General features: G+C 64.9%; 51 protein-coding genes, 1 tRNA gene and 1 pseudogene (1 of these 53 only partly in view). 27 read left to right on the forward strand and 26 right to left on the reverse strand.

The window, feature by feature from the left end:
* Window positions 1–55: 55 nt before the first annotated feature.
* The 9 genes from ACZLZY_RS00005 to arcD all read right to left on the reverse strand — a co-directional run bounded on the left by ACZLZY_RS00005 (window position 56) and on the right by arcD (window position 10,723).
* Complete coding sequence (locus ACZLZY_RS00005) at window positions 56–2,923, reverse strand: cation-translocating P-type ATPase (RefSeq protein ID WP_472931335.1); 2,868 nt, start codon at window positions 2,921–2,923, stop codon at window positions 56–58.
* Between the two features lie 306 nt (window positions 2,924–3,229).
* The gene (locus ACZLZY_RS00010) at window positions 3,230–3,619 is read right to left on the reverse strand and encodes a hypothetical protein (RefSeq protein ID WP_472931338.1); all 390 of its coding nucleotides are present in this window, start codon (window positions 3,617–3,619) and stop codon (window positions 3,230–3,232) included.
* Between the two features lie 67 nt (window positions 3,620–3,686).
* Window positions 3,687–4,415, reverse strand: coding sequence for a CopM family metallochaperone (gene copM / locus ACZLZY_RS00015; protein WP_472931340.1), 729 nt, complete (start codon window positions 4,413–4,415; stop codon window positions 3,687–3,689).
* Between the two features lie 123 nt (window positions 4,416–4,538).
* Entirely contained in the window at window positions 4,539–5,156 is a 618-nt protein-coding gene (locus tag ACZLZY_RS00020; protein WP_472931341.1) for a hypothetical protein, read from the reverse strand.
* A 148-nt stretch (window positions 5,157–5,304) separates the two neighbouring features.
* Complete coding sequence (locus ACZLZY_RS00025; protein ID WP_472931343.1) at window positions 5,305–5,727, reverse strand: universal stress protein; 423 nt, start codon at window positions 5,725–5,727, stop codon at window positions 5,305–5,307.
* 280 nt (window positions 5,728–6,007) lie between these two features.
* On the reverse strand, window positions 6,008–7,003 hold the full coding sequence (gene arcC, locus ACZLZY_RS00030) for a carbamate kinase (protein WP_472931344.1): 996 nt from the start codon (window positions 7,001–7,003) through the stop codon (window positions 6,008–6,010).
* Window positions 7,004–7,008: 5 nt separating this feature from the next.
* Window positions 7,009–8,010, reverse strand: coding sequence for an ornithine carbamoyltransferase (argF, locus tag ACZLZY_RS00035; RefSeq protein WP_472931345.1), 1,002 nt, complete (start codon window positions 8,008–8,010; stop codon window positions 7,009–7,011).
* Window positions 8,011–8,027: 17 nt separating this feature from the next.
* On the reverse strand, window positions 8,028–9,248 hold the full coding sequence (gene arcA, locus ACZLZY_RS00040) for an arginine deiminase (RefSeq protein WP_472931347.1): 1,221 nt from the start codon (window positions 9,246–9,248) through the stop codon (window positions 8,028–8,030).
* A gap of 14 nt (window positions 9,249–9,262) precedes the next feature.
* Entirely contained in the window at window positions 9,263–10,723 is a 1,461-nt protein-coding gene (arcD, locus tag ACZLZY_RS00045; protein WP_472931348.1) for an arginine-ornithine antiporter, read from the reverse strand.
* 517 nt (window positions 10,724–11,240) lie between these two features.
* Between arcD and ACZLZY_RS00050 the strand changes: the two genes are divergently transcribed.
* The 7 genes and pseudogenes from ACZLZY_RS00050 to ACZLZY_RS00080 form a co-directional block, all read left to right on the forward strand.
* A complete protein-coding gene (locus ACZLZY_RS00050) occupies window positions 11,241–13,604 on the forward strand; it encodes a phosphoketolase family protein (RefSeq protein ID WP_472931349.1) in 2,364 nt (787 codons plus the stop codon).
* 51 nt (window positions 13,605–13,655) lie between these two features.
* Complete coding sequence (locus tag ACZLZY_RS00055) at window positions 13,656–14,894, forward strand: acetate/propionate family kinase (protein WP_472931350.1); 1,239 nt, start codon at window positions 13,656–13,658, stop codon at window positions 14,892–14,894.
* A 5-nt stretch (window positions 14,895–14,899) separates the two neighbouring features.
* A complete protein-coding gene (locus ACZLZY_RS00060) occupies window positions 14,900–15,592 on the forward strand; it encodes a CBS domain-containing protein (protein WP_472931351.1) in 693 nt (230 codons plus the stop codon).
* The gene (locus tag ACZLZY_RS00065) at window positions 15,589–15,918 is read left to right on the forward strand and encodes a PAS domain-containing protein (protein ID WP_472931352.1); all 330 of its coding nucleotides are present in this window, start codon (window positions 15,589–15,591) and stop codon (window positions 15,916–15,918) included. The genes ACZLZY_RS00060 and ACZLZY_RS00065 overlap by 4 nt, the downstream gene beginning before the upstream one ends.
* Before the next feature lie 84 nt (window positions 15,919–16,002).
* Complete coding sequence (locus ACZLZY_RS00070) at window positions 16,003–16,365, forward strand: hypothetical protein (RefSeq protein ID WP_472931353.1); 363 nt, start codon at window positions 16,003–16,005, stop codon at window positions 16,363–16,365.
* 17 nt (window positions 16,366–16,382) lie between these two features.
* Entirely contained in the window at window positions 16,383–17,675 is a 1,293-nt protein-coding gene (locus tag ACZLZY_RS00075) for a sensor domain-containing diguanylate cyclase (protein WP_472931354.1), read from the forward strand.
* Window positions 17,672–18,388: pseudogene (locus tag ACZLZY_RS00080) on the forward strand (AMP-binding protein); the annotation flags it as partial. The gene ACZLZY_RS00075 and the pseudogene ACZLZY_RS00080, both read left to right, overlap by 4 nt.
* Before the next feature lie 479 nt (window positions 18,389–18,867).
* Here the strand turns inward: ACZLZY_RS00080 and ACZLZY_RS00085 are convergent.
* Together ACZLZY_RS00085 and ACZLZY_RS00090 are read right to left on the reverse strand one after the other, a co-directional pair.
* On the reverse strand, window positions 18,868–19,527 hold the full coding sequence (locus ACZLZY_RS00085; protein ID WP_472931356.1) for a BON domain-containing protein: 660 nt from the start codon (window positions 19,525–19,527) through the stop codon (window positions 18,868–18,870).
* 142 nt (window positions 19,528–19,669) lie between these two features.
* The gene (locus ACZLZY_RS00090; protein ID WP_472931357.1) at window positions 19,670–20,410 is read right to left on the reverse strand and encodes an HK97 family phage prohead protease; all 741 of its coding nucleotides are present in this window, start codon (window positions 20,408–20,410) and stop codon (window positions 19,670–19,672) included.
* Window positions 20,411–20,860: 450 nt separating this feature from the next.
* Between ACZLZY_RS00090 and ACZLZY_RS00095 the strand changes: the two genes are divergently transcribed.
* Window positions 20,861–21,124 carry a hypothetical protein gene (locus ACZLZY_RS00095; RefSeq protein ID WP_472931359.1) on the forward strand — a complete coding sequence of 88 codons (264 nt, stop codon included), beginning with the start codon at window positions 20,861–20,863 and terminating at the stop codon, window positions 21,122–21,124.
* A 173-nt stretch (window positions 21,125–21,297) separates the two neighbouring features.
* Here ACZLZY_RS00095 and ACZLZY_RS00100 read toward each other — a convergent pair whose 3' ends face one another.
* The 8 genes from ACZLZY_RS00100 to ACZLZY_RS00135 all read right to left on the reverse strand — a co-directional run bounded on the left by ACZLZY_RS00100 (window position 21,298) and on the right by ACZLZY_RS00135 (window position 29,012).
* Window positions 21,298–22,161 carry a hypothetical protein gene (locus ACZLZY_RS00100; RefSeq protein WP_472931360.1) on the reverse strand — a complete coding sequence of 288 codons (864 nt, stop codon included), beginning with the start codon at window positions 22,159–22,161 and terminating at the stop codon, window positions 21,298–21,300.
* 99 nt (window positions 22,162–22,260) lie between these two features.
* Window positions 22,261–24,678 (reverse strand): terminase gpA endonuclease subunit, encoded by a 2,418-nt coding sequence (locus tag ACZLZY_RS00105; protein ID WP_472931361.1) that lies wholly within the window; start codon window positions 24,676–24,678, stop codon window positions 22,261–22,263.
* Window positions 24,665–25,231 (reverse strand): hypothetical protein, encoded by a 567-nt coding sequence (locus ACZLZY_RS00110; protein WP_472931362.1) that lies wholly within the window; start codon window positions 25,229–25,231, stop codon window positions 24,665–24,667. Before ACZLZY_RS00110 ends, ACZLZY_RS00105 begins: the two co-directional genes overlap by 14 nt.
* A 421-nt stretch (window positions 25,232–25,652) precedes the next feature.
* Window positions 25,653–26,420, reverse strand: a complete 768-nt coding sequence (locus ACZLZY_RS00115; RefSeq protein WP_472931363.1) for a hypothetical protein — start codon at window positions 26,418–26,420, stop codon at window positions 25,653–25,655.
* A gap of 38 nt (window positions 26,421–26,458) precedes the next feature.
* On the reverse strand, window positions 26,459–27,274 hold the full coding sequence (locus ACZLZY_RS00120; protein WP_472931364.1) for a hypothetical protein: 816 nt from the start codon (window positions 27,272–27,274) through the stop codon (window positions 26,459–26,461).
* Window positions 27,274–27,429, reverse strand: a complete 156-nt coding sequence (locus tag ACZLZY_RS00125; protein WP_472931365.1) for a hypothetical protein — start codon at window positions 27,427–27,429, stop codon at window positions 27,274–27,276. The genes ACZLZY_RS00120 and ACZLZY_RS00125 overlap by 1 nt, the downstream gene beginning before the upstream one ends.
* A gap of 131 nt (window positions 27,430–27,560) precedes the next feature.
* Window positions 27,561–28,268 carry a hypothetical protein gene (locus ACZLZY_RS00130; protein ID WP_472931366.1) on the reverse strand — a complete coding sequence of 236 codons (708 nt, stop codon included), beginning with the start codon at window positions 28,266–28,268 and terminating at the stop codon, window positions 27,561–27,563.
* 399 nt (window positions 28,269–28,667) lie between these two features.
* A complete protein-coding gene (locus tag ACZLZY_RS00135; RefSeq protein WP_472931367.1) occupies window positions 28,668–29,012 on the reverse strand; it encodes a helix-turn-helix domain-containing protein in 345 nt (114 codons plus the stop codon).
* 648 nt (window positions 29,013–29,660) lie between these two features.
* Between ACZLZY_RS00135 and ACZLZY_RS00140 the strand changes: the two genes are divergently transcribed.
* Window positions 29,661–29,906: a hypothetical protein gene (locus ACZLZY_RS00140; RefSeq protein WP_472931368.1), complete on the forward strand. Its 246-nt coding sequence runs from the start codon at window positions 29,661–29,663 to the stop codon at window positions 29,904–29,906.
* Here the strand turns inward: ACZLZY_RS00140 and ACZLZY_RS00145 are convergent.
* Window positions 29,903–30,439, reverse strand: a complete 537-nt coding sequence (locus tag ACZLZY_RS00145; protein ID WP_472931369.1) for a hypothetical protein — start codon at window positions 30,437–30,439, stop codon at window positions 29,903–29,905. The genes ACZLZY_RS00140 and ACZLZY_RS00145 overlap by 4 nt on opposite strands.
* A 263-nt stretch (window positions 30,440–30,702) precedes the next feature.
* Between ACZLZY_RS00145 and ACZLZY_RS00150 the strand changes: the two genes are divergently transcribed.
* The 7 genes from ACZLZY_RS00150 to ACZLZY_RS00180 all read left to right on the forward strand — a co-directional run bounded on the left by ACZLZY_RS00150 (window position 30,703) and on the right by ACZLZY_RS00180 (window position 33,301).
* Window positions 30,703–31,389, forward strand: a complete 687-nt coding sequence (locus ACZLZY_RS00150; protein ID WP_472931370.1) for a hypothetical protein — start codon at window positions 30,703–30,705, stop codon at window positions 31,387–31,389.
* Window positions 31,386–31,631: a hypothetical protein gene (locus tag ACZLZY_RS00155; protein ID WP_472931371.1), complete on the forward strand. Its 246-nt coding sequence runs from the start codon at window positions 31,386–31,388 to the stop codon at window positions 31,629–31,631. Before ACZLZY_RS00150 ends, ACZLZY_RS00155 begins: the two co-directional genes overlap by 4 nt.
* A gap of 20 nt (window positions 31,632–31,651) precedes the next feature.
* Entirely contained in the window at window positions 31,652–31,918 is a 267-nt protein-coding gene (locus tag ACZLZY_RS00160; protein ID WP_472931372.1) for a hypothetical protein, read from the forward strand.
* On the forward strand, window positions 31,915–32,217 hold the full coding sequence (locus ACZLZY_RS00165; RefSeq protein WP_472931373.1) for a hypothetical protein: 303 nt from the start codon (window positions 31,915–31,917) through the stop codon (window positions 32,215–32,217). The genes ACZLZY_RS00160 and ACZLZY_RS00165 overlap by 4 nt, the downstream gene beginning before the upstream one ends.
* 98 nt (window positions 32,218–32,315) lie before the next feature.
* Window positions 32,316–32,663 carry a hypothetical protein gene (locus tag ACZLZY_RS00170; protein WP_472931374.1) on the forward strand — a complete coding sequence of 116 codons (348 nt, stop codon included), beginning with the start codon at window positions 32,316–32,318 and terminating at the stop codon, window positions 32,661–32,663.
* Window positions 32,664–32,816: 153 nt separating this feature from the next.
* Complete coding sequence (locus tag ACZLZY_RS00175) at window positions 32,817–33,116, forward strand: hypothetical protein (RefSeq protein ID WP_472931376.1); 300 nt, start codon at window positions 32,817–32,819, stop codon at window positions 33,114–33,116.
* Window positions 33,113–33,301, forward strand: coding sequence for a helix-turn-helix domain-containing protein (locus tag ACZLZY_RS00180; protein ID WP_472931377.1), 189 nt, complete (start codon window positions 33,113–33,115; stop codon window positions 33,299–33,301). The genes ACZLZY_RS00175 and ACZLZY_RS00180 overlap by 4 nt, the downstream gene beginning before the upstream one ends.
* Here ACZLZY_RS00180 and ACZLZY_RS00185 read toward each other — a convergent pair.
* Window positions 33,298–33,492 (reverse strand): hypothetical protein, encoded by a 195-nt coding sequence (locus tag ACZLZY_RS00185; protein WP_472931379.1) that lies wholly within the window; start codon window positions 33,490–33,492, stop codon window positions 33,298–33,300. The genes ACZLZY_RS00180 and ACZLZY_RS00185 overlap by 4 nt on opposite strands.
* Window positions 33,493–33,800: 308 nt before the next feature.
* On the opposite strand from ACZLZY_RS00185, the gene ACZLZY_RS00190 reads away from it, so the two are divergent.
* From ACZLZY_RS00190 to ACZLZY_RS00205, 4 genes are read left to right on the forward strand one after another with little or no spacing between them, the layout of a single operon-like run.
* The gene (locus tag ACZLZY_RS00190; RefSeq protein WP_472931380.1) at window positions 33,801–34,193 is read left to right on the forward strand and encodes a hypothetical protein; all 393 of its coding nucleotides are present in this window, start codon (window positions 33,801–33,803) and stop codon (window positions 34,191–34,193) included.
* A complete protein-coding gene (locus ACZLZY_RS00195; protein ID WP_472931381.1) occupies window positions 34,193–34,618 on the forward strand; it encodes a hypothetical protein in 426 nt (141 codons plus the stop codon). The genes ACZLZY_RS00190 and ACZLZY_RS00195 overlap by 1 nt, the downstream gene beginning before the upstream one ends.
* Window positions 34,615–35,148, forward strand: a complete 534-nt coding sequence (locus ACZLZY_RS00200; protein WP_472931383.1) for a helix-turn-helix transcriptional regulator — start codon at window positions 34,615–34,617, stop codon at window positions 35,146–35,148. The genes ACZLZY_RS00195 and ACZLZY_RS00200 overlap by 4 nt, the downstream gene beginning before the upstream one ends.
* On the forward strand, window positions 35,148–35,867 hold the full coding sequence (locus ACZLZY_RS00205; protein ID WP_472931384.1) for a DNA methyltransferase: 720 nt from the start codon (window positions 35,148–35,150) through the stop codon (window positions 35,865–35,867). Before ACZLZY_RS00200 ends, ACZLZY_RS00205 begins: the two co-directional genes overlap by 1 nt.
* Window positions 35,868–36,041: 174 nt before the next feature.
* On the opposite strand, the gene ACZLZY_RS00210 is transcribed toward ACZLZY_RS00205, so the two are convergent.
* Window positions 36,042–36,118 (reverse strand) — tRNA-Met (locus tag ACZLZY_RS00210).
* A 318-nt stretch (window positions 36,119–36,436) separates the two neighbouring features.
* Between ACZLZY_RS00210 and ACZLZY_RS00215 the strand changes: the two genes are divergently transcribed.
* Entirely contained in the window at window positions 36,437–37,357 is a 921-nt protein-coding gene (locus ACZLZY_RS00215) for a D-alanyl-D-alanine carboxypeptidase family protein (protein WP_472931385.1), read from the forward strand.
* Window positions 37,358–37,595: 238 nt separating this feature from the next.
* On the opposite strand, the gene ACZLZY_RS00220 is transcribed toward ACZLZY_RS00215, so the two are convergent.
* Together ACZLZY_RS00220 and ACZLZY_RS00225 are read right to left on the reverse strand one after the other, a co-directional pair.
* The gene (locus ACZLZY_RS00220) at window positions 37,596–40,817 is read right to left on the reverse strand and encodes an efflux RND transporter permease subunit (RefSeq protein ID WP_472931387.1); all 3,222 of its coding nucleotides are present in this window, start codon (window positions 40,815–40,817) and stop codon (window positions 37,596–37,598) included.
* A gap of 110 nt (window positions 40,818–40,927) precedes the next feature.
* Window positions 40,928–42,160 (reverse strand): efflux RND transporter periplasmic adaptor subunit, encoded by a 1,233-nt coding sequence (locus tag ACZLZY_RS00225; RefSeq protein WP_472931388.1) that lies wholly within the window; start codon window positions 42,158–42,160, stop codon window positions 40,928–40,930.
* A 153-nt stretch (window positions 42,161–42,313) separates the two neighbouring features.
* On the opposite strand from ACZLZY_RS00225, the gene ACZLZY_RS00230 reads away from it, so the two are divergent.
* The 3 genes from ACZLZY_RS00230 (at window position 42,314) to ACZLZY_RS00240 (ending at window position 45,161) form a co-directional block, all read left to right on the forward strand.
* Window positions 42,314–42,895 (forward strand): TetR/AcrR family transcriptional regulator, encoded by a 582-nt coding sequence (locus ACZLZY_RS00230; protein ID WP_472931389.1) that lies wholly within the window; start codon window positions 42,314–42,316, stop codon window positions 42,893–42,895.
* A 362-nt stretch (window positions 42,896–43,257) separates the two neighbouring features.
* On the forward strand, window positions 43,258–44,514 hold the full coding sequence (locus ACZLZY_RS00235; RefSeq protein WP_472931390.1) for an MFS transporter: 1,257 nt from the start codon (window positions 43,258–43,260) through the stop codon (window positions 44,512–44,514).
* 71 nt (window positions 44,515–44,585) lie between these two features.
* Window positions 44,586–45,161 (forward strand): DUF1993 domain-containing protein, encoded by a 576-nt coding sequence (locus ACZLZY_RS00240; protein WP_472931391.1) that lies wholly within the window; start codon window positions 44,586–44,588, stop codon window positions 45,159–45,161.
* A 63-nt stretch (window positions 45,162–45,224) separates the two neighbouring features.
* On the opposite strand, the gene ACZLZY_RS00245 is transcribed toward ACZLZY_RS00240, so the two are convergent.
* Entirely contained in the window at window positions 45,225–45,947 is a 723-nt protein-coding gene (locus ACZLZY_RS00245) for a DUF2161 domain-containing phosphodiesterase (RefSeq protein WP_472931392.1), read from the reverse strand.
* A gap of 393 nt (window positions 45,948–46,340) precedes the next feature.
* Between ACZLZY_RS00245 and ACZLZY_RS00250 the strand changes: the two genes are divergently transcribed.
* The 3 genes from ACZLZY_RS00250 (at window position 46,341) to pbpC (ending at window position 56,697) form a co-directional block, all read left to right on the forward strand.
* Window positions 46,341–48,764 (forward strand): putative bifunctional diguanylate cyclase/phosphodiesterase, encoded by a 2,424-nt coding sequence (locus tag ACZLZY_RS00250; protein WP_472931927.1) that lies wholly within the window; start codon window positions 46,341–46,343, stop codon window positions 48,762–48,764.
* A 195-nt stretch (window positions 48,765–48,959) separates the two neighbouring features.
* Window positions 48,960–54,437, forward strand: coding sequence for an alpha-2-macroglobulin family protein (locus ACZLZY_RS00255; RefSeq protein ID WP_472931393.1), 5,478 nt, complete (start codon window positions 48,960–48,962; stop codon window positions 54,435–54,437).
* Window positions 54,438–54,627: 190 nt separating this feature from the next.
* Window positions 54,628–56,697, forward strand: a complete 2,070-nt coding sequence (gene pbpC, locus ACZLZY_RS00260) for a penicillin-binding protein 1C (RefSeq protein WP_472931394.1) — start codon at window positions 54,628–54,630, stop codon at window positions 56,695–56,697.
* 3 nt (window positions 56,698–56,700) lie between these two features.
* Here pbpC and ACZLZY_RS00265 read toward each other — a convergent pair whose 3' ends face one another.
* Window positions 56,701–57,210, reverse strand: the 3' end of a protein-coding gene (locus ACZLZY_RS00265) for a histone deacetylase family protein (protein WP_472931395.1). The gene runs 543 nt beyond the window's last position; 510 of the gene's 1,053 nt are visible here — the last part of the coding sequence; its start codon lies off the right edge, out of view; it ends in the stop codon at window positions 56,701–56,703.

The raw sequence follows: 57,210 nt of genomic DNA on the forward strand, positions 1-57,210 counted from the left end.
GCTCGGGGGCTGGATCGGCTTCTTGTCCTCGTTGGGATGGTCTCTGGACATCTGCTCAGGCGGCAACTACGGCCACCTGAAGCGAAGGAGCCTCGCCGCCGCGCCCGACCCGAATGCCGAACTTGATGATCTCCCAAATCCACAGGACCGAACTTGCAACGATGATGCACGTCGCGAGGTCCCACCCGTCGAGGGCGACGGTCGAGAAGGCGGCTTGCAGGAAAGGTACATACAGGACGGCCAGCTGAAGGAGCACGGAGAGGCCGATGGCACCCCAGAGCCAGCCGTTCCGGAACATTCCATGGAACGCGCTGACGATGTCCGAGCGAGCATTGAGGACGTTGAAGAGCTGGAAGAACACCAGTGTCGTGAACGTCATGGTTCGACCGTGATCGAGAGTGCCGGATCCCTCGATGAAACCGCCCGGCAGCGATGCATCGAGGATCGCCAGGGTACCGACGGCCATGACCGTGCCGATGAAGACGATCCCGCTCCACATCCGCATCGTCACGATCCGTTCGCCGCGGGGCCGGGGCGGCTTCTTCATCGTATCGGCATCGGAGGCATCGATCCCGAGAGCGAGTGCGGGAAGACCATCCGTAAGAAGGTTGATCCAGAGGATATGGGTCGCAAGAAGCGGCAGGACGAAGCCGCCACCTCCGGCTTCGGTCAGGCCGATGTAGTCGGCAAGGAGGATGCCGAAGAACATGGTGATGACCTCCCCGAAGTTCGATGACAGGAGGTAGCGGAGGAATTTGCGGATGTTGCCGTAGATCGCCCGTCCTTCCTCGACCGCGGCGACGATCGACGCGAAATTGTCGTCGACCAGAACCATGTCCGCGGCCTCCTTGGACACGTCCGTACCGGTGATGCCCATGGCGATGCCGATGTCGGCGGTCTTGAGGGCAGGGGCGTCGTTGACGCCGTCCCCTGTCATCGCGACGGTCATTCCGGAACGCTGCAGCGATTGGACGATCCGGAGCTTGTGTTCCGGATCCACGCGGGCATAGACCGACACTGTGCCCACGGTTCTGTCCAGCATCTCGTCCGTCATCTTCCGGATCTCGCTTCCGGTGACCGAACGCCCGTTGGTCGCGATACCCAGTTCCGCGGCGATGACCGTCGCCGTCATCGGATGGTCGCCGGTGATCATGATCGGGCGAATGCCGGCAGCCCTGGCAAGGGCGACAGCCTTCCGGGCCTCGTCCCGCGGAGGATCGATCATTCCGACTAGACCGAGAAAGACCAGCTCATGCTCGGTATCTTCGCCGAGTGCCTCGGGCAGGAATCCATCCTTGGGAAGCCGGCGGAAGGCGACTCCGAGGGTTCGCAGCGCTTCGCTGGCCAGCGCTTCGTTCGCCAGCAGGATCTCCACTCGCCGCTCGGGCGTCATCGGCCGCTCTTCGCCTCCCGCAGCCTCCTTGGAGCAACGGGACAGGAGAACATCGGCGGCTCCCTTGGTCGCCACCGTCACGGTGTCAGGGCGATCGGCATCCGATACGGCAACGCTCATGAGCTTGCGCTCCGAAGAGAACGGCAGTTCAGCGAGGCGTCGGAAGCGGGCCGCGAGTCCTTCCTCGGAAATACCTATCTTCCGCCCCGCGACGATAAGAGCGGCTTCCGTGGGATCTCCGTGGATCGACCAAGTGCCTTCTTCGGATTGGAGTGAAGCGTTGTTCGCCAGCGTCGCGGCCTCGAGGACCAGGACGGCTTCCGAACGAAGGTCGCCCTCGATCGCCCGGTCGCCAACCGTCTGGATGGTCCCGGACGGATCGTAACCGGTACCCGCGACTTTCACCGAGCCGGTTGCGGTCACGACGCGTCGGACCGTCATCTCGTTCCTCGTCAGCGTGCCGGTCTTGTCCGAAGCGATGACGTTGGTCGATCCGAGGGTCTCGACGGAAGAGAGGTGTCTGACGATCACCTTCCTCTTCGTCATCCTCTGGACGCCGACCGAGAGAACCGCCGTGACCACGGCCGGCAGTCCTTCGGGCACAGCGGCGACCGCGAGCGCTACGCCGAGGATCAGTACGGAAAAGACCCCCGATAGGCCCTGGATGTCCTCGACGAGAAGGATCGTCCCGATCATGACGACGGCTATCGCCACGACGATCAGGCCGAGGCGACGTCCGACGCGGTCGAGTTCCTTCTGCAGCGGCGTCGTCTCCTCCGGCGCTTCGTCCAGAAGGCCGGCGATCCGGCCCATCTCGGTCTTCATGCCCGTCGCGGTCACGACGGCGGTTCCGCGACCGTACGTCGCCGCGGTGCCGCTGAAGATCATGTTCACGCGGTCGCTGACGCCGCACTCGTCCTGGATGACGGAGACGTCCTTGGATACGGGAACGCTTTCGCCCGTCAACGCTGCTTCCGCGGTCTGCAGGGAAGCCGACATGATGAGTCGCGCATCGGCCGGCACGGTATCGCCCTCCTCGACGAGAATGACGTCGCCGGCGACGAGGTCGGATGCGGCAATGCTTTGGCGAGTTCCGCCGCGGATGACGTTGGCATGGAGTGCGGACATCTTCCGCAGCCCGTTCACTGCCTTCTGGGCGCGTTCCTCGAGGAAATACCCCATCACCGCATTGAGTAGGACGATCGCGAATATCGCCATCGCCTCATAGGGGAGATCCGAGTCGCCCTGATAGAACCAGAGCCCCCCGGATATCGAAGCCGCTACGATCAGAAGAACTACCAGCACGTCGGTGAACTGGCTCAGGAACCTCCTCCACCGGGGGACCCCCGGCTTGCCGGCGAGGACGTTCCCGCCTTCCCGACCGAGCCTGTCCGCAGCTTCGGCATCGTCAAGGCCATTTTCGACGTCCGTATGGAAATCCGACAGAACGGACTCGACCGATCGAAGATAGGGGGCGATCAGGAGCGGCTCCGTCGGAATGTCGCGCATGGTGTTCAACCTTCTGGGCATGATGATTTTCGCATGCGCGGTGGTTTCCCGGGAACAAGGGCGCCGAATACCAGCGTGCCGGGCGTAACGTCGAAATGTCGAATTGGAGATCGACGCCTGATATTCTCGAGCGAATGTCTTCGCCGACTCCGCGAAGCCGCCGACTGAGAGGTATGGCGAGAATTCAGGGAGGCGTGCACCATCGGAAATTACTCACCCTCGACTCCACCGCGGTCAGCCGATGTGAGGGAAGGGCCGTGAATTCCGCTTGGATGCCTGGTGCTTCTGGCACCGGCCCCGAGCAGCTATGGGCTGTCGCCGAGCCTCTCAGGAGGACTTGCTTTCCGCGGCGAGCGCCCGGAAACGAGATGCCCGCTGCACGATATCGACCATGTGTTCGGCCGCATGGATGGTCAGTGGGTGCTGGGTGGAGGCAGGCCTCGGCGAAACGAGAGCCGCCATCTCGCGTGCGCGATCAAGTTGCCGATCGGAGGCTTCGACCAGCATGGAGATCACCAGGTTCTCGAGTGCGATCACTCGAACGCGCAGATGGACGAGTTCCGCGTTGGTCAGGACAGGAACCTCGATCGGCACCTCGCCCCCCGTTACGCCCGTTCCAGCGAGCGTGCCGATGGCGCCGCCCTCGTTGTCCCAGCGCGAGAGGGCAGCTTGTCGGAGCCGGGAACGCTCGGAAGGATCCGAAGAGACGTTGGACATGGACAGTTTCCTTTGAGGAGGCATCCTGCCGGCCTTCGGAACGGTCGTGCCGAAGGCGGTGAGGGCATCAGTTCCCGTGCTGGACCAACCACTGGCGCATCTGCACGATCTCACGCTCCTGCTCGACGATGACATGCTCGGCGAAGGCGCGATTGCTGGGGTCGAGCCCGTGCTTCAGCTGGATACGCGCCATGTCGATCGCCCCTTGATGGTGCGGGATCATTCCCAGGACGAAGGCCACGTCGGGATCCTTGTCGCGCATGCCATCTGCCATCGGCTGATGCATCTTTTCCATGGCCGCCTCGAATTCCACGGTTGCCGTGCCCTGGGTACCGGGCGTCGCCATCATGCCGCCGTGACCGGTCCCGGTGGAACTTGCTTCAGGAGACGAAGGCACATCGCCTACCCCGGAAGCCGGTGCGGCGTGAGGATGCTGCGGGTCGAAGGAATGCGTGGCGACGACCGCCGCAGGAGTGCCGACGCTGCCGTTGGCACCGTAGAAGGTCAGATGAAGACCCCAGTATGCACCACCAAAGAGGACCAGTGCCGTCGCCAATCCGACAGGAATGCTCCGGAGGGACTTCTTGAGGGTCGGGAGAAAATGAAGCTCCCTGGTATGATCCGCCGCAATGACGACGATGATCGCCATGATCAATGCGTGCCCGACCATGTCGATGCGGCCGAAGGGATAGACGGCGGCATTGAAGATTACGAAGAGGGTGATCGCGGAAAGGCGCCGGATCAGCGGTGTCCAGAGGAGGCCGAAGCCCATCGTGAACTCGGCGACGCCCGCCATGGGAATGAAGACGTCGCGTGGCAGCCCGAAGGTCAGGAACGGCTTCTCGACGACAAGCGGGTAGAACCAGTCGGGGTAGGCGAACTTCTCGAGGCTCGACCACATCAACGCGATGGCGACGCCTCAGCGAAGGACCTCGAAGCGGTGCTTGTACCAGTTCGGGTTGCTCGACGAGGCCAGCACCAGGTACGCGGCCACAGCCACGCCGAGCGCGAGGTAGTCGAGGAGGTGGAACAGGTCGTAGTCCTGGAGCGCGAGTACCCAGAGCAGGATGATGCCCGCCGCGGAGTACGGCATGGTGCGCTTGGAGAAGACGCCGAACGCGATCAGGAGCTGGAGCCAGGAGACCCACTCGGAAGGCGTCGTGAGATCGGGCGTGAGGTATACGCCGCCGACAGCGAAGATTGCGACGAAGAAAGCGCCGATGACGACCCGGACGAAGTCGTCCAGTCTGTTCCAGAGTGGGTCGGAGATCCTGTCCAACCCGTCAAGGATTTTCATCCCGACTTGACTCTTTTCGATCGCACGCGTCGCGACGAAGAAGGCGAGCACCAAGACGATGCCGAGCCAGAACCATGTGTTGACCAGCGTGACGCCGACCCCAGCCGGCGGTGCCCCGACGATGTACGGCGCGAACCATTTCACGTGGGCGTCGGCCTGCACGGTGAGCCCGAGGGACAGTAGAGCGACGACGCCCGCTCCTTTGGTGAAGGAAGGGAGCGAGACCTCCGTACCGTTCACTTCCGGCGGAAGTCGTCGACCCCTGGTTGAATGAGCAATCATTTGGACCTCGAGCGTTGGCGGTTGGGTGCTGGACGTCGCGTCACCCGGGGAACTACGTGCGCTTCGCAGAGGCCAGATCGACCTTCATTTTCTTGGGGCCGGCTTTCTAGCGGACGACAAGTACCGAACATGTCGCGTGCCGCACGATCCGGGCGGCGTTCGAGCCGAGCAGGTACGTGCTCATTGCCGGCCTGTGGGAGCCGAGGGCGATGAGGTCGGCTTTGAACTCGGTCCCTGCCGATATGATGTGATCGTAGACGCTGCCGGTCGGGCTGATGACGGAGGTCCGGTCGGCTGGAAGCCCCAAATTCTTGGCCAAGACCTCCAGATCGCGGAGCGCATCCCTTTCCTCGTCGTAGAAGAAGCTCGGCGGCAGGTAGGCGAGAGCGGCTTCGATCATGAAGCGTCGGACATGGATCAGGCGGACCTTTGCGTCCGAGGCCTTCGCGAGCTGTGCGACTTGGTCCATGGAAGGCCCCGAGAGGCCGGGCTCTGCGAGATCGATCGGAACTAGGATTCTCTTGAACATGGTGGCTTTCTCCGGACGTTCTCCGGGCTTCGAGCAGCTGCGGGATACGAACCGGCGATCGACGCGAAATTCATCAGATCACTGGTTGGGTGGCGTCGACTGGTGATCGACGCGCCCACTCTCGGTACTCACCGGAAGACGCGAGGTGCCGAGTACCGCGGTGACAGCTATAGAGTGGAGGACGCGGCGCTGTGCACCGTCGGAAAATACTCAACCGGACTGCGGTCATTCTGCAGTAATCGTCCCGACAGGTACTTTCTCGTCTCGATTGAACTTCGTCTCAGATCGCCAGGACCGATCCCGGGTCAGCGGAAAGCAGTTCCTTCGCGTTCTTCCGCAGGCGGCTGTGATTTTCCGGCGTCCAGTGCGGCGCTTCGATCGTCGTTCCGGCTTCGCCGGCAAGGATCAGCATCGCGTCTTCCAACCGACCGATTGCGGCCGGGCGACCTGTCGATTCCGCGAAGGTGATCGCTGCTTCGATCTTCGGCGCCATTGATCCCGCTGCGAACTGGTCGGGCACGATTGCGCTGGTATCCGCACGGGCGATGCGATGGGCATCCGGTCGACCATAGTTCAGGTAGACAGAATCGACGTCCGTGAGCATCATCAGCATGTCGGCGTCGAGCTGCCGTGCGAGGAGACCGCTCGCACGATCCTTGTCGATCACCGCCTCGACCCCGACATGCTTGCCGTCCGGAAGCTCGATAACGGGAATGCCGCCGCCGCCGGTGCAGATGACGACGACCTTCTGGTCCAGCAGCATCCTGATGACGCCCAACTCGAGGATCTCGAGTGGTTCAGGTGATGCGACCACACGTCTCCAGCTGTTGCCGTCTCTGGCGGACTGCCATCCTTTCTCGCGCTCGATCCTGCGTATGGTCGGCTCGTCGTAGACCGGACCGATGGGTTTTGAAGGATGCGAGAAGGCAAGGTCGGAGGCGTCCACCCGTACCTGGGTCAGAAGCGTCGCCAGAAGCACGCTCTTCGGCAGGAGATTGCGCAGTTCCTGCTCGATGATATAGCCGATCATCCCTTCGGTTTCGGCTCCGAGAATGTCGAGGGGATAGCGGCCGTCTTCCGGGCCGGCCGCGGACTGTAGGGCCAGCATGCCGACCTGCGGCCCGTTACCGTGCGTCACCACGACCTCGTGCCCTGCAAGGATCAGCTCGGCCAGCGAGGACGCGGCCTGCCTGACGTTCGCCCGCTGCGTTTCCGCGGTCATCGGCTGACCGCGCTTGGAAAGGGCATTGCCCCCGAGGGCGACGACGAGGCGCATCGTCCTCATCCTCCGATCGTGGCGACGAGGATCGCCTTGATCGTGTGCATCCGGTTTTCAGCCTGGTCGAACACGACGGACGACGCGGATTCGAACACCTCTTCCGTCACCTCCATGCAGTCGATGCCGTAGCGCGCCATGATGTCGGCCCCGACCTCGGTCTCGGCGTTATGGAAGGCCGGCAGGCAGTGCATGAACTTGGCGTATGGATTTCCTGTAGCTCCCATGACCTCGCCGGTAATGCGGTATGGCGTCAGGTCACGGATGCGATCGGGCCAGGAAGCTTCGTCCTCCCCCATCGACAGCCAAACGTCGGTGTAGAGGAAGTCCGCTCCCCGGACGGCGTCGGCGACGTTGTCGGTAACCGTCAGCTTGCCGCCGGTCTGCTTGGCGAGTTCCTGCAGGTGCGTGATGAATTCGGGATCAGGCCACAGGCTCTTCGGCGCCGCGATCCGCATGTCCATCCCGACCTTGGCGGCACCGACCGCGAGCGAGCGGGCGACGTTGTTCCGGCCGTCCCCAAGGAACGTGACGGCGAGGTCCGAGAGATGCTGGTGGGTGAACTCGCGCATCGTCATGAAGTCGGCGAGGATCTGCGTCGGATGCGCTTCCGTTGTCAGGCCATTGTAGACCGGCACGCCTGCGAAGTCGGCCAACTGCTGGACGATCTCCTGGCCATAGCCACGATACTCGATGGCATCGTAGATGCGGCCAAGGACCCGAGCCGTATCCTTGATCGATTCCTTGTGCCCGATCTGACTGCCGGTCGGTCCAAGATAGGTGACGTGGGCGCCCTGGTCGTAGGCTGCGACTTCGAACCCGGTCCGGGTCCGTGTCGAGTCCTTCTCGAAGATCAGCGCGATGTTGCGGCGCTGGAGGCGCTGCTGCTCGGTACCGGCATATTTTCCGGCCTTCAGCTCGACGGCGAGCTGAATCAGGAAGCGGATTTCGGAAGGCGAAAGGTCCTCGAGGGACAGGACGCTGCGACCGTGAAGATTGACGGGCATGTGATGTGTTCCTTCGATCAGATCGGGTCGCGGCTGATTGGGCAGGACATGCAGTGGCTGCCGCCACGCCCCCGTCCGAGTTCGGAGCCTGAGACGGTGATCACCTCGACGCCGGCACGACGCAGGAGGGTGTTGGTGTAGACGTTGCGGTCGTATCCGATGACCACGCCGGGCTCGACGGCGAGCACGTTGTTGCCGTCGTCCCACTGCTCTCTTTCGGCCTCATAGGCATTGCCGCCCGTAGCGATCACGCGCAGCTTGAGGCCGAGTGCCTCCTCTACGACCTGAAGGAACGGGGCCTCCTCGGCGACGATGTCGATACCGGTCGGCCCGTCCCCGGGACGCAGCGAGAACGCCCGGATGCGATCGACGATCGGCGGGAAGGCGGTGACGAGGTCGCGGTCGCAGAACGTGAAGATCGTATCGAGGTGCATGAAGGAGCGGTCGCGGGGCATCAGCGCCGCGATGACGCGTTTTGCTGCGCCCTTTGCGAAGAGACGTGCTGCCAACGTGGCAACCGCCTGAGGCGTCGTGCGCTCACCCATGCCGATCAGGACGATTCCATCTGCCAGCGGCATGACGTCTCCGCCCTCGAGCGTGGAGATCCCTTGAACGTCGTCCGCATCACCCCACCAGGTTTCGAATTCGGCCGAGGCGAACCGCGGGTGGAATTTGTAGACTGCGGAAACGTTCGCCACTTCCGGCCGTCGTGCCGGCCAGTACATCGGGTTGATCGTCACCCCGCCGTAGACCCAGCAGGAGCTGTCGCGGGTGAAGAGCTGGTTCGGCAAAGGTGGAAGGACGAAGTCGTTCGACTCCATCGTTCGCCCGGCCAGGCCCGCCGGAACGAAGGGAAGTTCGCCCCGGACGATGCCGCCGATCAGAAAGGTGCCAAGCTCCCTAGACGGCATCTCGTCCAGCCAGCCGCGCATCTCGTCGACCATGTCTTCGCCGATCGCCGAAGCCGAAACGCGTCGGTCCAGCAGCCACTTCCGTGCGTCGGGAAGGGCCAGCGTTTCTGCCAGCAAGGTGCCGAAATCGACGACGACCGTTCCCCGCTCGCGAAGCGCGTCAACGAAGACGTCGTGCTCCTGTCGGGCTTTCTTCACCCACAGGACATCGTCGAACAGGAGAGAATTGCAGTTGAGGGGTGTCAGCCGCTGCAGGCTGAGATCGGGACGGTGGACCAGCACCTCGCGGAGCCGGCCCACTTCGGAGTGGACGCCGAGCTTGTTCATGATTGGATCCTTGATCAGAGAGGGTTGATGGCGCCGGTGGAGAGCTGGTAGGCGGCCGCTATGGCGGCGACGACCAGGCCCGTCGCCAGGACGGCTTCGACCGGAGTGAAGATGCGATGGCCTGCCTCGCGCCTCGCCAGCACGAAGAACGCGATGCCCGGTGCATAGAGGATGGCGGCCATGTAGAGGTAGGAGGGGCCGGCAGCGTAGACGAGCCAGACTCCGTAGGCGGTGGCTACGGCACCTGCCGCCAGATCCCTGCTCCTGCGCTCTCCCGGTTGGTAGGCCTCGCCAGTGATCGCCAACTTTGCGGCATAGGCGCCCGAGAAGACGTACGGGACCAGGATCGCGACCGATGCGATCGAGAACAGCGCCTGGTATGTGCTGCTGGTGAAGAAGGTGACGAGCAGGAACAGCTGGACGAGCCCGTTGGTGATCCATAGCGAGACGGCCGGTGCGCCCTTGCCGTTCTCGCGGCCCCAGAACTTCGGCATGGTCCCGTCGCGGGCAGCAGCATGCGGAACCTCCGCCGCCAGGATCGTCCAGCTGAGAAACGCCCCCAGCACGGAGACGACCAGGGCGATGTTGATGATGATCGCGCCCCAGGGGCCGACAATGTGTTCCAGCACGCCCGCCATCGACGGATTCTTGAGTGCCGCCAGCTCGGGCTGCGCCATGATGCCGAGCGAAAGCAGCGACACCAGCGAGTAGATCGCGATGCAGGCGAAGAAGCCGAGCATAGTGGCGCCGCCTATGTCGCTCCGACGTTCGGCCCGCGCCGAGACGACGCTTGCTCCCTCGATGCCGATGAACACCCAGAGGGTGACCAGCATCGTGCTCTTCACCTGCTCCATCAGGCTGCCGAGGCCGGCATTGGTCGATCCGCTGAAATCCAGCGAGAACACGTCGATGCGGAATGCCAGCACGACGATTCCGATGAAAAGGACGAGCGGTGCGATCTTGGCGACTGTGGTGATCAGGTTGACGAGAGCCGCCTGCCTGACGCCGGACAGGATCAGGAAGTGGATCGCCCAAAGGACGACGGACGCACCGGCGATGGCCTGCCAGGTGTTGCCGTCACCGAAATCGGGAAGAAAGTAGGAGAGGGCGCTGAACATCACCACGGCGTAGGAGACGTTGCCCAGCCAAGCGGAGATCCAGTAACCCCAGGCACTGTTGAAGCCTATGAACGGTCCGAAGCCGGCCTTGGCATATGCATAGGGACCGGCATCGAGGGTCGGCACTCGCCTCGACAGACCTTGGTAGACGAAGGCGAGTGCTAGGATCCCGACGCCGGTGATGCTCCATCCGATGATGATGGCGAGCGGACCCGCACTCGCCGCCATGTTCTGCGGCAGGCTGAATACGCCCGAACCGACCATGGATCCGATGACGATCGCAGTCAGGGCTCCAAGGCCAAGCTTTCTGGTGCCAGCGGGAGGCGACCCGTCCGTCTGTCTGTCGATGGCGTTCATGATGCAGATCTTTCGATGCCGACGATCGCCGTTTCCCGGAAACGGCGCTCCACGAGAGACGGGGAGGGTTCGGCATCTTCAGACTAGTGGATCGGCAAAAGCGCCCACAGGATCGGTATCTACTCACTCGCGGCGACGAAGGACGGTCCGGCCGTTCGAAATCGTTTCCTGCAGCCGGTCTCGAGAGGCGGATCTGCTTTCCCCCGGTCCGGCAGATGCATCCCGTCCTTCGATCGCGGATCTCTGAGTAGTTTCCGATCCTCATAAGCCGGACGTTCAGGCGGTACTTTCGGACAGGCTCGACGCAGATCCAGGGCTTCCGATACCGCACGATCCGTGAATCACGCCGCCATGACCGGAGAGCAGCGGAAGGTCCCGATCGAATTCTAAATACCAAGCCGCGCCGAGACACCGATCTCGGACAGGATAGCTCGCAGGAACCGATCCCATGATGTCTAATGTCGTTCTGGAACGCCCCGAGATCGCAGAGAGCGAGGATCCCGCGATCTCGTCCGAAATGGTAGCCCTGATCGATCGCTACTGGCGGGCAGCCAACTACCTGTCGATCGGACAGATCTATCTTCTGGATAACCCGCTACTGCGCGAGCCCCTCCGGGCAGAGCACGTGAAGTCCCGTCTCCTCGGACACTGGGGAACCACACCCGGGTTGAATTTCATCTATGCCCACCTCAACCGCATCATCAAGGATCGGGACCAGTCCGTCCTCTACGTCTGCGGGCCGGGTCACGGTGGGCCGGGCATGGTTGCCAACACCTATCTCGAGGGCACCTACAGCGAGGTCTACCCCGACATCGCGCAATCCACCGACGGCATGCGGCGGCTCTTCCGCCAGTTCTCATTTCCCGGCGGCATTCCGAGCCACGTCGCGCCTGAGACGCCCGGATCGATCCATGAGGGTGGCGAACTGGGCTATTCGCTCGTTCACGCGTTCGGTGCCGCCTTCGACAATCCCGATCTGGTGGTCGCCTGCGTCGTCGGAGACGGTGAGGCGGAGACGGGGCCGCTCGCCGCCTCCTGGCATTCGACGAAGTTCCTGAATCCCGCGACCGACGGGGTGGTTCTGCCGATCCTTCATCTCAACGGCTACAAGATCGCCAATCCGACCATTCTTGCGAGAATGAGCCATGAAGAACTGAGAAGCCTCTTCGTCGGGTACGGCTACGATCCGCTCTTCGTCGAAGGCAGTGAACCTGTCGCCATGCACGTGCTGATGGCGGCAGCGATGGACGAGGCTTTCGATCGCATCGCCGAGATCCGCGCAGCGCCTGCGACGGGAGCATCCTCCATCCGACCACGCTGGCCCATGATCATCCTGCGCAGCCCGAAAGGTTGGACCGGCCCGAAGGAGGTCGACGGCAAGAGAGTGGAAGGTTTCTGGCGCTCCCATCAAGTGCCCATCACCAACACTCGCAACGACGAAGGCCATCGAAGCCTCCTCGAGGAATGGATGCGGAGCTACGGGCCGGAAGACCTCTTCGACGTGACCGGGCGGTTGATGCCCGAACTTGCGGCGCTCGCTCCGCAGGGAGTTCGACGGATGGGTGCCAATCCTCACGCCAACGGCGGTGAGCTACGGAAGGTACTAGAGCGACCGGACGTCGCCGAATTCGCTGTTACGGTCCCGCATCCGGGAGATGCCTTATCGGAAGCGACAAGGGTCCTCGGGCGCTACCTCCGCAGCGTATTCGAGCTGAATGCCGAAGCTCGGAACTTCCGCATCGTTGGTCCGGACGAAACGGCATCGAACAGACTCGATGCCGTGTTCGAGGTGACTGACAGAGCCTGGATGGACGGCATCGAAACCTATGATGTCTCGTTGGGGCACCAGGGTCGCGTCATGGAAGTGCTGAGCGAACACCTCTGTCAGGGCTGGCTGGAGGGCTACCTTTTGACCGGGCGACACGGCCTGTTCTCCTGCTACGAAGCCTTCATCCACATAGTCGATTCCATGTTCAACCAACATGCCAAATGGCTGAAGGTCTCCCGTGGGCTGGCATGGCGGGCTCCGATTTCCTCGCTGAACTATCTCCTGACCTCCCACGTCTGGCAGCAGGATCACAACGGCTTCAGCCATCAGGATCCGGGCTTCGTCGATCTTGTCGTGAACAAGAAGGCCGACGTCGTCCGCGTCTACATGCCGCCGGATGCCAATACGCTGCTGTGCGTCGCCGACCATTGCCTTGCGACCTACGACCGGGTGAACGTGATCGTCGCCGGCAAGGCGCCAGCGCCCCAATGGCTGACGATCGAGGAAGCGAAGAAGCACTGCGCGGCCGGTGCCGGGGCATGGGATTGGGCTGGAAATCTCACGGAAGGCGAGGAGCCGGACGTCGTGTTCGCCTGCGCCGGCGATGTCCCGACCATCGAGGCCGTGGCCGCGAGCGATCTACTGCGACGGGCGCTTCCCGACCTCAAAGTTCGTCTGGTGAATGTCGTCGACCTGATGAGCCTGCAGACACCGGACCACCATCCACATGGCCTGGCAGATGAAGACTTCGACGCTCTCTTCACCGCGGACAAGCCGGTGATCTTCGCCTACCACGGGTATCCCGCTCTCATCCATCGGCTGACCTACAAGCGCGCCAACCATCGGAATTTCCATGTCCGGGGGTACGAGGAAGAGGGCACGACCACGACCCCCTTCGACATGGTCGTCCTCAACAGGCTCGACCGTTTCCATCTCGCCCTCGAAGCGATCGAGCGCCTGCCAGGACTTGGAGAAGCGGGAGCACAGGCTACCCGACACTTCGAAAGTAAGTTGAAGGAGCATCATGCTTACATCCTCGAGCATGGCGAGGACATGCCGGAGATCAGCGAATGGAGGTGGCCGTACCAGGCTGCCGCGAACGCCGGTGATTGAGTCCCTGATATTAGTGGCGTCGTCGCATGTCCGGGTTAGGACCCAGCGGTCATGACGGCCATCCTGTCCATCAATGCAGGGTCCTCGAGCATCAAGTTCGGACTGTTCGACTTGGGCCGGCAGGCGTCGCCGGTCCTTCGTGCGAAGGGGACTGTGGAGGATACCGGCCCACTCCCACGGCTCGACATTTTCGACGCCGCCGGTGTGCATGTTCACGAACAGAGTTTCGCTGAGGATTCATCTCGGGAAGAGATCTTCGGCGCGCTGCTCGAGCAAATCGACAGGCAGCTTGCGGGAAGGGTGCTGGCGGCCGTGGGCCATCGTGTCGTTCACGGCGGCCTCGATTTCGACGCACCCGTCGTCGTCGACGAGGAAGCTCTGGCGGCGATTGGCCGTCTGGTTCCTCTGGCACCTCTGCACCAGACACGTTCGCTAGGTCCGATGCGTGCCATCCGTGCAATGCGACCGGAACTGCCTCAGGTCGCCTGCTTCGACACCTCGTTCCACGGTGACCTGCAGCCGCCGATCACCCGCTATGCGATCCCGCGTCGCTACGAAAGAATGGGGATCAGGAAGTACGGGTTTCACGGCCTGTCCTACGGCTTCATCGCACGCCGTCTTGCAGAGATGTCACCCGAGCTGGCCGCGGGCAGGACAGTCGTCGCACACCTCGGAAACGGCGCCAGCCTGTGCGCCATGCAGCATGGCCGCAGCGTCGACACGACCATGGGTTTCTCGGCACTCGACGGGCTCGTTATGGGAACGCGTTGCGGCACTCTCGATCCCGGAATCGTTCTTTATCTGCAGGAGACGCACGGGCTCAGCGTCGAGCAGGTGGAAGATGTCCTCTACCACCAGTCGGGACTGCTGGGGGTGTCCGGTCTCTCCAGCGACATGCGGGTCCTCGTCGACAGTACCGACCCCAACGCGAGTGAGGCCATCGATCTCTTTTGCTTCCGCGTGAGCCGCGAGGCGGCGGCAATGGCGAATACCTTGGCCGGCCTCGATTGCCTCGTCTTCACGGGAGGCATCGGCGAACACTCCCCGCTCATCCGCGCCGAGATCTGCCGGCGGCTCGGATGGCTCGGGGTCGAGTGCGACGTCTCCAAGAACGATCGTGGCGAGGACCGGATCGAAGGCATCGGCGGCAGGGTGAAGATCCTGATCATCCCGACCAACGAAGAGGCGGAGATCGCGAGACTCACGGCAGCAGCGGTGACGGGACGAACATCCGTCATCGCCCGATTGCGAAGCTCCAGTCTGATGGATGCAGTCCAACCAGAAGGATAGGAACGATGAAGGTACGGGATGTCATGACCACGAAGGTGGTCAGTGTTTCGCCGCAGAACAGCATACGGCACGCGATCGGCATCATGCTCGACCGGCACGTCGGTGGCCTGCCGGTTCTCGACGACGAAGGTCTTCTTGTCGGAATCCTGACCGAAGGAGACGTCCTGCGTCGCCTGGAGTTGGGCATGGAGGCCGTGGTTTCGCAGCCGATGCAACCGACACCCGAAGAGGGTGCGCGAGCCTATGTGAAGAGCCATGGCTGGAGCGTGGCGGACGTGATGTCCATGGAGCCCGTCTCGGTGGACGAGGACACGCCATTGAGCCGCATTGCCGGGATGATGGCGGAACGCCGGGTGAAGAGGTTTCCGGTGATGAATGCCGGCATGCTGGTCGGCATCGTCAGCCGCACGGATCTTCTGAAGGCCGTCGCCATGGCGGCAATGGACGAGACCGCTTCGGGCGACGATGCGATCCGGCTCAGCGTACTGACGCGTCTGCATGAAGAAACGGGAGTCGAGGGAACCGACCTCAGCCTCACGGTATACGGCGGTGTCGTCCATCTCTGGGGCAGGGTCGCCTCGCCCAGCGGAAAGGACGCCGCCCGCGTGATTGCCGAAGGAGTCCGTGGCGTCGAAGGGGTCGTAGACCATCTGTCGGTCGCCACGTTCGAGACCGGTCCGCCGGTTCCTGTCGGATGAGCGTTCCAGAACACACGACGTTCGCACCTTCCGGATCGGACATCCTCGCACTCATAGGCGACGGCGTGATCTGCACCGACGAAAACGGTGAGATTCTGGTCTTCAATAGGGCGGCGGAGGAGATGTTCGGGTACGGCGCCGCGGATGTTCTCGGGAAACCCGTGAAAATGCTTATGCCAGCACGCTTCCAGCACGCGCACCCAGGCGAGGTGCAGGGTTTCGCCGTGTCTGCCGAACCGGCACGTCGCGTGATAGGAAATCGCCGAAAGGGGGCGCCGTTCAAGCCGCTCCCGGGGCACGACAACGCCGCTATCCAAGTGACGTAGAACCTGCATATTCCGAATATTTATCCGGCGGTTAACCGGGATCCATTAGTGAACGCACGGAACTTGGGAGTACCGGAATTGACCTTGCAAAACGAGACGTTCGAAACCGTCACGCTGGCGGATCTCGAAATCATGGGCACGTCCAGATGCGACGCGCTCGCTTTCGGGGTCGTCGGGCTCGCACCTGATACCTCGGTTGAAGTCTACAACGCCACCGAAGCACGCCTGTCGGGGCTGGATCCCAAGACTGTCATGGGCGTTCCGTTCTTTGAGGCCGTGGGCCAATGCATGAACAATTTCATGGTCGCGCAGCGCTTCGAGGACGAAGTCGAACTCGACGACATCGTCCCTTATGTACTCACCTTGCGAATGCGTCCCACACGGGTCAGGCTCCGCCTTCTCGCTTCGGCGACCAGTCCGCGACGGTACATCCTCATCGAGCGCTGATACGAAGGAAGATGTGTTTGGCCTCGGATGAAGAGAAACTGCTCGAGTTCCTTTATGCTTGCCCGGTCGGCCTCATCGAGTGCGACCTTGCGGGTGAGATCGGATTGATCAATCCGCATGCGATGCAGCTCCTTCTTCCGGTAGCCGGCGAGCGGGACGTCGGCAATCTCTTCCTCGCATTCGAGCAGCACGCGCCTGAACTCCGGAACCTGGTCGCGGCATTCCCGAAAATGGCGGGGCGTGTCTGTGAGAACCATCGCATTGCCGTCGAGCTGGGCAAGGGTCGGATCGGCGAGCCCGTGGTGCTGTCCTGTTCCATCGTGAAGCTCGGCCCGGATCGCCTGATGGTGACGTTGAGCGATATCAGCCGTCAGGTGGCGCAGGAACAGCGGCTGAGGCAGGCGGATGTTTGGTTCGGAACGCTACTCGACAAGATCAACAACTATTCCGTCATCGTCATGTCCCCTGATGGCGTGATCGTAAGCTTCGACGAGGCTTTCACGCAGCAGCTGGGTCGTGGCGGAGAAGATCTCGTTGGAGGATCGTTGGCTGCTACGCTCGGGCACGACCCGGGCGACGAAAGCCTCTCTCTGGATGAGCAGATGGAGCTGGCATCCCGCGATGGCTGGCACCTTCAGGAGAGTTGGCAGATGCGCTCGAATGGAGAGCGTTTCTGGTGCCAGCGTCTCGTTATCTCGCGTCGGGACGGAGTAGCCGCTGCGCCTGTAGGTTTCCTGGTGATTCTGCGCGATGTTCCTCGCGGTGAAGCGGCAGCCGACGATCTGCGCCGCCTTCTGACCCGCGACTATCTCACGGGCGCTGCCAATCGGATGCTTTTCAGCCAGACGCTGGAGCGGGAGCGAAACCGACTCGGGCAGCTTGGGCTTCCGCTATCCCTCGTCATGCTCGATCTCGATCGGTTCAAGGCCATCAACGATACCTACGGACATCCCGTGGGGGACATGGTGTTGAAACGCGTTGCCGATGTCTGCGCAGGGTTGCTTCCGCGACGTGCCTTGTTCGCACGCCTCGGCGGCGAGGAGTTCGCAGTCCTCTTGCCCCAGCATGATCTGATCGCCGCGGCTGAGCATGCCGAGATGTTGCGCAGAGCGATCGAAGCGCTGGAACTCCACTTCGAAGGCGGTGCGTTGAAGGTCACGGCCAGTTTCGGATGTGCCACGCTGGAGGAAGCGGGAGGCTCGACCGACGCGTTGCTGACGCGAGCTGACGGACGACTATACGCGGCGAAAGAAGGCGGCCGCAATCGCGTGAACCGCTTCGACGGTACCTTCGTCAGCACCGCTGCATGATTGTACCGGTGTTCGATCGAAATGTCCTTCGGCGCATCGCCAGCGCGATTGTCAGGGTCGAAGTGCGAAGGGTGCGTGGAAATTCATCGCGCCCTTTACCCGCAAATGACTGGCCTGACGACAAATCGATCGGCGAGGGACTTGGTCTCGACTCCCTGGAGCAGCTCGGGGCGCTCGGCGCATTGGCGGAGACATTCCTGCTCGAAGACGGCGCCCTGCCGGAAGCGCCCCCGGAAAACGTAGGCGATTGGATCGACTGCATCGAACGCAGTCGGAAAGGGGGGCAAGCTGCCATGGCGGTGAGGACCTCGGGATCGACGGGCGCCCCAAAAACTTGCGTGCACGACATCGTGGATCTCCAGGACGAGGCAGATCACCACGCTACCCGTTTCTCGCGGTGCCGACGCGTGGTTGCCTTGGTGCCTGCGAGCCATCTTTACGGGATCGTCTGGACGGCGCTCTTGCCGGCTTCGCTCGGTGTTGCGGTAGTGGACCGGACAGTCGGCAGCCCGCTGGGTCTCCTTCCGGGCGACATGGTCATAGCTGTACCCGAGCAGTGGGAAGCCATCCTCCGGATGAACAGAAGCGTTCCAGCTGAATGCGTAGCCGTAAGTTCCGCCGGTTCCTTGAACGACGGCCTGGGCCGCGATCTTCTAGCTTCCGGCTTCTGCCGTGTGGTCGACGTCTACGGATCTTCGGAAACGGGGGCTATCGCCATGCGGGACATTCCTTCGGTCAAATATGAGCTTCTGCCGCGCTGGGAATTCTCAAGCGATGGAGACGATTGGCAGCTCGTCGGACGGAAGGGCGAACTCGCTCAGTTGCCCGACCATGTCGAAAGGTTGGAAGAGCGAAGCATCAGACCAATCCGACGCCGGGACGGAGCGGTGAAGGTCGGCGGACACAACGTCTGGCCGGAAAGGGTGGCAGGCATCCTGTGGGATATCGAAGGGGTGGCAGCGGTCGCTGTGAGGCTGGGCGAGAACGGACGGTTGAAAGCATTCGTCGTTGCGGACGAGGCGCACGATCTCGCAGCGCTTCAGGTCTACTCGAGAGGGTCGCCGGCGAACGGCTTGAAGCAGCCGAGCGTCCCAAAACTTTCCGTTTCGGAGCCGCACTTCCCCGGAACGACATGGGCAAGCTTGCGGATTGGACCTGACGCCAGGTGTATGCCGGACGGCTCTACGGCCTTTCATTTCGCGACGACGCCGATCAGGATGTCGTTTTTCACGTCGGTCGCGCCAGGAGCAGCACGGGCGATCGCCGCCGCCATGAGCCATTCCTCGGCATCATCGACGCGCCCGGTCAGGCGAACCTGGCCGCCGTCCATGGTGACCTTGATCTGGTTCGGATCGAAGTTCGATCGCTGGAGCGCATGCATTATGTCTCTGCGGATCGAGCTTGCATCCACATGGGAGTCGAGCGTGACCTCGTTGGTGACTCCTGTCACACCGGCCAGGCTTCGCACGTGCGTCGTCGCAGACCGGCGCTCTTGATCCGAGGCCGCATGGCCAGTCAGGGCGATCCGGCCGTTCTCGACCTTCACGTGCATCCTGCCCGATGCCATAGCCCCATTCCAATCCAACCTGTCGACAGCCGCTTCGGCGATAGTTTCGTCGTCGATCCGCGCCTCGGACGGGACGGCGACTTCGATCAGTTCGACGATGGCCCGGACGCCGCGGATGCGACCAGCGGCGGCCTCGGTGGCGAGCTTCTGGTTCAGGTCGGCGACGTGGCCGGTCAACGTCACCACGCCGGCGGCAGCCGTGACGCCGATATGTGCGGCATTGATGTTGGGCTCCCACTCCAGCTCGTCCAGGATTGCCTTCTGCATGTCGCGATCGACCGTCATCCTGAACTCCGAAGGTTTAGGATACGCTCGACCGGGCTGACGCGCCGAGTTTCCGGATCCCTCAAGTGCGCCGAGCCTAGCCAAGATCATTGAGTCCGACAGGATCGGAAACTACTCAGGTACGGCCGGCGACGCCCTCGTCCTAGGAGATGTTCTGCTCATCCGAGCGCTGGCCGGCGCCCGGCGTGGTGGAGATTCCGTTGATCGGAGGCACGGTGGTTTGCGAGTAGCGCTCGGTCATGCCGCGCAGCGCGTTGACGGTGGAACCGCCGTTGGAGAAGGCGAACTCGGCCGTGCGTCCGTACAGCTCGGCGACGGCGCGGAAGCCAGCGATCTTGCCGAGGTCGTCGGCGGAGCGGGTGCCGGCAGCGGGAGCGGCGACGGGCTGGACGACCGCCGGAACCACCGGTGTTGGAATGTGGGGAGCCGAACGGGCGGCCAGCTCGGCAGCGGCACGGGTGGCCTCGGCAACAGCGGCGGCATCGGGAGCAGCAGGAGTTGCCGGGGTCTCGGGAGCCGCCATCGCCGCGGTCATGGCGGTGTTGAAGGCCTCGAGGGCGGAGCGCATGGCGAGCACGTTCATGTCGGTGGATTCCTGAGTTGGGTTGAGGATCGTCCTGGTGACGAGTGCGGTGCCCGACTGGTCTTCTCGCACATGGGCGTTGGGATCGGCGGGGACCGCGACGAAGGAGACTTCACGCGGTGCGAACGGTTGACGGAACAGCGGGACATCGCCCTCGCGCATGGTGATCGTCGCGCCGTCGAGACGGGCGTAGCCGGCGGAGACCTTCTGCAGGATCCGGTGCTGGACCTTGCTGAGGACCTCGTCTCGGTCGGGGCGATTCTGATACGGGCAAGCAGGCTGGTGCCTTCGCGCTAGCATTCGTCGACAACGCCGATGATCGACCGGACGGACCAGCGGTCATGGCTGTCGAGCAGCGGGCAGCCGACGAAGCTCGTGATGTCCTCGGCGCGCAGACCGGTGACGTCGAGGACCTCTTCGACCCAGATCCACCCGCCGAGTTCGGGGATATAGACCGCGCAGCGGCAAGGCGTCTCAGTGGCGGTGACGACGACGGAGCCGTCATCCTTTTAGGAATTCGCCTGCGTGGACGCGAGGCGCATTCCGAAGATCGGATCGCGCTTCTGGGTCTGCCGCGGTGGCTGGGTCTGCGGCTGCGACATCTCGAGAATCCTGGATTGGCTTCTCGGAAAGACTCGCATGGGTCCGGGGCACGGATCGATGTCCCGCCAAAGGGCCTGCCGGACCGCCCATGCCCTTGTGCGCTGCGGCCTATCCGGGTGACATCCGGCCTGGCGCAGGGAAGCAGTGATGAGATTCTTCGGAACGGTGATGATGGTCGCCATGCTTGCGGTCGCATGGCCTGCAACGGCTCAGGACGATCCGTCGACCCAGCAGGACGAAAATACCGAGGCGGACGATCCGAAGACCGCGTTATATATGCTGTACGGCTCGTTCTTCGAAGCGCAGAAGTGTGCCGCAATGGATGCCGGCTTCACCGCCGATGACATGTCCAAGCTCGGGGAATACGTCAGCGGTCAGATCACGATGTCTGCGCTGGATAAGTCGGTGTAGGAAGAGGCGAAAGCTCATGCGCTCGCTACCGTGGATGCAGATGTCGCAACCACGCCTTTCACACGCGAAGACTGCGTGACCATCAGGTGGATGTCACAGGTCTCGTTTCCAGGCGTCTTGCCGGAGACAGATGTTCCGACTGGTCTCTGACCAAGGCTCCGGGGCGTTCCGGATCACACCGGAGGCGCAAGGGGAGACCGTACGATCTCCTGCAGCAGCTTCTTGATCGTATCAGCATCGTAGAGAAGGAATGATCCGGCAGAAGAACCATGGGTTATCATCCCGGCAAAGCCGAGGTACCGAAAGCTCCGACTGTCCTTCCAGATGAAGAAGACCGGCGAACCGCTCAGCCCGTCGGGGTTTCCGATATCGTCTGGATGATGGGATTTGATCGTATGGACAGGTATGCGGGTGTCCCCCATCCGCGATGCCGCACGATCCGATGTCCGCAGATACAACTTTACCCATTTCGAGATGAGGTTCAGTCCTATGGCTTCGAAGGCGCCATTCAGGATGGGGTCGTAATCTCGGAATTGGGTCGGATAGCCGATCGCGAACAGGAGATCGATATCAGCCGGCGCTACGCTGCTCAGCGTCGCCACGTTTTCCATGTCGAGATCCAGGAAATGGGGCGCGAGATTGCGGACTGCGGGACCTGACTGGAATTCAAGGATACGGATGTCGCCGTTCGTCTGATCGTAGTGATCGTCCACGTGCACCGAGTTGATGCCGCTAGGCGTCAGACCGACATTCTTGCCGTTCTCCTGGATGACGATCATCACATCCTCTGGTGTGGCGTCCCAGTCCTTGAATTCTAGCTGATGGTGCGTGCAGACCAGGAAATTTCGGTTCTTGAACCGAAGCAGGAATGCAGATCCGGACACCGCCAGATCGAGCACGTCGTGATCATTGTGGAGTAACAGCGGTGGGCAGAACCGCTGGACCGTATGGGGGATGCTCCTGAACGGGATGACTGTGCCGTTGATGAAGACGGTCAGCTTGGCCGCAGCTTCGGCAAACGTAGGAGTCGCGAACAAGAACCAACCTCCAGCCTTTCCGCTTAGGCTGACATCTTTCAGTCGATCGAGCCAGGGACAACCGACTTGTCGAGCTTGGCCGCGTTCCTATGATCGATCTCATGGATCTCCTGCTCCTCGACGGCCTGCAGGATCATCTTGGCGATCGTCGTGTCGGCGGACCACTCGGCGGCGTAGACTTTCAGCCCGAGCGCCTGGCACCGGGCAGCATCCTCCGCAAATTGCCTGATCATCTCGTCGTAGGAGATGCCGAAGTAGTCCTCGACCATCTTGCGAGGCGGCATCAGGCCGGCCTTCACCATGGCGGACATGACGTTCAGCTCGCGGTCGAGCTGCGCGGACTGGATGATCGGCCACTTCCAGACATGGGCGAAGATCTCGGCGGTCGTTGCACCTGGTGGCGGCACGGTTCAATGACCCGGCGACCGCTGCGGTGACCGCGCCGGCGGCCTCGACGATGGTGGACGCCATGGCCTCGACCGCCTGCTCGATCGCCCTTCTGGTGATACGGATCGTCGGGGTCATGATGTCGCGCCCGAACTTCGTCCATTCCCGCTCCATCATTTCGGCAGCCAGGCCGTAGACGGTGCAGTCGAACACCTCACCGGTGAACTTCGACTTGTCCTTCGTCACCCATTTCAGCCTTCCGGTCGGGGTCTCGACCCGGTGTTCGGCCAGCATGTCGTTGTAGAAGTGGGGCGCCATGTCCTCCGGGAACGTCCACGACTGCGGGGCCGGGGAGGGCAGGCCGAGCGTGTCCCACAGGTACGTCTTGATGGCCTGAGTACCGAGCTTCTGAACCCGGACGCCGTTCTTGAAGATGTAGGACTGATGCTCGGCATCACGCCCGACGAGGGTGTCGCCGCCGCTCAGAGATCCGAAGCCCCGCACCGGCACGACGCGTTGTCCGGACTGCAGCGACCGGACGAATCCCGTGGCCTGTTCCATCTCATAGCCCACGTCGCAGGCCGTCAGGATGACCGGCGGCATGTTGCCGTCCGCGCAGGAATATTTCCGGTCAAGGATAGCGGCGATCTGCACACCAGCTTGATGCGAGTACGGCAGGACGGGGACCAAGATCTCCTTCTTCGTGTCGCGGTCGATGACGGTCTGGGACTTGATCACCCAGTGGCCGACGACGCAGCGCCGCATGTCGAGGCCGACGCCGACGACCTCCATTCGCGGCGGACGATCCGGATCCGTGTCCGAGCCCCGCTGCGCATCGATGCCGGCGAACAGGAACCGGACCCAGCCCGGGCAATCGAACATGCCGAAGTGCTGCTCGTTCCGGATCAGGTCGGCAATGTCGATCGACCGGGCCTCCGGTGCCACCCATTCCCGTGCGAGGAAGAGGTTCACGAAGGACTGCATCTTGTCGGGATGATCGCAGGCGGCCCGGTGAGCCTCGGCGATGTCGATCCAGCGGCCTTTGGGATCCTGGGAGTGGATCATCCACGATCTGACGCCCCAGTGACCCGGCTCGCCCTTGTCGGTCGTCGGCTGCCACCAGCCGGTGTTCATCAGCGGGACCTTGTCGGTCTCCGGGATCTCGGCCTGGCAGCGCGGGTTGCCGCATTCGTACCAGACGTCGTTCGCATAGCCGTCCGGGTTCGTGGTGTACCGGAGGCCCGGGCCGTACTTCACGCCGCGGCTGACGGCTTCCCGGACGTCGGTGACTAACTCGCCGACATGGTCGCAGCACTTGAACTCCATGAACCACTCGCAGCGGTTCGACTTCGCGTATTCCTCGGAGACGGTGCACTCGCCCTTGGCCGTCGGCGTGCCGCCGAGGATGACCATGCCGTCCGGGAATTCCTGGACACGCGCCTTCAGCAGGTCGACCTTGGAGCCTTCGCCAGTGTCGCCCCGGTTGCGGTAGGCGATGTCGCCGGCCTCGTCCGCGAACAGCTTGACCGCGTTGTCCGACTTGATCTTGTCCGAGACCGACCGGAAGCGGACGCCGGCACCGGTCTTCAGGATCCTGTCGGTCCAGCGCTGGCGGTCGACCGAGCTGCGTTCCTCCGGGAGCAGATCGCTGATCCGGTCGGAGGCCTCGAAGATCGCCCGGAACTTCTCTTCGTAGAACGTGCGGCTGTTCTTCAGGGCGCGGTCGTAGAACATGACCGGCTGGTTCAGGTGCGCGGCGAAGTACGCCATGGCAGAGGCGAACAGGAACGACGCGCCGATGCGGGGGCCCTTCACGTACGTCACCTGCTTGACCTCGGGATCCTGGAAGAGGTCCGCGATCGCCCCCTGCATCCGGGCCAGCAGGATCGGACCGGGGCGGTTGGTCTTGCCGCCGGGGACGACGAGGTTCCTCCGCACCCAGTCGGCGATCCTGACCGGATTGCGGGGGATCACGGTCCGGGACAGGACGCGGACGGCGTCCATGAAGGGGATGTCGCCGGCCGTCACAAGCTTGCGGACTGCCTCGACGAACCGGATGTCCCTGGTGTCCACGACGCCGGGAATGGTTCGGAGCGGCGGACGGAAGCGCGAGCCCTTACTCCTCGCCATCGTCGGTTCCGTCCTCGTCGCCGTCGAAGATCGCGTCGATCTCGGCCCCGGCTTCCAGCAGCTTGTTCTTCGTCGCGTTCCTGATTCCCCGGTCGATGATCTGCTTCGCCTCGCGCAGGGCGGCACGGCACTGCAGCTGGATGCCGTCCTTGGCATCTCGGACGACGGACGGCGCGAGGCCCTGCAGGTTCTCCCGCTCGATCCTGTTGGCCAGGCCGTCGATCGAGGTCCGGAAGGCGTTGATCATGATGCCGATAACGAGAAGCAGGGTCGGATTGTGATGAACCTGGGCGGTGGCGATCGCCGTCTTGATCTTCTGGCCCTTGATAAGCTCGAGCTTGAATTCCAGCTTGGCGGCGTCGATGTCGCTGGGGCCTTCACCGCTGTCGGCATACTTGGCCGCAACCTCCTTGCGGACCTGGTCCTCCCGCCAGGCCCAGACTTCCTTCACGTCCACGTCGGTCGCCTTCCCGGATCTGCCCGACCGTACCGTGGGGCAGCCCTTGTCGATCCAGCGGCTGAGGGTGGACCGGTCGATGCCGGTGAGCTGCATGAATCAGGTCTGGCTGACGACGCGCAGCGGCTTCTCGGCACCGTCGATGGCGGCGGTGACCTTGTCGGCATGCGTGCGGCGCGGTCCGACCGGGATCGGGGTAGGGCGTCGGGCCATCGAGGGAGCTCAGGCTGATCGGAGCACCGAGGATGCGGCATGGCCGGGGCACGGATCGATGTCCCGGATCCAGGGCCCATGCCACCGGTCGGTAAGGCGGGCCGGATGGGGGTGCCTTCCCCCATAGGGGGACAGGCCCATTCCGAACGCGGATCAGGAGCGGGGTCGGACCGGCGGCGGCGGTGGCACCGGCTGGCGGAATCGGTCAGAGAAAAATCGGGAGCTCCGCCAAAAGCCCCCACGAAGCGTCGAGGGGGGTGGGGCCCCCTGGGGGGTAGGCCTGCCCCACCGACCCCGGGCAGCGTCAGGGCACCGGGGTATGCCCCACGCGTGCCCCTATGGCCTCGAGCGACCGATGGACCGCGTGCACCATGTCATGCAGGTCGTGCAGCTTGAAGGTCCGGTGGTCGCCGTCGAGGCTGAAGCCGAGGGCGAATGCGAACCGGGTCTCGAACTGCGGTGTCGAGGTGTCGTCGTACCCGAGCACGTCGCCGTCATGCAGGGGCTCGCCCCACTTCCATCGATCGATCACGGGCGAGGCGAAGTGGCCGGTGACGATGCCCTGGCTGAAATCGAGGATGACCTCGAGCGAGTGCTGCTCGATGACGGATGCGACGACCAGGCGGTGCTTGTCCTGGTTTCCCATCTCATGGAGGATGTCGAGGCTGACGCCGCCATCAGTCCTTATCGCCTCGATCAGCGCCTCGCCTTCCTTCCCGATCCTGCCGATACGTCGGCGTTGCTCATGGTTCAGCGGTTTGCCGAGGTCTCCGAAAGGGAACTGGACCTTGCTGAGGTTGGCCTCGGGGGCGTGCGCCAGGACCAGAGCACAGGCGGCATAGTCCATGGCAGAGCGAAGATTGTGCACCAGGTCGCCGACAATGACGCTGACATCTTCATTCTGGGGATCGTCATCGAACCGCAGGACGAGCTTCCGGGTTGTCCCGTCCGCCTCTTCCCTGACGACACGGATGCTATCGGTGAAGCGCTTCTCGGCATCGATCAGAGCCGTAAGGTGGGCATAGGCCCGCCTCATCTTGGCATCTGCACCCTTCATACGCTCGCTAGGCATTCCGTATCTCCGAAGCCTCAGCCTCAGATCTACCGGTTTCAGCGCACCGCGGCGATCACCTTATTCACGGCATGGTCGACGGCGCGCACCATGTTATCGTCGCTCTTGTCGGCCGCGATGGTGACGCCTTCATTCCATGCGGGCACGAGCTGGTCGCCATCGTACGGGGATTCTTTGACGCCGGAGACGAGCAGCTCGATCGGATGATCCCTGACCTTCGGACGCTGCCAGAATCCGATCTTAGCGTCCGGTCCGCGGCCCCGAGGCTTGCCCCAGAACACGTCATCCTGGTCGCCGGGATTCCTGGTAATGACCTTGGGCTTCGTCTTTCGCTTCGCCTCGGGCTTCTTGGCCTCGCTTTCGTCGTAGGCGACCTGCTTCTCCGATGTCGACATCGAGCGCCGGACAAGCTTCTTCATCGCGCCCGTCGGCATATTCCCCGTGGCGGTCAGGTTGATGCCCTGACGTGCGCGCAGGAATCCCGCCAGAGGTGTGAAGTTGTAGCTCGTCGCGTTGCCGACATCGCCGTGCTCGCGGGTCTGGTCGCCGTCGAGCGAGAACTTGAAGATCCTGGACTGCTCCGGCTGCACGAACACCCGACTCGATGCCACGCCCTTATCAGCTCCGTTTTTGCGAACGCTGGGAATGACCGAAGAGGCGCGGCTTCCCGGCTTGATCTGCATGAATCTATTCGGGCCGCCCTCGATGTCCGCGTGGACCAGCGGCGCCATGACCTTGATCGCTTCGATGGCCGTGTTGTCCATCTGCTGCTGGATTCCGTCAGGCAGTACGTTGCCGAGCAGGTGCAGTCGTTTGCCCAGCCTCTTCAGGCCATGGATCGAGTAGTGCGCCATCAGCGGCTCCATACCGGACCGTCGAGGTCCTCGATGAAGTCGTTGTCGCCGACGCTCGAGATCGGATCGTCGTCCCGGTCGTCCTCGATCTCGGCGTCCGGATCCGGGTCGTCGCTTTCCGGGAACGGCTCCAGATGAGTGCTGGCACGCGACAAAGAAATGCCCTGACGAGAGGGTATCTCGGCCAGGGCATCAAGGTGTGACGTTCGCTCGAATGTCGACTTATACCTAGCACATGCCGCCACGAGCTCCAAGTACAAAGGCGACTCCGGGATAGACAAAGACCTCATGCGGCCATGCTTTCCTGCACCGAAGATGCCGCCGCGGCAGGGCTTTCGGTCAGCTGGGATGCGGCCGTCTCGAGCAGGGCGACGACGTATGACCTGACCCAGTTTGCGGGCGTTGCGGTCTGATTGATCCAAGCTTCGACCTCGTCGAACGTGGGCGCCGGAGCTTTGTGCCGGAAGAATTCCGGGGCTGCGCAGATGGATTCCGCGATCTTGTCCGGGTCCAGGCCGTACTGCTCGCCCGACATGACCAGGTCAGAGAAGTCCCGGCGGACCAAGGGCCTCGAATGCGCCACGGCGTCCTGGTTTCGGTCAGCCGGCCCGGTTGCCGGATCGCGGTAGACCTGGCGGCGGTGGCTGGCGTCCTTCTTCGTCACACGCTGCAGACGTTCGCTGGCCTTCTCGATCGCGGTCGGCACGTCGTCGAGGGTGACGCTCGTCGTGAGGGCCCAAAGGTACTTTTCCTCCACACGGTAGACCTTGGCGACAGTGACCTTGAGCTGCTGCTCGAGGACCTCCCGCCATCTGTCGTTGAGCTTGACCGTCGTCTTCAGGACGGTCTGCACGGTGCCGCAGACTTGGCGTTTGTCGACGAGTTCACGGATGCGGATAAGGTCCCCATGCATCAGCGTCGACGCGGCGGACGGGATCCAGGAACCCTGCTGCTCGGCGGTTTCGGTGGGTAGTGTGTGTGCCTTCTCCGCCATCTGTCCATCTCCATCAGTCGTTCATGCCCCGCTCGTCGTCGTCCCCCGGGGCAGCAATGATACTCGCCGCGGATGGGGATGAGCCGGGCAAGGCCGAAGAATGTGGCTCGAAGGTCGGGCGAGAGTGCTGACCCCCGACAGCCCCCGGCGGGTGGCCCGAAGGGCCTGTTACTTTCTTGTTCCTGCCCCCCATGGGGGCGGGAACGATGAACGATTCCGACGTCTCTAACAGTAGGAGTCCTAGACTCATAGAAGCCCCGATGCGGGGCTTCTATTCTTTTAACGTCGAGTTCTCGACTCGGGATTTGCTGAGAGATTATAGCGCTGACGATGATCGGCATGTCAATGACCAACGGGCGAAATTGCGTCTTCAAGACACACTTGTTCGTGATCGAAGGATCACGGCCACGCTCGGAGCACGGCCGCATCGCCCATTCGACGACGGTCGAGGCGGCGCCAGATCTGCCTTCGGGTCTCGATGCGGTCCTGAATGTCCGGATGGTCCAGGACCACATTCGGCACCCGGTCATCCCTGCTGGTCTGGTAATCGATCAGGTCTTGCAGCAGCTGATAGAAGCCAGGCTTCGGCGGGCTTCGGCCACGGCCCCATGACTTCACGACTGCCTCGGTAACCCCCATCAGGAGCGCGAGGTCGGTGTATGGGAGGCCAACGATGTCGCACATGGCGCGGATATCCTCCGAGCGCTTCAGGTTCGTCAGGCGGTGCGGAGAATGCTCGGTCATGAGACATTCGTATCCCATGAATCGAAGGGGCTCCAGAGCGTTTCCCTGAAGCCCCCGAGAAACCGGCCCAAGCCGGCAGGCCTATCTTCCGTCCTGCGTGACGGGCGTCCGGCCCAAGCCAGCTACGGACCCGTTATGGTCTCTTCAAGTAGCAATGCCAAGCCCGAAAGTGAATGTATGGGGTGCCGGGTTGGCCAATCTGAAATTATTGTTAACGACTGATGACGTAACGGGTACATTCACCGGGATTGCGGATTGTCACTAGAGTTAGGTGGTAACGGTGTTTTATCCTTCCGGACCCGAGCAACTCCGTTCAATCTAACCTTGATTGCGTGCCTTGCCTCTTCGCCTCCGCCCAGTCTTGCGAGTGCCAGGTCCTTCACGCGACGGATGACGGCGACGATCGCCGGATCCGCCTCCTGGCGGCGGGCCATTTCCAGAATGAGGTCGCCTAGGCTCTGGGTGATCGCTGCATCAACCGCAACGCTACGAGGCCGATCTGGATGAGCCGCTCGGTGCCTCGCGACACGGACTGCGACCTGGCGCCGGATCTCTCGTTGCCTGATCCGCTCATGCCCGCTTATCGATTTTTCAACCAATGTGTGCTTTCCTCCGTGAATACAGAAGCCGTCTCAAGGACAGCCCGACATGCTAATTCCGCTCATCGAATCCCTCGTCATTTCCTGCGCCGCCTCGTTTGCCCGTGCTCCGATGCGCGGTCGCCGTATGCCTGGCCGCACCATCCGCGTCGTGAGCAAGGAGAGCGCCGACCGCCTGGTCGCCGCCCTTTCCACGGAGCGTCAGCGCACCGCATCCCTGGAAGCCCAGGTTGCCGAACTCCACGAGGAGCTCGCAGCCGCGCACCGAGTTTTCGCACGCCGCGGTCTCTCTTAGATCTGAGCCCTCCGTCCGAGATCTTCGAAGTCGATAAGCTTGAACGAGCGGGATGGCTGGGCCATTGCCGCGGCACTCCTGTTCGCCGGTGCCGTGGTCAAAGGGAACGCGGGTAGCCCGACCGCCCGCCGGCCGCCGATGCGCAGATGTTCACCAAGGGCTGCCATCGAGACATGCCGGAGCGCCCGACGGCCGCTCTCGTCGAGCGACTGGACCCACACCTGGGCAGAGACCTGATTCAGATCCTTCGGGTCGAAGAGGTCGCTGATCGGACGGCCGGCTTCCAAGTAAAGCAACGCCGCCTTGGACAGCTGAGCCAGGTCTACCGGACGAGGAGGCTTGGGCGCAGCGGTCGGGGCAGGGGCGTCCTGAACCTCTTCCACGACGACCTCATCGGGGACGCCATCGCCGCCTCCATCCAGCAGGCTTGTGAAAAGTCCGCCGAGGAAGCCGACGCCGTACTGGCCGAGCCGAGTCAGGGCACGGAACATCCGTCGCAAGGATTTCGCGAGGGAACGAAGGATTCTACTCATTTTATCTCCGAATACTAAAATCGCGCATTTTGGAAATGTGCCGCGTATTTGAGAAATATGCGGGAAATCCATGATTTGGCGGATGGGTCGGCAAGCACTAGTCGGCTTGGACAAACAAAACATCCTACTGTCGCGCGAAAGCGGCAAGCGGATGATGCGGGAAAAATAATGTTTCGAAAGTCGAAAGACTTTACGAATCAGGCTATCCAGAAAAATATTAATGTGAAAGCATTGGAATTCGACATACGCATGCGGATAAATTCATGGAAGACGACAACTTCAGGCGGGTATGGACCACCGACCGAGACGAAGATCTTATCAACCTCAGCGCAACGAACCTGACAACGCCGGCAATCGCGACGTTGCTGGGCGTTTCGCAGAAAGCGGCAACGAAGTGCATCAGCGAACTCGGATGCCGACGGGCGTTGACGGAAATGCAGCGCGAGCGGATCTGCGAAGAGCATGACAAAGGATGGAGGATCAGCCGGATCGCAAAGCAGGTCGGCTGCCATCAGGTGACCGTCATCGGCGTATTGGTCGAGACTGGACGCATGCCGCAGCCCATCGTGCGCGACATCCGGCTCAAATCGACCCCGGCACGCCCATCGGAACAGCTGCTGCCGGAAGCGACAGCGAGGAAAGCACCCTACGACGAGGGGGACATCGGCCGCGTCCGTGCCGGAATCGCCGCCGGCCTGTCTCAGGTCGACATCAGCCGCCTGAACAACATAACGATGCCGACCGTCCATCGGATCGTGCGCGAATTGGATCTGCGTCCGAAGGTGCATCACGCGCCGAGGTTGGGATTGACCGGCAGACGCGCCGAGCTCCAAGCGATGGTTGACAAGGGAATGTCACCCACCGCGATCGCCGAAGCGGTCGGCTATTCGCGTGTTGCGGTATCGCAGGCCTTGGACCGCATGCAGATACACCGGCGGATCGCGGCATGACGATCTACGTCAGCCGTCATCCCAAGGATCCGTCAGTCCAGGTCCGCATCGCGTCAACGCCCGAGGGATGGACCGGCATCATGCACGGGCATTTGGGCCGCCGCTTCCGAATCCCGAAGCCATGCCCGAGCGCCCGGGAGGCAATGCTGCAGCTGTGGATTCACTGCTCGCATCGCGACATCCGCGACGACGACTCGAGATGGCTCTCGACGTTGCCAGACCGCTTGCCGGTGCCGTCATGAGCGGATCCTCGGAGGCAGTCGTGCCGACGACTCGCGAGCTGTTGCAGGAGAAGACAAGGGAGCTTCAGTTCTGGAAAAGCCGTGTTCGGCGTGCGGATGCCGAGCGCCATGAACTGCTTCAGCGTCTCGCTGCCGAGATCTCAGCGGATCCCGAAGCGCAGAACGTCAGCGTCCTGATCCCACCCTCGCACCGGAGCCATCTGAAAATCCGCCAGGTCATCCGAGCGGTCCACAACCCAACGCTGCGCCTTGTTCCGGCAGTGCCCGAAGAAGGAAATGCGACATGAGAGACTACCGGCACTGGACGGATGAAGAGGGCCGCAGGGTGCGCCAGTTTGCGGAGCAGGGCAGGAGTCCCGCGGAGATGTCGGCCTACCTCGGGCGCACGGAGACGGCCGTCACTCGGTTCATGGAGCGGAATCGCATCCGCGTCCGGCGCCCGACCCAGGCGGCCCTCCCTGCGGGTACCGCATTCGCCGTCGAGCTGGACCGGAAGATCGCCGAGGCAGAGCTTACGATCATGTCCGCCCGGAAGCGCCTGGTGCTGATGCGCCGGCTGCGCGAGACCTTGGAAGAAGCAGCATGAACGCATCTGCCACACCCATCCGACCGCCGACCGACCTCGAGCGCGTCAGCGCCGCCATCGCGAAGAACGTGGCCTCGATCACCGAGCGTGAGACCCAGATGCGCCAGATCGAGGCTTCTCTCGCGATCTCCCGAACAGCGCTCGCTCACCTCCGTGCGAGCCGGGATCACCTCGAGAACGCGAACTCAGCACCGAAGCCGCCATCGCAGTGGCTGGCCGGTCGGATCCTTCAGCACCGTCTGGAGCCGCCGGTCGACCGGACTGACGGCGACGATGCTTTGCCGGCGGACCCGGTTATCGATCTGAAGGCTGCCATGTGTCGGATCGCCGAGATCGCCCGCGACGGGATCAAGGCATTCGAGACGGCCGGCGAATACGGATCCCCCCTGGAACTCAAAGGAATCCTCGAGATCGCCACCGAAGCGCTCGAAGGAAAGCCGGCATGACGCTACCTTTCTGCGATTCCTGCCAAAACACGGGTCTCGTCGACTGCGGCTGCGTGGCGACACATGCGTCTGCGGACAAGGGGAGGAAGCCTGCTACGCTTGCGGCCGCGACGTTCCATATGATGACTCGATGAAGACGGGGAGAGCGACGAGATGCCGGAGGATTTGCGGACGGTCATCGAGCGCTTCATTGCCGAACAGCGTGCTTCGATCAAAGCACTGCCCACCCACGACGGGCTGCTGATGGAGAGCCTGCTCGTCGAGCTGGATGCCAGGATCACGGGAGCACCGACGTTCGATCCATTCCAGCCGAGCGAGAGAATGGCGCGGCTCACGATCGACATTTACTCCGACCTCGAGGCGGTGCTGATCGATGCGCGTGAAGGTGTGAGCGAGATGGAAGTGCTCGACCGGGCCCGCGACGCGTTGTCAGCACAGATCGAGGCTCTATGAGCGTCTCCGTCAACATCGTTCGTCTGCGACTGGCCGCCAACCAGAGCATCGAGGATGTCGCCGCTGGTACCAGGATCGCCGAGAATGTCGTGCGCGGCATGGAGTTCGGCCGCGTCTTGCAGGACTGGCAAGCCGCCGCCTTGGCAAAGCATTTCGGTATCTCGGTCGAAGAATTGACGGCCTAAGGGCCACCGCTTTCGAAAAGGTCTTGGTCGAAGCGTTCTAGCCGCTTCGCCTCGTCATCCTCGCTCCCTTCGAGATCGTCGGCATCATCGACGAGCACGGATTCCAGTTCTGCCTTATTATCCGGATCCTGTTTCGGGTCGATCGGGCTGACTGGCTCGTCGGTGATCGGGTGGTCGGACGGTCTCGGCATCGACGTTCTCCTTGCTCCTGGAGCGGCAACCCACCTCAGAACCCTTGGTTCCCCGACGTAATTCCCCCCAGAAAACGGCTATTTTCCCCCAGGGTTTCCGAAGTAGTGGGGGGAATTGCTGGGGGGATGACGGGATAAACTGGGGTTAAAATACTCTGAATCGCAAAGTCATCTCAAAAAGAAAGCTTTGATCTGCAAGCCAGTCGCGGCTTTTACCATTGCCCGATCGGCTGAGTCGTAATAGAAGGGGATACGGATAGGCGGGATTGACCGCTAGTCCGCACCACGCAGCCCTTGGGAGCATTCAGATGAGAATCACCGATTACACCGCGACGCGGATCACCATGAGCCACCGCCTGCGCGGCGGCTCGTGGGAAGAGAGCGCCATCTCGATGTTGGTAGCGACGAGCACTGCTCCCGCTTTCGTCGTGCTGTCGTACCTGCTGAACGCGTTCCGAGAGCATTTCCCTGCGAAGACCCCCATGATCACGACGCACCTGGCTGACTTGGAGACGCCGGCGCTCACCATTCTGTACGATCAGCCGGAGGACTATTTCCGCAACCAGCTGTCGCTCGAGTTGTCGATCCGTACCGTGCAACGCGGTCCCGATGATGCGTGCGTCACGTTGGACGGAATGCAGGCGGCCGCATCCGAGTACTTCGCCCGGCGAATGGCCGACATCCGCAAGGTAATCGCGTGATGGCCGTCCTCTCGAAGACGACGCTGGCCGATGCCCTTCGCGCGATCGGCATCAATCAGGAAGAGGCGGTGGCGATCCTGGGCCCGCACGGCTGGCCGCCCACCGTCATCGCGAACATGAGCAGAGGCGTCACGCGAACCGACGAGGATATTCTGCGGGTCCTCGCCAGCTACTGGCGTGTCATCGACCGCCGCTTGCCGCTCGGTCGCGTGCCGGACAGCATGCGGCTGCGTCAGGAAACAATCGTCCGCCTTCGCGAGCTTGCCGAGGATCTCGATGACGAGGAACGGGAAGAGGAAAGGACCTTCAGCGAGCTCTCTGCGCAAGACAGCGACGACTATAGGCGCGAAGTCGAAGGGATCGAAGAGGTGACCAGGGACGTCCGGCGCCGGAAATACCGGATGGGGAGGGGAGGCAGGTCATGAGCGCGATCACGATCCCCGAGCCGAGCATCGCTATCAAGAAGATCATGGAGGAAAAAGGCTGGACGCGTGTCGAACTCTGCGCGGCGCTCGGTCTCACTCAGATGCACACGGACGGTCTGCTCGAAGACAGAGTGGATGTGAACGGGACGACCGCCGTCGCGATGTCCGAGGCCTTGGGGGAGACGCCTGAATTCTGGTTCATCGCTTCAAGAGACTACTTCGGGGCTGTCTACGCCGACTGGCGGCGGAGATTCGGCAGAACCTCACCACGCGGTGCCACGATCCGGAAGTCCGGTGGCGTCCACGGCGAGGGCTTCGTCCACTACGAGGTCGAAGGGACCGTCAACGAAATCGACGAGGCGATCGCTGAACTCGCCGTGAACTACGGCAACGCGGATCACTGCTTGGGATTCAGTTGGCCGCCCGGTCAGATCGGCAGAGACGGGAAGCCGCTCGTCCGCGACGCGCCCACGGATCTCGGCGGCGGCCGCTGGGTCGCCCGAGGCACCCGGCGTGCGAGCGCTGACTGATGCGCACGTTCACGATCAACGATGTCACCCTGATCCATGGTGACTGTCGCGAAGTCCTGCCGACATTGGAGGCCGACGCAGTGTACATCACCGATCCCGTATGGCCCAACGTGCCCGCCGGCCTGATCCCTGGATCGGACAGGCCGTTCGAGCTTTTCGCCGAAACCATGACAGCCCTCGTCGAGCCCAAGCGTCTCGTCGTCGTGATGAGGACCGACAGCGATCCGAAGATCTTGGGTCCGGTTCCGGCGGAAATGCCATTCCTCAGGACGATCGAGCTGCCCTACGCCTTGCCGTCTCCGCATGGCAGAATCCTTATGGGCGGGGACATCGCGTATGTGTACGGAGCTGCGCCGGCCTACTCGGAGGACATGAAGCTAGTCGCCGGACGTGCACCCGGCGCGCAGCCTACGCCGCGGTCGATCGGTCACCCGTGCCCCCGACCTCAGTTGCATGGTGATTGGCTTATCGACCGCCTCACCGACGATGACGACCTGGTCGTGGATCCCTTCGTCGGCAGCGGGACCCTTGCGATCTCGGCGCTGAAGCTCCGGCGGCGGTTCATCGGGATCGAGATCGATGAGGGATTCTTCGAGGTTGCCTGCAGGCGGCTGGAGGCGGCGACGGCGCAGGTCACGATGGACTTCTCGAGGACCCTTCGAAAGCCGAGGCCGGTGAAAGTGGTCCAGCCATCCATGTTCGAGGGAGCGCTGGCCTGATATCCTCAGCAAACCCAAGACTGACACGGAGGCCGTCCCCTGGAGCGGCCTTTCCGATTCCTGAGAACTCGACATGGAGGACCTCGAAGTCCGGCAGGACAGAATGAGGACAGAATACGAATAAAGAGAAGTCTAGACGACTGGATTATCGGCAGATTTGTCAATGAAATCAAATGGTAGCGGGAGAGGGACTTGAACCCCCGACACGCGGATTATGATTCCGCTGCTCTAACCAACTGAGCTACCCCGCCCCGGCGCCGACTGCGTCAGACCGGGCGGGATATAGAGTTCGGGCGGCGCGGCTGTCAAGAAGAAGCTGGCGTTTGTGGATCGTGACCGTTCGAAGGGTGGGGATGGCGCCGGGGCGGGGGCGGTGCGGCCGGCATTCTGCGGGCGTGGGGTGTGGCCTTGCGTCATCAGCGGCGCGACATTCGCGGTGGTGCCGGGAACTCTGCGGCGAAGGGCGCTTGCGGCGCGGCGCGAACTGGCGTGATGGTGCGCCGAACGATCGACCTTGGCCGAGAATGGCCCGCTTGCGCGCCGGCCGATCCCGCCGCGGGAGTTGCAGCTTGACCGTTCTGACACCGGGGCAGACGCCCCTTCGCCACCGGCGCGTTGCCGTGCGGCTCGCGCTCGCGGCGCTGCTCGCCTGTTCTGCCGCGCTGCCGGCCCTCGCGACCCCGCGCATCCTCGTCGATGCCGAGACCGGCGCGGTGCTCTATGCCGAGGATGCCGCGGCCTCCTGGCACCCGGCCTCGCTCACTAAGATGATGACCGCCCATCTGGCGCTCACCGCGATCGAAGCCGGCCGCGCCAGCCTCGATACGCCGGTGGTGATGTCGGCGCTCGCCGCGTCGCAGCCGCCCTCGAAGCTCGGCCTCAAGGTCGGCGAGCAGCTGCGGCTGGAGGATGCGCTGCGCATCATGCTGCTGCGGTCGACCAATGATCTGGCGGTCGCCATCGCCGAGACGCTCGGCGGAGGGTCCGAGGCGCGATTCGTCCAGGCGATGAACGCCGAGGCGGTGCGGCTCAAGATGAACGCCACCTATTTCGTCAACGCCAACGGCCTGCACGACGAGCGACAGGTGACCACGGCCCGCGACATGGCGGTGCTGGCGATCAGCATCCAGCGCGCCCATCCGCGCTCTATCGACATGTTCAACGCGCCCGCCGTCACCGTCGACGGCAAGCGGCTGAAGAACACCAACCCGCTGATCGGCAAATATCCCGGCATCGACGGGATGAAGACCGGCTATGTCTGCGCCTCCGGCTTCAACCTCGTCGCCACCGCCGCGCGCGGTGGCCGGCATCTGGTGGCGGTCGTCTTCGGCGCGCCGAGCGGCAAGGCGCGCGGCGACCAGGCGGCGGCGCTGCTCGACAACGGCTTTGCCGGGCTGAAGCCGACGGCCCAGCTCGGCGACTTTTTCCGCCCGTTCCCGGTTCGGGCGCTGGATCTCAGGAGATTCGCCTGCGGCAAGGCGCTGGACTAGGCGCGAGCCGACCGGGCGCTCCGGCGCTGCCTGTCTTCAGAAGCCCGGCAGCTGCAAAGCACTGAAATGCTGAACCCTTGAGCCCCCTGCCGCGGGGGGGGGCAGCGCGCCTTGGCGCTCTGCAGGCAGGACGCTGACGGCCTGAAACGGCGAAGGCGCGCGCCTTGCGGCACGCGCCTTCTGTCCGCACCGGCCTGGGGGGGGGGCGGCCGGTGCGAAGGGGGAGGGCCCGGAGCCTCTAGTGGGTTGCGGCCGGACCGCTGTCGGTGTGCGTCAGCGCCATCGGCACCGCCGCATGCGCCGGCGGGGCGTCGCCGCTCTTCTTCAGCGGCTTGTTGCCGCCGAGCGCGCGCACCAGCACGTAGAACACTGGCGTCAGGAACAGGCCGAAAGCCGTGACGCCGATCATGCCCGAGAACACCGCAACGCCCATCGCGTGCCGCATCTCGGCGCCGGCCCCGGTCGAGGAGACCAGCGGCAGGACGCCCATGATAAAGGCGAAGGAAGTCATCAGGATCGGCCTCAGACGCAGCCGCGACGCCTCCACCGCCGCCTTCATCGGCGTCATCCCCTCGAACTCCAGCTCGCGCGCGAACTCGACGATGAGGATGGCGTTCTTCGCTGACAGCCCCACCAGCACGATCAGGCCGATCTGGGTGAAGACGTTGTTGTCACCTCCCGTCAGCCAGACGCCAAACAGGGCGGCGAGGAGGCCCATCGGCACGATGAGGACGATCGAGATCGGCAGCGCCAGGCTCTCGTACTGCGCGGCGAGGACGAGGAAGACGAGGAGGATCGACAGCGGGAAGATCAGCACCGCGGAATTGCCGGCGATGATCTGCTGGTAGGTCAGCTCGGTCCATTCGAAGCTGATGCCCGCCGGGAGCGTTTCCGCCGCAATCCTTGCCACGGCGTCCTGCGCCTGGCCGGAGGAGAAGCCGGGCGCCGTGTTGCCGTTGACGTCGGCCGAGAGGAAGCCGTTGTAGCGCATCGCCCGCTCGGGCCCTGCCGTCTCGGTGACCTTCAGGAGCGCCGAGAGCGGGATCATCTCGCCGGTGGTCGACCGCACCTTCAATTTGCCGATGTCGTCGGCATGCGCCCGGAAGGCCGAATCGGCCTGCACGCGCACCGAGTAGGTCCGGCCGAACTTGTTGAAGTCGTTGACGTAGAGCGAGCCGAGATAGATCTGCAGCGTGTTGAAGATCTCCGGCAGCGGCACCGCCAACTGCCGCGCCTTGGTGCGGTCGACGTCGGCGTAGAGCTGCGGCACGTTCACCTGGTAGGAGGAGAACAGGCCGACCAGCTCCGGCGCCGTCTGCGCCTTGGCGAGAAAACCCTTCACCGCTGTGTCCAGCGCGTCGTAGCCGAGGCCGCCGCGGTCCTCGATCTGCAGCTTGAAGCCGCCGATCGCGCCGAGACCCGACACCGGCGGCGGCGGGAAGATGGCGCTGAAGCTCTCTTTTATGGCGCCGAGGTTCTGGTTCATCGTCATGGCGATGGCGCCGGCCGAGAGCTCGGGCGTCGTGCGCTCCTCGAACGGGGCAAGGCCGATGAAGACGATGCCGGAGTTCGACGAGTTGGTGAAGCCGTTGATCGACAGGCCGGGGAAGGCGATGGCGTTGGCGACGCCCGGAACCTTGAGCGCGATGTCGCTCATCCGGCGGATCACCTCTTCCGTGCGGTCGAGCGAGGCGCCGTCCGGCAGCTGGGTGAAGCCGACGAGATACTGCTTGTCCTGCGGCGGCACGAAGCCGCCGGGCACGGTGCGGAACATCAGGACGGTCGCGCCGACGAGGACGAGATAGACGCCCATCATCAGCGTCTTGCGGGAGATGACGCCGCCGACGCCGCGGCCATAGGCGTTGGAGCCGCGCGCGAACAGCCTGTTGAAGCCGCGGAACAGCCAGCCGAGCAGGAAGTCCATGCCCCGCGTCAGCCGGTCCTTCGGCGCGTCGTGGCTGCGCAGGAGGAGGGCGGCAAGCGCCGGCGAGAGGGTCAACGAGTTGAAGGCGGAGATCACCGTCGAGATCGCGATGGTGAGCGCGAACTGCTTGTAGAACTGGCCGGTGAGCCCGGTGATGAAGGCGAGCGGCACGAACACCGCGACCAGCACCAGCGCGATCGCGACGATCGGCCCTGAGACCTCGCGCATCGCCTGGTAGGTGGCGTCGCGCGGGTTCAGCCCCTTCTCGATGTTGCGCTCGACGTTCTCGACCACGACGATGGCGTCGTCGACGACGATGCCGATCGCCAGCACCAGGCCGAACAGGCTCAAAGCGTTGATCGAGAAGCCGAAGAGATGCATCACCGCAAACGTGCCGACGATCGATACCGGCACGGCGATCAGCGGGATGATCGAGGCCCGCCAGGTCTGCAGGAACAGGATGACGACGAGGACGACGAGGATCACCGCCTCGATCAGCGTGTGAACGACGGCCTCGATCGAGGCGCGGACGAACTGGGTGGTGTCGTAGACGATCTCGTAGTCGACATCCTCCGGCATGCCGGCCTTGATCTCTTTCATCGTCGTCCGGATCTTGTCGGCGATCTCGATGGCGTTGGAGCCGGGGGCCTGGAACACCGGCACGGCGACGGCCTGCTTATTGTTCAGAAGCGAGCGCAGTGCGTAGCTGGAGGCGCCGAGTTCGATCCGCGCGACATCCCGGAGATGGGTGATCGCCCCGGACGGGCTGGTCTTGACGATGATGTCGCCAAACTCCTCCTCGGTGGCGAGGCGGCCTTGCGCGTTCACCGAGAGCTGCAGGTCGACGTCCGGCTCGCCCGGCGAAGCGCCAACGGTGCCCGCGGCGGCCTGGACATTCTGGGCGCGGATTTCCGTCACGACGTCGCTGGCCGAGAGGCCGAGCTCGGCCGTCTTCTGCGGGTCGAGCCAGATCCGCATCGAATAGTCGCCGGAGCCGAACATCTGCACGTCGCCGACGCCGTCGATCCGGGCGAGCCGGTCCTTGACGTTGAGGAGAGCGTAGTTCCGGAGATAGGTGACGTCGTAGCGGCCCTTGGGCGAGGTCAGGTGGACGAGCAGCATCAGGTCGGGCGAGCTCTTGATCGTCGTCACGCCGAGCTGGCGCACCTCCTCCGGCAGCCGCGGCTCGGCCTGGCTGACGCGGTTCTGCACCAGCTGCTGCGCCTGATCGGGATCGGTGCCGATGCGGAAGGTGACGGTCAGCGTCATCAGGCCGTCGGTGGTCGCCTGGCTGCCCATGTAGAGCATGCCCTCGACGCCGTTGATGGCCTCCTCGATCGGCGTCGCCACGGTCTCGGCGATCACTTTCGGGTTGGCGCCGGGATAGTTGGCGCGCACCACCACCGAGGGCGGCACGACTTCCGGATATTCCGAGATCGGCAACGCCGTCAAAGACAGCAAGCCGCCGATGAAGATCATGAACGACAGGACGCCCGCGAAGACCGGCCGGTCGATGAAGAAGTTGGAGATGTTCATGGCGCGCAAGGTCCCTGAGAGCGCGAGGCCTCCCGAAGGGGAGGGCGCCCTGGCAGTGTGATGGCGTTGGATCGGACCGCCCGGACGGGCCGGGCGGTCTCAGAGATCGGCTATTTCGGCGGCGTCGCCTCGGAGACCTGCAGCTCGGCCGGCTCGGCCGCGCGCATGTCGACGACTTCCGGCGCCACCTCGGCGCCCGGCTTCACCCGCTGCAGGCCGTTGACGACGATGCGCTCGTCCGGCTTCAGGCCGGATGTGACGATGCGCAGGCCCTCGGCCCGATCGCCGAGCGCGACGGCGCGGTATTCCGCTTTGTTGTCGGCGCCGATCACGAAGACATACTTCTTGTCCTGGTCGGTGCCGACGGCGCGCTCGGAGATCAGGAGCGCGTCCTCGTTCTTGGCGCGTCCCATCGAGAGCCGCGCGAACTGGCCGGGCATCAGGCTGCCGTCGACATTGTCGAAGGCCGCACGCACGCGGACGGTGCCGCTGGCGGCGTCCACGGTATTGTCGATCAGCTGCAGCTTGCCCACGACCCCCGTGCGCCCGCCGGCATCCATATGCACCGGGATGCTCGAGACGAAATCGCGGGCGTTCGGGCCGACCGGCAGGCCGGACAAGGCTTTAGCGACGACGTCCTCGTCCGCCTCGAAGCTGGCATAGATCGGGCTCAGCGACACCAGTCGCGTCAGTACGGGGGAGGAGGGGCCGGCCTCGATCAGGTTGCCGGCGGTGACCTCGATCTTGCCGACCCGGCCGGCGATCGGCGCGCGGATCTCGGTGTAGCTGAGGTTGAGTTCGGCGGTCTGCAGCCCGGCCTTGGCGGCCGCGAGGTCGGCGATGGCGCTGAGCTCGGTGTTGATCCGCTGGTCGAAATTGCTCTCGGATACGGTGCGCGACTGCACCAGCTTCTTGCCGCGGTCGAGCTCGCTGCGGGCAAACGCGACACGCGACTCGGCGGCGGTCACGGCGGCCTTGGCGCGCGCCACCTCTGCGACGTAAGGGCGCGGGTCGACGGTGACGAGGAGATCGCCCTTGTTGACCAGCGCGCCCTCCTTGAAGTTCACCTTGTCGATGGCGCCGGCGACCCGCGAGCGCAAGTCGACATGGTCGACCGCCTCGAGGCGACCGGAGAAGCTGTTCCACGGCGTGATCGGCTGGCTGGTAACAACCGCGACCGACACCGGCATGGCCGGCATCGCGGCCGGCGCCGCAGCTTCCGCGGGCGTGACGGCCCGGCCGAACAGAGCATTGGTGTCAATCACGGACGACGCGGCCGCAAGCGCTGCGACAAGCACGACGCCACCGAGAAGAACGTTGCGGAAATGGGGCCGATGGGTCATGAGAATGCTCCTCGCTGGCGGCGTCGACCGGTTACGGAACGTTTAGTTGACGTTTCATACCGGTCGGTATAGGTCCCAGATAGGTGCCTCTGGTACAGCCTGTCAACCGCTATTATATACCGGTCAGTATTTTTCTTTTAGGAGACCAAGACAATGGGCCGGCCCCGCGAGTTCGACGTCGACGAGGCGCTTCAAGCCGCAATGGTGCTGTTCTGGCGCAAGGGTTACGAGGGCACCTCGCTCACGGACCTGACCGAGGGCATGGGCATCACCCGGCCGAGCCTCTACGGCACCTTCGGCAATAAGGAAGAGCTGTTCCGCAAGGCGCTTGAGCGCTACGAGCAAGGCTATATGGGCTTCTTCCGCGTGGCGATGGACAAGCCGACCTCGCGCGGCGTCGTCGAGTTCATGCTGCAATCCTATGTCGATGCGCTGACGGCCACCTGCAATCCCGGCGGCTGCATGGGCATCAATGCCGCCATGGCCTGCAGCGAGGCCTCCGCCGAAGTGCAGAAGGCGGTGATCGAGAAACGCAAGTTCGGCGAGCAGGCGCTGGCCGAGCGGCTGGCGCGGGCGAAGGAAGAGGGCGATCTGCCGCCCGATTCCGACCCGGTCGATCTCGCCTGCTACGTCATGACCGTGGCGCAGGGCATGGCCGTCCAGGCCGTCGCCGGCGCCGACCGGGCCGCGCTCTACAAGGTCGCCGAGATGACGCTGCGCGCCTGGCCGAGCTGACCGGCTGCCGCACGAGGACGGTTGGTCCGCCCGCTGCCGGAGCTTCGGACAATTCACCGCCGATCGCGCATCCACCGTTGACAACTCCCACCTCTCCTAGATACATACCGATGAGTATAAAACTCATCGGTGCCTGTCGCCGTCCCGACATTCGTCCGGCGGCACTTTCCGTCTGATCCTTTTCGCCTCGGCTTCTGCCGGAGGTCACCGCTTCGGCTGGCCAATGGCCCGTGGCGCGTGACCCGGCTTGGAGCCGCTCTGCCCGTGGGCCGCTGCCTCCAGCAGCGGTCCACGGGTGTCCTTCGTTCGCCCTGCGCTCTGCCGCGGGCGTTTCGAGATCCCCCATCCCGGAGAGTCGGCCCATGTCTGTGACTTCAATCACTGAAGACGGCGTTCCCGACGCTTTGCCGGCGACATCGCTGCTGCGTTCCTGGCTCGCCGTCCTGTCGGTCGCCGTCGGTGCCTTTGCCTTCGTCACCAGCGAGTTCCTGCCGGTCGGCCTCTTGACCCGGATCGCCGCCGACCTCGGCGTCAGCGCCGGGGCGGCCGGCCAGATGGTAACCATGCCCGGCATCCTCGGCGCCATCGCCGCGCCTTTCCTCACCGTTGCCGCCGGCAAGCTCGACCGCAAGCTGGTGCTCTGCCTTCTCACCGCGCTGGTGATCGTCTCCAACCTCATCGTCGCCTTCGCGCCGGACCTGACGATCCTTCTCGCCGGCCGCATCCTGCTCGGCTTCAGCATCGGCGGCTTCTGGTCCTTCGCCGTCAGCCTTGGCCTGCGCCTCGTCCACACCGCCTCGGCGGAAAGGGCGACGGCGGTCATCCTCACCGGCATTTCACTCGGCACCGTCTGCGGCGTCCCGGCCGGGGCGCTCGTCGGCGATGCCTTCGGCTGGCGCATGGCCTTCATCCTCACCGCAGTCCTCTCGGGGGTCGTGCTCCTCGTCCAGATCACTTGCCTGCCGCGCCTGCCGGCGCTGCGCGTGGTGCGCACCGCCGATCTCCTCGCGCTCTTCCGCGTCGCCAAGGCGCGTCTTGGCCTCGTCGCCACGGCGCTGGCGATCACCGGTCACTTCGCCGCCTACACCTATCTCGCGCCCTTGCTGGAGGGGATCGCCCGGCTCGACCCGTCGACGATCACGCTGGTGCTGGTCGCCTACGGCGCCACCGGCATTGCCGGCAATTTCCTCGGCGGCATACTGGTCGCCCGCAACGTCCGCGCCGGCCTTCTCGTCACCACGCTGATGCTCGGCACGGCGCTTCTCGCCACCGCGGCCTTCGGCCACGTCCCGGCCGCCACCATCGGGCTCGTCGCGCTTTGGGGGCTGGCTTTCGGTGCGGTGCCGATCTCGGTGCAGACCTGGATGTTCAAGGCGGCGCCCGATGCGCTGGAGAGCGGCTCGGCGCTGCTGGTCTCGACCTTCCAGATCTCGATCGCCTCGGGTGCGCTGTTCGGCGGTCTCGTGGTAGATGGCATCGGCGTCTCCGGCGCCATGCTGTTCGGCGGCGTGCTGGCGCTGCTCGCCGCCGGCGTCGTCGTGCTGCTGCTCGGTGAGCCGCGCTCGGCCGTCTCTGCCCCGGCCGGCCAGCCTTCCTCCGGCGGGCCCGCCGCCCGCTGACATCCGCCGGGCTCGCCGCGAGCCCAAGCGTGCTCGCTCCCTCGTTTCCGTTCCCTCTGCAGGAGATTTCCATGTCCCTTTCGATCCACAGCGCCAGTGTCGGCATCATGACGCGGATGCTCGGCAACCTGTCGACGCTCCTCGATCTCGCGGTCGTGCACGCCGAGAAGAACGGCATCGACCCCAACAGCTACGTCACCGCGTGCCTCGCACCCGACATGAAGCCGCTCTCGGCGCAGATCCAGTTCGCCAGCGACAGCGCCAAGGGCGCCGGCGCCCGGCTCTCCGGCGTTGAGGCGCCGAGCTTTGCCGACACCGAGGCGACGATGGCCGAACTGAAGGAGCGGATCGCCAAGACCATCGCCTTCCTCGGCAGCGTCGACCGCGCCGAAGTGGATGCGAGCGCCGACCGCACCGTCGAGCTAAAGGCAGGCGGCGGCACCCGCAGCTTCCGCGGCGCCGACTATCTCGAGCAGTTCGCGCTGCCGAACTTCTTCTTCCACGTCTCGATCGCTTACGGCATCCTGCGCGCCGAGGGCGTGCCGCTCGGCAAGCTCGACTATCTCGGCGCCCGCCCGGCGGCCGAGGAAACCCCGATGCCCGAGCAGGTGCAGGCGGCAACGCCGCTGTTCAGCCAGTTCGGCTGATCCCGGCAGCCTGCCGCACCAACGCTTTCCCTCGGCCCGGGCGCATTGTCCGGGCCGCTTTCGTCATGGCGCGAGCGGCTCGTCGGGCGTGGCCTCTAGCGCCTGCGGCCAGCGCTGCAGCGCCGCGCGGCCGGCCTCGGTGATCGCATAGATCCCGCGCGTCGGATTGACGAACCAGCCATAGACGTTGCGCCGGAGGATCGTCGGCGCCTTCTCCACCACGGGCGTGATGTCGCGCGGCCTCAGGGGCCCGGCCTCCAGCATCGCCGCGCAGGTCAGCGCCGCTTGCCGGTAGGCGGTCATCACCGGCGCGCGCGAGCCGCCGCCGAGCACCGGGTCGCCGCGCCGCCTCTGGTGCTCCGAGATCAGTGCCGAGCGCTTGCGCGGATTGCGCTTGGGCGCCGCCGCATCGGGGCTCAGCAGCACCTCGACCGCGCCGGCCTCGGTGACGCCGAGGAGCCCGAAGCCGAGCCGCCGGCAGAGGTTTCTAAAACGCGCATCGCCCTCGCGTCCCTTGCCCTTCTTCGACAGCCGCGCCGCCAGCCAGACTTCGTCGGCCACCGCCGCCCGTTCGACGCCCTGCAGGACCAGTTCGAGGTTGAAGCTCATCTTCAGTTCGCAGACGACGACCAGCGGCGGCGCGTCGCTGCTGAGACCCATCAGGTCGCAGCTGCCGACCTCGCCCTTGACGGTGAAGCCGAGGGTTTCGAGGAAGGTCTTCACGGGAGCGGAGAGGGTGGTTTCCAGGGGAGCGATCCTGTTGACGTAAAAGGTTTTCCTGACCACAGCCGCGGCCGGGCGTAAAGCATTGTCACGCAAAAGGCGGTTCCGCCGGGGCAAGGTCACTGCTTTCCTCCGCCGGCAAATACCGCCGGGTGCCATCTGAAGAAAAACGGCGATGAGGTCCGAAAGCAGTAGGCGCGCTGTCGAAAGCTTTTGCCCGGCTAAAGTCTATTAAGGGAAACTTGGGGGGTTTAACGGCATGGTTCAGCCGACTAAGCCCGAAATCGGACCAGGCATGCAACCAGACCGCGACGACCGGATCAATACTGATGCGCCCTTGGCTGCAGCAGTATCGGCGCGCGCACGCCCCGAGTGCCGCGGCGTGATGACGGTCCCGGCAGTCTCAGCATGTCGATAAAACTCAAGCTTCTGCTCGGATGTCTTTGCTTGACCATCGTGACCATCGTGGTCGGGGTGTTCGCGCAGCATTCGCAGATCCGGATCGGCGATCTCGCCGTGCAGATTTATGATGACGCACTTCTGTCCAGTAACGGCCTGCGTTCGGCGCAGAATCACATGGTGCAGCTCGACGCCGTCTTCCGGCGGGAGAAGGGCGAAAACGACGCGACACCGCTTACTCCCGCGCAGAGCCAGTATTTCAGCTCCGAGATTGCCGCCGTCATCGCCGATCTCTCGGTCGCCGGCGAGGGCTCGATCTCGGAGGAGGGCCGGGCGGCGACGGACGCCATCCAGCGCCGGCTGATGCGGCTGAAGGCGAGCAACGGCGCGTTGACCGGCCGGATGCTGCTGCGCGAGCTTGGCGCCGCCAACGAGGAGGTCGACGCCGCGGTGCGGGTGTTTGCGGCCGACGCCTATGGCGTGCGCAACAATGTCGAGCGTCTCATTGCGGTCTCCGTCGACCGGACCTGGATGGCGATGGGGCTGGCGATGCTGATCGCCGTGGCGATCTCCTACAGCCTGTCGCGCACCATCGTTCCGGCCATGCGCAACGCCCTCGCCATCGCCAAGTCGATCGCTGCCGGCAACTTCCAGAACACGATCACCCCGAGCGGCGGCAGCGAGACCGCCGAGCTCCTGACCGCGCTCGCGGTGATGCAGGACAGCATCTCCCAGCATTTCGGCAAGATCGAAACGCAGGTGGCGACGCAGGCCGACGTCTACGACGGACAGATCGCCATCCAGAACGTCCGCTTCGAGGCGGCGTTGAACAACATGACGCAGGGCCTCTGCATGTTCGACGGCAAGGCCCGGCTGGTCGTCTTCAACCGCCGCTTCACCGAGCTTTTCGGCACCTTCGAACTCGGCCAGCCGCTGGCGACCATCGCCCGGCACCCGAACCTCGATGGCGTCCTCACCGCGGCGAACGGCAGCTTCTTCACGCGCGAGATGCAGGGCGGCCGCATGCTCGCCGTCTCGCGCCAGATCATCAGTGCTGGCGGTCAGGTCTTCACCTTCGAGGATATCACCGAGAGCCATACCGCCGCCGAGCGGCTGACCTACCTCGCCAACCACGATCCCCTGACCGACCTGCCCAACCGCACCCGTCTGCGCGAGCGGCTGGAGGAAGTCGACCGCGATACCGGCAAGGGCCCGCCCGCTGCCGTGCTTTGCCTCGATCTCGACGGGTTCAAGTTCGTCAACGATACGCTCGGCCATCCCGTCGGCGACCAGTTGCTGCGGGCCGTGGCCGAGCGTCTCCTCGAGTCCACCGGCGCTGAGGATCTCGTCGCGCGCATCGGCGGCGACGAGTTCGCCATCGTCCAGGTTGGCAAGCTGCAGCCGATCGCGGCGGAGGTCCTGGCGCAGCAGGTGACAACCGCCCTCGGCCAGCCCTTCCAGATCGAGCATCACCGGATTTCGATCGGCGTGTCGATCGGCATCGTCGTCGCCGGCGCCGCGCCGCGCGGCGTCACCGACACCAGCGACAGCGGCGGCTTCTCGCTGATGAAGAGCGCTGACCTCGCGCTCTATGCCGCCAAGAGCCGCGGCCGCAACACCTACTGCTTCTTCGAGCCGGCGATGGACGAGCGAATCCGGCTGCGCCGCGCCACCGAGATCGACCTCGGCAAGGCGCTCGAGCAGAACCAGCTCGAGCTGGCCTACCAGCCCTTCGTCAACGTGCCCCGGCACCTGGTCTCCGGCTTCGAGGCACTGCTGCGCTGGCGCCATCCGACGCGCGGCATGATCTCGCCGGCCGACTTCATCCCGATCGCCGAGGAGGTCGGGCTGATCGAGCCGATCGGCCTCTGGGTGCTGGAGACCGCCTGCCGGCATGCGGCGGACTGGCCGGCCAACCTCTCGGTCTCGGTCAACCTGTCGCCGGTGCAGTTCCGCAGCCCGACGCTGTTCGCCGACGTGCGCCGCATCGTCCTGGCCAGCGGCCTCGAGCCCAACCGGCTGCAGCTCGAGGTGACCGAGAGCGTCCTGCTGCACGACACCGCGGGCGTCCTCTCGGTGCTGACGGCGTTCCGCAAGCTCGGCATCCGTATTTCGATGGATGATTTCGGCACCGGCTACTCTTCTCTTGGCTACCTATCGAAATTTCCGTTCGACAAGGTCAAGATCGACCAGTCCTTCGTTCGCGACCTGTCGAAGCGCGAGAACCTTGCCGTCGTCAGGGCCGTCATCGGCCTTTCCAAGGCGATGGGCATCGCCGTCATCGCCGAGGGCGTCGAGACCGCCGAGCAGCGCGACATCCTGCTCGGCGAGTCCTGCGAGGAGATGCAAGGCTACTTCTTCTCGACGCCCAAGCCGCTGAAGGACTTGCCGGAATTCCTCCTGAGCTTCAGCCCGGACAGTCCCTCTGCCGTGCCGAGCACGCCGCCGCTGCCCGCCGTCGCCGGCGCCACCGGCAGCTGATCCCCACTGCCGCTGCTGGACGCTTTGCCGCTCGCCGTCGCCCGGTCGATGGCGGACGCGAGGCCCATGTGGGCAACGGCCAACCGCCCATGAAACCGCTGGTATGCGACGGGGAAGCAGACTAGCTTTCCCGTGGGAACAGTCTGCGGCGGCGGGGGATCGGTCATGGGCATCCGGGTCATTCGGGACATCGGCATGAGAGGCGGACTGCGCGGCATCGGCGCGTCTCTCGTGGCGGGTCTGCTGCTGTTCTCGGCCGGTACCTCTGTGGCTGAGGAGTCCGAGCGCCGCATCGTCGCCTCGCCGAAGTCCGACTATTTCGGCGGCGACTACGACATCCTGAAGAATGTCGACGCGAACATCTGCGAAACCGCCTGTCTTGCCGACGACCGCTGCCAGGCGTTCACCCTCAACACCAAGACCAAATGGTGCTTCCTCAAGGAATCGATCGGCGAGCTGCGCTTCTCGGAGGGCGCAACGTCCGGCCGGATAGCCGCGGCCGTCGTGGTTTCCGAGGACCAGGTCGCCGAGCGCGAGGCCGAGCTCGCCTTCCTGCCGCGCGCGCAGATCGAGGCGGCCGCGCAGCTGCGCCTTGCCGTGGTGGACGAGGAGAAGGACACGAGCCTCGACGACGCCACGCTGCTCGCCGATGCCGCGGCGGCGGGCGATGCGGGCGAGCGCGCCCGGCTTTACCGCGAGGCGTTGAAGCGCGATGCCATGCTGTCCGAGGCCTGGACCGGCCTCGCGCGGGCAACGCTCGCCTTCACCTCCGAAGACTACCAGCAGAAATCCGACAACGACGCCCTCCGGGGTCCGTCCGCCATCAACGCCTACGTCACCGCGGCCGATGATGCGGGCAAGGCCGCGGCCCTCGACCTCCTGGCGCAAGGCCAGTCGCTCGGCGAGGACTGGGTCGGCGCGATCAAGAGCTGGCGCGCCAGCGTCAAGCTTGTCGCCGACGCCGGCGCCGAGAAGCGCCTCGCCGACGCCATCGGCAGCCATGGCTTCCGCATCACTGAGAACACCGTCGACAACAATGCCGCCCATCCCCGCATCTGCCTGAACTTTTCCGAGCCGCTGGCGCCTTCGCTGGTCAATTCCGAAACCGCCGGCGACTTCATCTCGGTCGAGGGCGGCGACAGCCTGCCGGTTTCGGCCACCGGCTCGCAGATCTGCGTCGATGGCGTCACACACGGCGCGCGCTACCGCATCCTCGCGCGCCGCGGCATTCTCGCCGCCTCGGGCGAGATGCTGACGAAGCCGGCCGACATCTCGGTCTACGTCCGCGACCGCGATCCCACCGCCCGCTTCGCCTCCAACGCCTATGTCCTGCCGGCCGGCGGCGAGGCGTCGATCCCGGTCACCACCGTCAATACCGACGTGATCGAGGCCCGGCTGATGCGGGTCGGCGACCGCCAGCTCGCCCGCACCATCACCGACAGCCGTTTTCTGCAGCAGTTCTCGTCCTACGAGGTCGACGACATCGCCGCGAACCAGGGCGAGGAAGTCTGGAAGGGTGTCGTCGACGTCGCCCGCAAGACCAACGAGGAGGTCGTCACCGCGATCCCCGTCTCGGCGCTGGTCAAGGACCTGAAGCCCGGCGTCTACTTGCTCTCGGCCAAGGCCCGCAACGGCAAGAAGACCTACGAGACGCAAGCGACGCAGTGGTTCGTCCTCACCGACATCGGCCTCACCACGTTTGCCGCCGAGGACGGTTTCCATGTCTTCGCCCGCTCGCTCGGCACCGCCGGGCCGCTGGCCGGCATAAAGCTCGACCTCATCGCCGCCAACAACAACGTGCTGGGCACCGTCACCACCGACGACAAGGGTTATGCGAGGCTGTCCGCCGGGCTGATGCGCGGCACCGCCGGCGACCGGCCGGCCGTCCTCACCGCCGCCGGCAAGGAGGCCGCGGACTTCTCCTTCCTCGACCTCACCGCGACGCCCTTCGACCTCACCGACCGCGGCGTCGAGGGCAGGGCGCCCGCCGGCGCGCTGGACGTGTTCCTGACCTCCGACCGCGGCATCTACCGCACCGGCGACACCGCCTTCTTCACCGGCATGATGCGCGACGCGCGCGGCGAGGGCGTCACCGGGCTGACGCTGACCGGCATCGTCACCCGCCCCGACGGCGTCGAGTTCTCGCGCGAGCAGATCGTCGACGAAGCCGCCGGCGGCTTCGACTGGGCCGTGGTCTTCCCCGACAACGCCATGCGCGGCACCTGGAAAATGGCGCTCTACACCGATCCGAAGCGTCCCTCGCTGACCGAGAAGACCGTCCTCGTCGACGATTTCGAGCCGCAGAAGATCGCCTTCGACCTTGGGCTCGACGCCGAGGTGTTCGACTCCGCCGCGCCGCCGACCGCCTCGCTCGACGTGCGCTATCTCTTCGGTGCCGTGGCGCCGGGTCTCGAGGTCACCGCCGACGCCGTCATCCAGCCGGCGACCGAGGTCGCGGGCTTTGCCGGATACAGTTTCGGCCTTGCCGACGACGCGCCGACGGCGACGCGCATGTCCTTCGATCCCGGCACGACCGACGAGGCGGGCCATGCCGATCTCGTCGTCGCGCCTTTCGAGGCGCCCTCGACCACGCGGCCGCTGGAGGCCTCGGTCGTGGTCTGGGTGACCGATGCCGGCGGCCGGCCGGTAGAGCAGAGCCTTGACCTGCCGCTCGCCGGCACCAAGCCGCGCATCGGCGTGAAGCCGCTGTTCGACGGTGCCGTGGGCGAGGGCGCCGAGGCCGCGTTCGAGGTGGTGGCGCTCGACCCGGCGATGCAGCGCGCCGCGCTGCCGAAGGTCGCCTGGGTGCTGAACAAGGTGAACCTCGACTACCAGTGGTACCAGACCAATGGCCGCTGGAACTATGAGCCGGTCCGCACCGAGGAACGGGTCGCGAGCGGCACGCTGGACCTTACCGAGACCGATCTCGGCCGGATCGCCGTGCCGGTGAAATGGGGCGGCTACGAACTGGTGCTGACCGACCCCGCGGGCAACGCTTTGCCGGCAAGCGTCACTTTCGACGCCGGCTGGTACGTCGCGGCCGCCACCGCCGAGACGACGGATATCCTCAAGGTCTCGCTCGACAAGCCGAAATACGCCATCGGCGACAAGGCCGTGGTGCATGTCGAGCCGCGCTTTGCCGGCAAGGTCGAGGTGCTCGTGATGGACGAGCGCGTCATCACTATGCAGAGCGCCGATATTCCGGCGGAAGGCGGCGACGTCACGCTCGACGTCACCCGCGACTGGGGCCCGGGCGTCTACGTCGCCGCCGTGCTCTACCGCCCGATGGACATCACCGAGAAGCGCATGCCGGGCCGCGCCATCGGCCTGACCCACGCCGCCGTCGATCCCGGCGCACGGGCGCTGGCCGTCTCGCTCGATGCGCCGGCGACGATCGTGCCGCGCCAGACGATCAATGTTGGCCTCACCGTCGACGGCGTCGCGCCGGGCGACACCGCTTATGTCACGCTCGCCGCCGTCGACGTCGGCATCCTCAACATCACCAGCTTCGAGGCGCCGTCGCCGCAGGAGTTCTATTTCGGCCAGCGCCGCCTCGGCGTCGAGATCCGCGACCTCTACTCGAAACTGATCGACCGCATGCAAGGCGCGCCGGGCGCGGTCCGCTCGGGCGGCGACGCCGGGGCCTCGATGGTCTCGCCGCCGCCGATGGACGAGCTCGTCGCGATCTTCTCCGGCATCGTCACCATCGGCCCCGACGGCAAGGCCAGCATTCCCGTCACCGTGCCCGATTTCAACGGCACGCTGAAGCTGATGGCCGTCGGCTGGTCGAAGACCGGCGTCGGCCAGGCGAGCCAGGACATGGTGGTCCGCGATCCCATCGTCATGCAGGTCAGCCAGCCGCGCTTCCTCGCGCCGGGCGACACCTCGCGCATCTCCATCGACATCACCCATGTCGAGGGCCCGGTCGGTGCGGTCCGGCTGGCGCTCACCGGCGGTGACGGCATCGTCCGGCTCGAGGCCAATGCCACCGCCGATCTCACCCTCTCCGAAAAGGGCCACCAGCGCATTCTGGTGCCGGTCACCGCCGAGACAGTCGGCGATGCCGGCATGACGCTGGCGATGACGACGCCGGACGGCACCGTCCTCACCAAAAATTTCGGCTTGCCGGTGCGCTCCATCGCGCCGGAGACGGTGACGAAATCAGCGTTCGAGGTCGCCGCCAAGGGCGGCACGCTGACGCTCGGCGACGACATCTTCGCCGACTTCGTGCCGGACACGGCGCGGGCGACAGTCTCGATCACCGGCCTCGGCGGCTTCGACGTCGCTGGCGTCGTGCGGGCGCTCGACCGCTACCCCTATGGCTGCACCGAGCAGCTGACCAGCCGCGCCATGCCGCTGGTCTACCTCGACCAGACCATCCTCGCGGCCGGGCTCTCCGGCGGCGAGGACGTCGCCAAGCGGGTCAACGACGCGATCTCCGGCGTCCTTGCCAACCAGTCGTCCTCCGGCGGGTTCGGCCTCTGGCAGCCGGACTCGGGCGATCTCTGGCTCGATGCCTATGTCACCGACTTCCTCACCCGCGCCCGCGAGACCGGCTACGCCGTGCCCGCCGAGAGCTTCACGCTGGCGCTCGACAACCTGAAGAACAGCATCAACTATCTGCCGGAGAAGCCGGACTTCGGTCCGGTCGCCTATGCCTATTACGTCCTCGCCCGCAACGGCCGCGCGGCGATCGGCGATCTCCGGTATTACGCCGACAACGAGGTTCAGAACTTTGCGACGCCGCTCGCCAAGGCGCATCTTGCGGCAGCGCTCGCCCTCTATGGCGACCGGGTGCGCGCCGAAAGCGTCTTCCGCACGGCGGTCGGCGCGGCCGAAAACGACAGCGACCCGGCCCGCGCCGTCCGCAGCGACTACGGTACGGCCCTGCGCGACGGCGCCGCGGTCCTGACCCTTGGCGTCGAGAGCCAGATCGACGGCGTCGACTTCGCCGGACTGGTCCGGCAGGTCGGGCTGAAGCGGTCGGAGAAGCGCTATACCTCGACCCAGGAAGACGCCTGGTCGCTGATGGCCGCCCATGCGCTCCTCTCCAGCCGGCCACCCAGCCTCACCATCGACGGCGAGGACCGCGAGGGCGCCTTCGCCGGTTCCTACGACATCGCCGCCTTGGCGACGCCGAAGAGCTTTGTGAACCGTGGCGCCGAGAAGGTCTCCGCCGAGATGACGCTCGCCGGCGTGCCGAAGGTCGCGCCACCCGCCGATGCCAGCGGCTACGCCATCACCCGCAGCTACTACACGCTGGACGGCGCCGAGGCCGATCCGACGACGGTCGGCCAGGGCGACCGTCTCGTCGCGCTCATCGAGGTCCAGCCGTCGGACGGCGACGCTGCGCGGCTGATCATCAACGATCCGCTGCCGGCCGGCTTCGAGATCGACAACCCGGCGATCCTGCGCGGCGGCGACGTCGCGGCGCTCGACTTCCTGGACTTGACCGGCACGGCCGCTCACACCGAGTTCCGCGCCGACCGGTTCATCGTTTCGGTCAACAAGGCAAGCGGGCTGCAGGGGGCGATGCGCTTCGCCTACATCGTGCGCGCCATCTCGCCGGGCACCTTCGTCCACCCCGCTGCGGTGGTGGAAGACATGTACCGTCCCGACCGCCGCGGCAGCACCGACCAGTCGAGCGTGACGGTGGTCGGCGCGCTGCGGTAGGGGCGGAGGCCAATGTTCAGCCGAGGACCGCTCGGCGCACCCCCCTCTGGCCTGCCGGCCATCTCCCCCTCAGGTGGGGAGATCGGCTTGTCGCAGACGGCGGTGAGACTGATCTCCCCCCTTGAGGGGGAGATGCCTGTAGGCAGAGGGGGGTGGGCGCCGCCCCACTCGGCATCATGTCGTGGATCCCATGCGTAAGCGCTTCATTCTCCCGGCCGCGTTCATCCTGCTGTCCGCCGCCGCCTTCGCCGCCACGCACTGGCTCGACGACGCCATCGCCGCCCGTGTTGCCGCCATCGCCGAGCCGGAGACCGGCGTCGTCATCAACGCCCGCGACGGCCAGCTGCTGCGGGCTTTCGCCAATCCCGACGGGCGCTGGCGGCTGCAGGTGACGCCGGCCGAGGTCGATCCGCGCTTCGTCGCCATGCTCACGGCCTGGGAGGACAAGCGCTTCCAGACGCATTCCGGCGTCGACAGTCAGGCGTTCCTGCGTGCGGCCTGGCAGTCGGTGCGGCATCTGCGGCTGGTCTCCGGCGGCTCGACGCTGACCATGCAGGTGGCGCGGATGATGCGGGGCCTACCGACCCGCAGCTTTGCCGCCAAGGCCGAGCAAATCCTCTTCGCCTTCGCGCTGGAGCGGGCCCGCACCAAGCCGGAAATCCTCGAGCTCTATTTGCAACTCGCGCCCTATGGCGGCAATATCGAGGGCATCCGGGCGGCGAGCCTTGCCTGGCTCGGCAAGGAGCCGCGGCGGCTGACGGTGGCCGAGGCGGCGCTCCTCGTCGCGCTGCCGCAAGCACCCGAGCGCTACCGGCCGGACCTTCACCCCGAGCGCGCCAAACGCGCCCGCGACAAGGTGATCGGCCGCATGGAGGAGCTCGGCATCCTCACCCCCGGCGAGGCGCAGCGCGGCATCGCCGAGCCTATGCCGGCCGGCCGCCGCGCCATGCCGATGCTGGCCGCGCATGCCGCCGACCGCCTGCACCGGGCACAGCCGCTGGTGCGCCAGTTCCGACTGACCATCGACAAGCCGCTGCAGGAACGGCTCGAGGCCTATGCCCGCGCCCGGGTGGCCGTGATGGTGAAGCCGGTCAGCCTCGCCTTCATGGTCGCCGACCACCACACCGGCGAGATCCTCGCCAGTCTCGGCGCGCCCGACCTGTTCGACGCCGAGCGGCAAGGGTTCGTCGACCTGACGCTGGCGCAGCGCTCGCCCGGCTCGACGCTGAAGCCGCTGATCTACGGCCTCGCCTTCGAGCGCGGCGTTGCCCATCCCGAGAGCCTCGTCGACGACCGGCCGACCGATTTCGCCGGCTACACCCCGCAGAACTTCGACCACAGCTTCGAGGGGCTGATCACCGCGCGCCGGGCGCTGCAGCTGTCGCGCAACCTGCCGGCGGTGGAACTGCTCAGCGCCGTTGGTCCCTCGCGGCTGGTGCAGCGCATGCGCCGCGCCGGCGCCGATCCCGAGCTCGGCAGCCGCACCATCCCGGGCCTTGCCATCGGCCTCGGCGGCCTCGGCCTCTCGCTGCAGGATCTGGTGGCCATCTATGCCGGCATCGCCAATGCCGGCATGGCCAAGCCGCTGCGGCTCGATGCCGACCCCGCGGCGATCCTCTCGGCCAAGCCCGGCGCCCGCGTCCTCACCGAGCAGGCCGCCTGGTACGTCACCTCGATCCTTGCCGGCGCGACCGCGACGGTGAAGGGCTCGCCCGGCACCATCGCGCACAAGACCGGCACTTCCTTCGGCTACCGCGACGCCTGGTCGATCGGCTATGACGGCGCGCATGTCGTCGGCGTCTGGCTCGGCCGCCCCGACGGTGCGCCGGTCGCCGGCCTCGTCGGACAGGATGCGGCGGTGCCGGTGATGTCGGACGTTTTTGCCCGCATCGGCCCCGGCGTGCGGCTGCCCGGCCCGCCGCCCGGCATTCTCGCCGCCACCGGCAAGGCGCTGCCGCCGCCGCTGCGCCGCGTCGGGGCTATCGGTGGCCGGCCGGGCGAGGGACCGCGGCCGGAGATCACCTTTCCGCCCGACGCCGCCCATGTCGAGCTCGGCCTTGCGGAGGGCCTTGCCGCCGACCTCTCCCTCAAGGTGCGCAACGGCGCGCCGCCCTTCACCTGGTACATCGACGGCGCCCCTGTTCTGCGCGGTCTCTACGACCGACAGGCGGCCTGGCGCCCGAGGGAGCCCGGCTTCGTCGACATCTCGGTGGTCGATGCCAAGGGGGCTGCCGCCTCCAGCCGGGTGTTCGTGGAGTAGCGCCTACTGGTGCGCTTTCCTGAACGCCTCGACGAAGCGCGGCGCGGCCTCGGCGACGGCGGCGAGCGAGTAGCCGCCTTCCTGCACGATCACCGTCGGCAGGCCGAGCCCGCCAAGGATGCGGCCGACCTCGCGATAGGCCTCGCTGGTGACGGCGAGCTTCGACAGCGGATCGTCGCGGTGGGCGTCCCAGCCGGCGGAGACGACCAGCGCCTCGGCACCGAAACCGCGCACCCGGTCCGCCAGCATTTCGACGGCGGCCAGGAACGCGGCATCGCCGGATCCTTGCGCCAGCGGCACGTTGAGGTTGAAGCCAACGCCCTCGCCGGCGCCGGTCTCGTCGGCATAGCCGGCGAAGTGCGGGTAGTAGGCGGTGGGATCGGTGTGCGTCGACGCCACCAGCACGTCGCTGCGGCGGTAGAAGATCGCCTGCGTCCCGTCGCCGTGGTGGGTGTCGAAGTCGAGGATGGCGACGCGGGAGAAGCGCTGGCGCAGGTGCTCCGCTGATATCGC

This window comes from Mesocryomonas lacus (assembly GCF_055730135.2).

Bases quoted from the DNA above. Each gene is read 5' to 3' on its own strand.
- ACZLZY_RS00055 (WP_472931350.1), top strand. From the start codon at position 13,656: ATGACGGCCATCCTGTCCATCAATGCAGGGTCCTCGAGCATCAAGTTC.
- ACZLZY_RS00255 (WP_472931393.1), top strand. From the start codon at position 48,960: ATGAGAGGCGGACTGCGCGGCATCGGCGCGTCTCTCGTGGCGGGTCTG.
- ACZLZY_RS00005 (WP_472931335.1), bottom strand. From the start codon at position 2,923: ATGCCCAGAAGGTTGAACACCATGCGCGACATTCCGACGGAGCCGCTC.
- ACZLZY_RS00085 (WP_472931356.1), bottom strand. From the start codon at position 19,527: ATGACGGTCGATCGCGACATGCAGAAGGCAATCCTGGACGAGCTGGAG.
- ACZLZY_RS00155 (WP_472931371.1), top strand. From the start codon at position 31,386: ATGACGATCTACGTCAGCCGTCATCCCAAGGATCCGTCAGTCCAGGTC.
- ACZLZY_RS00105 (WP_472931361.1), bottom strand. From the start codon at position 24,678: ATGGCGAGGAGTAAGGGCTCGCGCTTCCGTCCGCCGCTCCGAACCATT.
- arcD (WP_472931348.1), bottom strand. From the start codon at position 10,723: ATGAACGCCATCGACAGACAGACGGACGGGTCGCCTCCCGCTGGCACC.
- ACZLZY_RS00240 (WP_472931391.1), top strand. From the start codon at position 44,586: ATGTCCCTTTCGATCCACAGCGCCAGTGTCGGCATCATGACGCGGATG.
- ACZLZY_RS00110 (WP_472931362.1), bottom strand. From the start codon at position 25,231: ATGCAGCTCACCGGCATCGACCGGTCCACCCTCAGCCGCTGGATCGAC.
- ACZLZY_RS00010 (WP_472931338.1), bottom strand. From the start codon at position 3,619: ATGTCCAACGTCTCTTCGGATCCTTCCGAGCGTTCCCGGCTCCGACAA.
- ACZLZY_RS00090 (WP_472931357.1), bottom strand. From the start codon at position 20,410: ATGCTAGCGCGAAGGCACCAGCCTGCTTGCCCGTATCAGAATCGCCCC.
- copM (WP_472931340.1), bottom strand. From the start codon at position 4,415: ATGGCGGGCGTCGCCGAGTTCACGATGGGCTTCGGCCTCCTCTGGACA.
- ACZLZY_RS00135 (WP_472931367.1), bottom strand. From the start codon at position 29,012: ATGACCGAGCATTCTCCGCACCGCCTGACGAACCTGAAGCGCTCGGAG.
- ACZLZY_RS00150 (WP_472931370.1), top strand. From the start codon at position 30,703: ATGGAAGACGACAACTTCAGGCGGGTATGGACCACCGACCGAGACGAA.
- ACZLZY_RS00185 (WP_472931379.1), bottom strand. From the start codon at position 33,492: ATGCCGAGACCGTCCGACCACCCGATCACCGACGAGCCAGTCAGCCCG.
- pbpC (WP_472931394.1), top strand. From the start codon at position 54,628: ATGCGTAAGCGCTTCATTCTCCCGGCCGCGTTCATCCTGCTGTCCGCC.
- ACZLZY_RS00235 (WP_472931390.1), top strand. From the start codon at position 43,258: ATGTCTGTGACTTCAATCACTGAAGACGGCGTTCCCGACGCTTTGCCG.
- argF (WP_472931345.1), bottom strand. From the start codon at position 8,010: ATGCCCGTCAATCTTCACGGTCGCAGCGTCCTGTCCCTCGAGGACCTT.
- ACZLZY_RS00220 (WP_472931387.1), bottom strand. From the start codon at position 40,817: ATGAACATCTCCAACTTCTTCATCGACCGGCCGGTCTTCGCGGGCGTC.
- ACZLZY_RS00115 (WP_472931363.1), bottom strand. From the start codon at position 26,420: ATGCCTAGCGAGCGTATGAAGGGTGCAGATGCCAAGATGAGGCGGGCC.
- ACZLZY_RS00195 (WP_472931381.1), top strand. From the start codon at position 34,193: ATGGCCGTCCTCTCGAAGACGACGCTGGCCGATGCCCTTCGCGCGATC.
- ACZLZY_RS00120 (WP_472931364.1), bottom strand. From the start codon at position 27,274: ATGGCGCACTACTCGATCCATGGCCTGAAGAGGCTGGGCAAACGACTG.
- ACZLZY_RS00225 (WP_472931388.1), bottom strand. From the start codon at position 42,160: ATGACCCATCGGCCCCATTTCCGCAACGTTCTTCTCGGTGGCGTCGTG.
- ACZLZY_RS00065 (WP_472931352.1), top strand. From the start codon at position 15,589: ATGAGCGTTCCAGAACACACGACGTTCGCACCTTCCGGATCGGACATC.
- ACZLZY_RS00200 (WP_472931383.1), top strand. From the start codon at position 34,615: ATGAGCGCGATCACGATCCCCGAGCCGAGCATCGCTATCAAGAAGATC.
- ACZLZY_RS00205 (WP_472931384.1), top strand. From the start codon at position 35,148: ATGCGCACGTTCACGATCAACGATGTCACCCTGATCCATGGTGACTGT.
- ACZLZY_RS00175 (WP_472931376.1), top strand. From the start codon at position 32,817: ATGCCGGAGGATTTGCGGACGGTCATCGAGCGCTTCATTGCCGAACAG.
- ACZLZY_RS00095 (WP_472931359.1), top strand. From the start codon at position 20,861: ATGAGATTCTTCGGAACGGTGATGATGGTCGCCATGCTTGCGGTCGCA.
- ACZLZY_RS00060 (WP_472931351.1), top strand. From the start codon at position 14,900: ATGAAGGTACGGGATGTCATGACCACGAAGGTGGTCAGTGTTTCGCCG.
- ACZLZY_RS00130 (WP_472931366.1), bottom strand. From the start codon at position 28,268: ATGGCGGAGAAGGCACACACACTACCCACCGAAACCGCCGAGCAGCAG.
- ACZLZY_RS00025 (WP_472931343.1), bottom strand. From the start codon at position 5,727: ATGTTCAAGAGAATCCTAGTTCCGATCGATCTCGCAGAGCCCGGCCTC.
- ACZLZY_RS00190 (WP_472931380.1), top strand. From the start codon at position 33,801: ATGAGAATCACCGATTACACCGCGACGCGGATCACCATGAGCCACCGC.
- ACZLZY_RS00140 (WP_472931368.1), top strand. From the start codon at position 29,661: ATGCTAATTCCGCTCATCGAATCCCTCGTCATTTCCTGCGCCGCCTCG.
- ACZLZY_RS00165 (WP_472931373.1), top strand. From the start codon at position 31,915: ATGAGAGACTACCGGCACTGGACGGATGAAGAGGGCCGCAGGGTGCGC.
- ACZLZY_RS00145 (WP_472931369.1), bottom strand. From the start codon at position 30,439: ATGAGTAGAATCCTTCGTTCCCTCGCGAAATCCTTGCGACGGATGTTC.
- ACZLZY_RS00050 (WP_472931349.1), top strand. From the start codon at position 11,241: ATGGTAGCCCTGATCGATCGCTACTGGCGGGCAGCCAACTACCTGTCG.
- arcA (WP_472931347.1), bottom strand. From the start codon at position 9,248: ATGAACAAGCTCGGCGTCCACTCCGAAGTGGGCCGGCTCCGCGAGGTG.
- arcC (WP_472931344.1), bottom strand. From the start codon at position 7,003: ATGCGCCTCGTCGTCGCCCTCGGGGGCAATGCCCTTTCCAAGCGCGGT.
- ACZLZY_RS00230 (WP_472931389.1), top strand. From the start codon at position 42,314: ATGGGCCGGCCCCGCGAGTTCGACGTCGACGAGGCGCTTCAAGCCGCA.
- ACZLZY_RS00170 (WP_472931374.1), top strand. From the start codon at position 32,316: ATGCGCCAGATCGAGGCTTCTCTCGCGATCTCCCGAACAGCGCTCGCT.
- ACZLZY_RS00180 (WP_472931377.1), top strand. From the start codon at position 33,113: ATGAGCGTCTCCGTCAACATCGTTCGTCTGCGACTGGCCGCCAACCAG.